The 57,671-nt window shown below is 30.0% G+C and carries 61 protein-coding genes and 1 riboswitch (2 of these 62 only partly in view); of the genes, 15 read left to right on the top strand and 46 right to left on the bottom strand.

Annotated elements, in window-relative coordinates:
- The 3 genes from rpiB to FVE75_RS04665 form a co-directional block, all read right to left on the bottom strand.
- Positions 1 to 180, bottom strand: the 5' end (the start) of a protein-coding gene (gene rpiB, locus FVE75_RS04675) for a ribose 5-phosphate isomerase B (RefSeq protein WP_147005461.1). It extends 249 nt beyond the left edge of the window; 180 of the gene's 429 nt are visible here — the first part of the coding sequence; its start codon is at positions 178 to 180; its stop codon lies off the left edge, out of view.
- Between the two features lie 103 nt (positions 181 to 283).
- Positions 284 to 691, bottom strand: a complete 408-nt coding sequence (locus FVE75_RS04670; RefSeq protein ID WP_147005460.1) for an acyl-CoA thioesterase — start codon at positions 689 to 691, stop codon at positions 284 to 286.
- A gap of 149 nt (positions 692 to 840) precedes the next feature.
- A complete protein-coding gene (locus FVE75_RS04665; RefSeq protein WP_026749234.1) occupies positions 841 to 1,083 on the bottom strand; it encodes a KH domain-containing protein in 243 nt (80 codons plus the stop codon).
- Between the two features lie 205 nt (positions 1,084 to 1,288).
- On the opposite strand from FVE75_RS04665, the gene FVE75_RS04660 reads away from it, so the two are divergent.
- On the top strand, positions 1,289 to 2,221 hold the full coding sequence (locus tag FVE75_RS04660) for a tRNA 2-thiocytidine biosynthesis TtcA family protein (protein ID WP_172618770.1): 933 nt from the start codon (positions 1,289 to 1,291) through the stop codon (positions 2,219 to 2,221).
- 16 nt (positions 2,222 to 2,237) lie between these two features.
- Entirely contained in the window at positions 2,238 to 2,498 is a 261-nt protein-coding gene (locus FVE75_RS04655) for a DUF4911 domain-containing protein (protein WP_147005459.1), read from the top strand.
- A gap of 202 nt (positions 2,499 to 2,700) precedes the next feature.
- Here the strand turns inward: FVE75_RS04655 and rsmA are convergent, their stop codons facing one another.
- From rsmA to FVE75_RS04610, 9 genes are all read right to left on the bottom strand, one after another.
- Positions 2,701 to 3,549: a 16S rRNA (adenine(1518)-N(6)/adenine(1519)-N(6))-dimethyltransferase RsmA gene (gene rsmA, locus FVE75_RS04650; RefSeq protein WP_147005458.1), complete on the bottom strand. Its 849-nt coding sequence runs from the start codon at positions 3,547 to 3,549 to the stop codon at positions 2,701 to 2,703.
- 228 nt (positions 3,550 to 3,777) lie between these two features.
- Complete coding sequence (hpt, locus tag FVE75_RS04645; protein ID WP_147005457.1) at positions 3,778 to 4,332, bottom strand: hypoxanthine phosphoribosyltransferase; 555 nt, start codon at positions 4,330 to 4,332, stop codon at positions 3,778 to 3,780.
- A 698-nt stretch (positions 4,333 to 5,030) separates the two neighbouring features.
- The gene (rplT, locus tag FVE75_RS04640) at positions 5,031 to 5,375 is read right to left on the bottom strand and encodes a 50S ribosomal protein L20 (RefSeq protein ID WP_015769536.1); all 345 of its coding nucleotides are present in this window, start codon (positions 5,373 to 5,375) and stop codon (positions 5,031 to 5,033) included.
- A gap of 206 nt (positions 5,376 to 5,581) precedes the next feature.
- The gene (gene rpmI / locus FVE75_RS04635; protein WP_026746377.1) at positions 5,582 to 5,788 is read right to left on the bottom strand and encodes a 50S ribosomal protein L35; all 207 of its coding nucleotides are present in this window, start codon (positions 5,786 to 5,788) and stop codon (positions 5,582 to 5,584) included.
- Positions 5,789 to 5,832: 44 nt separating this feature from the next.
- Positions 5,833 to 6,366: a translation initiation factor IF-3 gene (gene infC, locus FVE75_RS04630; protein ID WP_021744546.1), complete on the bottom strand. Its 534-nt coding sequence runs from the start codon at positions 6,364 to 6,366 to the stop codon at positions 5,833 to 5,835.
- A gap of 411 nt (positions 6,367 to 6,777) precedes the next feature.
- Positions 6,778 to 7,182, bottom strand: coding sequence for a type II toxin-antitoxin system PemK/MazF family toxin (locus FVE75_RS04625; protein ID WP_147005456.1), 405 nt, complete (start codon positions 7,180 to 7,182; stop codon positions 6,778 to 6,780).
- Positions 7,183 to 7,509: 327 nt separating this feature from the next.
- Positions 7,510 to 9,816 (bottom strand): AAA family ATPase, encoded by a 2,307-nt coding sequence (locus FVE75_RS04620; protein WP_147005455.1) that lies wholly within the window; start codon positions 9,814 to 9,816, stop codon positions 7,510 to 7,512.
- 148 nt (positions 9,817 to 9,964) lie between these two features.
- Positions 9,965 to 11,713 carry a hypothetical protein gene (locus FVE75_RS04615; RefSeq protein WP_147005454.1) on the bottom strand — a complete coding sequence of 583 codons (1,749 nt, stop codon included), beginning with the start codon at positions 11,711 to 11,713 and terminating at the stop codon, positions 9,965 to 9,967.
- Positions 11,706 to 12,554, bottom strand: coding sequence for a WYL domain-containing protein (locus FVE75_RS04610; RefSeq protein ID WP_147005453.1), 849 nt, complete (start codon positions 12,552 to 12,554; stop codon positions 11,706 to 11,708). Before FVE75_RS04610 ends, FVE75_RS04615 begins: the two co-directional genes overlap by 8 nt.
- A gap of 327 nt (positions 12,555 to 12,881) precedes the next feature.
- Between FVE75_RS04610 and FVE75_RS04605 the strand changes: the two genes are divergently transcribed.
- The 10 genes from FVE75_RS04605 (at position 12,882) to FVE75_RS04560 (ending at position 21,537) form a co-directional block, all read left to right on the top strand.
- Complete coding sequence (locus tag FVE75_RS04605) at positions 12,882 to 13,553, top strand: ATP-binding cassette domain-containing protein (protein WP_147005452.1); 672 nt, start codon at positions 12,882 to 12,884, stop codon at positions 13,551 to 13,553.
- Entirely contained in the window at positions 13,550 to 14,206 is a 657-nt protein-coding gene (locus tag FVE75_RS04600) for a methionine ABC transporter permease (RefSeq protein WP_147005451.1), read from the top strand. The genes FVE75_RS04605 and FVE75_RS04600 overlap by 4 nt, the downstream gene beginning before the upstream one ends.
- A complete protein-coding gene (locus tag FVE75_RS04595) occupies positions 14,206 to 15,000 on the top strand; it encodes a MetQ/NlpA family ABC transporter substrate-binding protein (protein ID WP_147005450.1) in 795 nt (264 codons plus the stop codon). Before FVE75_RS04600 ends, FVE75_RS04595 begins: the two co-directional genes overlap by 1 nt.
- Positions 15,001 to 15,172: 172 nt before the next feature.
- Complete coding sequence (locus FVE75_RS04590) at positions 15,173 to 17,467, top strand: peptidase U32 family protein (protein ID WP_147005449.1); 2,295 nt, start codon at positions 15,173 to 15,175, stop codon at positions 17,465 to 17,467.
- A gap of 51 nt (positions 17,468 to 17,518) precedes the next feature.
- The gene (locus FVE75_RS04585) at positions 17,519 to 18,604 is read left to right on the top strand and encodes an O-antigen ligase family protein (protein WP_021743790.1); all 1,086 of its coding nucleotides are present in this window, start codon (positions 17,519 to 17,521) and stop codon (positions 18,602 to 18,604) included.
- A gap of 21 nt (positions 18,605 to 18,625) precedes the next feature.
- Positions 18,626 to 19,189, top strand: coding sequence for an RNA methyltransferase (locus tag FVE75_RS04580; protein WP_021769217.1), 564 nt, complete (start codon positions 18,626 to 18,628; stop codon positions 19,187 to 19,189).
- 36 nt (positions 19,190 to 19,225) lie between these two features.
- Positions 19,226 to 19,645 carry a PTS-dependent dihydroxyacetone kinase phosphotransferase subunit DhaM gene (locus tag FVE75_RS04575; protein ID WP_147005448.1) on the top strand — a complete coding sequence of 140 codons (420 nt, stop codon included), beginning with the start codon at positions 19,226 to 19,228 and terminating at the stop codon, positions 19,643 to 19,645.
- Between the two features lie 34 nt (positions 19,646 to 19,679).
- Entirely contained in the window at positions 19,680 to 20,189 is a 510-nt protein-coding gene (rimM, locus tag FVE75_RS04570; RefSeq protein WP_021743793.1) for a ribosome maturation factor RimM, read from the top strand.
- Between the two features lie 33 nt (positions 20,190 to 20,222).
- The gene (trmD, locus tag FVE75_RS04565) at positions 20,223 to 20,993 is read left to right on the top strand and encodes a tRNA (guanosine(37)-N1)-methyltransferase TrmD (protein WP_147005447.1); all 771 of its coding nucleotides are present in this window, start codon (positions 20,223 to 20,225) and stop codon (positions 20,991 to 20,993) included.
- Between the two features lie 19 nt (positions 20,994 to 21,012).
- On the top strand, positions 21,013 to 21,537 hold the full coding sequence (locus FVE75_RS04560) for a gamma carbonic anhydrase family protein (RefSeq protein WP_147005446.1): 525 nt from the start codon (positions 21,013 to 21,015) through the stop codon (positions 21,535 to 21,537).
- Positions 21,538 to 21,858: 321 nt separating this feature from the next.
- On the opposite strand, the gene FVE75_RS04555 is transcribed toward FVE75_RS04560, so the two are convergent.
- The 4 genes from FVE75_RS04555 to trpS all read right to left on the bottom strand — a co-directional run bounded on the left by FVE75_RS04555 (position 21,859) and on the right by trpS (position 24,109).
- A complete protein-coding gene (locus FVE75_RS04555) occupies positions 21,859 to 22,041 on the bottom strand; it encodes a glycerol transporter (protein WP_147005444.1) in 183 nt (60 codons plus the stop codon).
- Positions 22,042 to 22,133: 92 nt separating this feature from the next.
- Positions 22,134 to 22,715 (bottom strand): CPBP family intramembrane glutamic endopeptidase, encoded by a 582-nt coding sequence (locus FVE75_RS04550; RefSeq protein ID WP_232052642.1) that lies wholly within the window; start codon positions 22,713 to 22,715, stop codon positions 22,134 to 22,136.
- A gap of 62 nt (positions 22,716 to 22,777) precedes the next feature.
- Positions 22,778 to 23,023 (bottom strand): hypothetical protein, encoded by a 246-nt coding sequence (locus FVE75_RS11305; protein ID WP_232052641.1) that lies wholly within the window; start codon positions 23,021 to 23,023, stop codon positions 22,778 to 22,780.
- A gap of 111 nt (positions 23,024 to 23,134) precedes the next feature.
- Positions 23,135 to 24,109, bottom strand: coding sequence for a tryptophan--tRNA ligase (trpS, locus tag FVE75_RS04545; RefSeq protein ID WP_147005442.1), 975 nt, complete (start codon positions 24,107 to 24,109; stop codon positions 23,135 to 23,137).
- A gap of 281 nt (positions 24,110 to 24,390) precedes the next feature.
- On the opposite strand from trpS, the gene FVE75_RS04540 reads away from it, so the two are divergent.
- Positions 24,391 to 25,335 carry an ROK family protein gene (locus FVE75_RS04540; RefSeq protein ID WP_147005440.1) on the top strand — a complete coding sequence of 315 codons (945 nt, stop codon included), beginning with the start codon at positions 24,391 to 24,393 and terminating at the stop codon, positions 25,333 to 25,335.
- A 921-nt stretch (positions 25,336 to 26,256) separates the two neighbouring features.
- Here FVE75_RS04540 and FVE75_RS04535 read toward each other — a convergent pair.
- The 22 genes from FVE75_RS04535 to lysA all read right to left on the bottom strand — a co-directional run bounded on the left by FVE75_RS04535 (position 26,257) and on the right by lysA (position 48,279).
- Positions 26,257 to 26,610 (bottom strand): PepSY domain-containing protein, encoded by a 354-nt coding sequence (locus FVE75_RS04535; RefSeq protein WP_147005439.1) that lies wholly within the window; start codon positions 26,608 to 26,610, stop codon positions 26,257 to 26,259.
- Positions 26,611 to 26,634: 24 nt separating this feature from the next.
- Positions 26,635 to 26,916, bottom strand: coding sequence for a PepSY domain-containing protein (locus tag FVE75_RS04530; protein WP_147005436.1), 282 nt, complete (start codon positions 26,914 to 26,916; stop codon positions 26,635 to 26,637).
- Positions 26,917 to 27,301: 385 nt separating this feature from the next.
- Positions 27,302 to 28,657, bottom strand: coding sequence for a sensor histidine kinase (locus FVE75_RS04525; RefSeq protein ID WP_147005434.1), 1,356 nt, complete (start codon positions 28,655 to 28,657; stop codon positions 27,302 to 27,304).
- 37 nt (positions 28,658 to 28,694) lie between these two features.
- The gene (locus FVE75_RS04520) at positions 28,695 to 29,378 is read right to left on the bottom strand and encodes a winged helix-turn-helix domain-containing protein (protein ID WP_147005432.1); all 684 of its coding nucleotides are present in this window, start codon (positions 29,376 to 29,378) and stop codon (positions 28,695 to 28,697) included.
- Between the two features lie 15 nt (positions 29,379 to 29,393).
- A complete protein-coding gene (locus tag FVE75_RS04515; protein ID WP_147005430.1) occupies positions 29,394 to 30,098 on the bottom strand; it encodes a UTRA domain-containing protein in 705 nt (234 codons plus the stop codon).
- Between the two features lie 144 nt (positions 30,099 to 30,242).
- Complete coding sequence (locus tag FVE75_RS04510) at positions 30,243 to 30,431, bottom strand: phosphatase PAP2 family protein (RefSeq protein WP_232052640.1); 189 nt, start codon at positions 30,429 to 30,431, stop codon at positions 30,243 to 30,245.
- Positions 30,432 to 30,537: 106 nt separating this feature from the next.
- Complete coding sequence (locus tag FVE75_RS04505; protein WP_147005427.1) at positions 30,538 to 31,671, bottom strand: S1C family serine protease; 1,134 nt, start codon at positions 31,669 to 31,671, stop codon at positions 30,538 to 30,540.
- A gap of 167 nt (positions 31,672 to 31,838) precedes the next feature.
- Positions 31,839 to 32,108 (bottom strand): YggT family protein, encoded by a 270-nt coding sequence (locus FVE75_RS04500; RefSeq protein WP_147005425.1) that lies wholly within the window; start codon positions 32,106 to 32,108, stop codon positions 31,839 to 31,841.
- A 2-nt stretch (positions 32,109 to 32,110) separates the two neighbouring features.
- Entirely contained in the window at positions 32,111 to 32,701 is a 591-nt protein-coding gene (gene pgsA, locus FVE75_RS04495) for a CDP-diacylglycerol--glycerol-3-phosphate 3-phosphatidyltransferase (protein ID WP_408610442.1), read from the bottom strand.
- A gap of 40 nt (positions 32,702 to 32,741) precedes the next feature.
- Positions 32,742 to 34,844 (bottom strand): polyribonucleotide nucleotidyltransferase, encoded by a 2,103-nt coding sequence (pnp, locus tag FVE75_RS04490; RefSeq protein WP_147005420.1) that lies wholly within the window; start codon positions 34,842 to 34,844, stop codon positions 32,742 to 32,744.
- Positions 34,845 to 35,128: 284 nt separating this feature from the next.
- A complete protein-coding gene (locus tag FVE75_RS04485; RefSeq protein ID WP_147005418.1) occupies positions 35,129 to 35,899 on the bottom strand; it encodes a molybdopterin-binding protein in 771 nt (256 codons plus the stop codon).
- 87 nt (positions 35,900 to 35,986) lie between these two features.
- Positions 35,987 to 37,681, bottom strand: a complete 1,695-nt coding sequence (gene treC, locus FVE75_RS04480) for an alpha,alpha-phosphotrehalase (RefSeq protein ID WP_147005416.1) — start codon at positions 37,679 to 37,681, stop codon at positions 35,987 to 35,989.
- A 216-nt stretch (positions 37,682 to 37,897) separates the two neighbouring features.
- A complete protein-coding gene (locus tag FVE75_RS04475; protein ID WP_147005414.1) occupies positions 37,898 to 38,725 on the bottom strand; it encodes a tRNA lysidine(34) synthetase in 828 nt (275 codons plus the stop codon).
- A 96-nt stretch (positions 38,726 to 38,821) separates the two neighbouring features.
- Positions 38,822 to 39,436 (bottom strand): tetratricopeptide repeat protein, encoded by a 615-nt coding sequence (locus FVE75_RS04470; RefSeq protein WP_147005412.1) that lies wholly within the window; start codon positions 39,434 to 39,436, stop codon positions 38,822 to 38,824.
- 395 nt (positions 39,437 to 39,831) lie between these two features.
- Positions 39,832 to 40,563 (bottom strand): tetratricopeptide repeat protein, encoded by a 732-nt coding sequence (locus FVE75_RS04465; protein WP_147005409.1) that lies wholly within the window; start codon positions 40,561 to 40,563, stop codon positions 39,832 to 39,834.
- A gap of 162 nt (positions 40,564 to 40,725) precedes the next feature.
- Positions 40,726 to 41,277, bottom strand: a complete 552-nt coding sequence (locus FVE75_RS04460) for a chromate transporter (protein WP_147005407.1) — start codon at positions 41,275 to 41,277, stop codon at positions 40,726 to 40,728.
- Positions 41,274 to 41,813: a chromate transporter gene (locus FVE75_RS04455; RefSeq protein ID WP_147005405.1), complete on the bottom strand. Its 540-nt coding sequence runs from the start codon at positions 41,811 to 41,813 to the stop codon at positions 41,274 to 41,276. The genes FVE75_RS04460 and FVE75_RS04455 overlap by 4 nt, the downstream gene beginning before the upstream one ends.
- Positions 41,814 to 41,925: 112 nt before the next feature.
- On the bottom strand, positions 41,926 to 43,278 hold the full coding sequence (locus FVE75_RS04450) for a M18 family aminopeptidase (RefSeq protein ID WP_147005403.1): 1,353 nt from the start codon (positions 43,276 to 43,278) through the stop codon (positions 41,926 to 41,928).
- 589 nt (positions 43,279 to 43,867) lie between these two features.
- Positions 43,868 to 44,752, bottom strand: a complete 885-nt coding sequence (gene dapA, locus FVE75_RS04445; protein ID WP_147005401.1) for a 4-hydroxy-tetrahydrodipicolinate synthase — start codon at positions 44,750 to 44,752, stop codon at positions 43,868 to 43,870.
- A gap of 46 nt (positions 44,753 to 44,798) precedes the next feature.
- On the bottom strand, positions 44,799 to 45,650 hold the full coding sequence (gene dapF, locus FVE75_RS04440; protein WP_147005399.1) for a diaminopimelate epimerase: 852 nt from the start codon (positions 45,648 to 45,650) through the stop codon (positions 44,799 to 44,801).
- 75 nt (positions 45,651 to 45,725) lie between these two features.
- Positions 45,726 to 46,943 (bottom strand): aspartate kinase, encoded by a 1,218-nt coding sequence (locus FVE75_RS04435; protein ID WP_021743937.1) that lies wholly within the window; start codon positions 46,941 to 46,943, stop codon positions 45,726 to 45,728.
- A gap of 25 nt (positions 46,944 to 46,968) precedes the next feature.
- A complete protein-coding gene (lysA, locus tag FVE75_RS04430; protein ID WP_147005397.1) occupies positions 46,969 to 48,279 on the bottom strand; it encodes a diaminopimelate decarboxylase in 1,311 nt (436 codons plus the stop codon).
- A 168-nt stretch (positions 48,280 to 48,447) separates the two neighbouring features.
- Positions 48,448 to 48,623: riboswitch (Lysine riboswitch) on the bottom strand.
- 145 nt (positions 48,624 to 48,768) lie between these two features.
- Here lysA and FVE75_RS11300 point away from each other — a divergent pair.
- Positions 48,769 to 49,278 (top strand): MATE family efflux transporter, encoded by a 510-nt coding sequence (locus tag FVE75_RS11300; protein WP_232052638.1) that lies wholly within the window; start codon positions 48,769 to 48,771, stop codon positions 49,276 to 49,278.
- Positions 49,279 to 49,354: 76 nt separating this feature from the next.
- Positions 49,355 to 50,119 carry an MATE family efflux transporter gene (locus tag FVE75_RS11295; protein ID WP_232052637.1) on the top strand — a complete coding sequence of 255 codons (765 nt, stop codon included), beginning with the start codon at positions 49,355 to 49,357 and terminating at the stop codon, positions 50,117 to 50,119.
- Between the two features lie 177 nt (positions 50,120 to 50,296).
- Here the strand turns inward: FVE75_RS11295 and FVE75_RS04420 are convergent, their stop codons facing one another.
- The 8 genes from FVE75_RS04420 to FVE75_RS11825 all read right to left on the bottom strand — a co-directional run.
- Positions 50,297 to 50,815 carry a PTS sugar transporter subunit IIA gene (locus FVE75_RS04420; protein ID WP_147005394.1) on the bottom strand — a complete coding sequence of 173 codons (519 nt, stop codon included), beginning with the start codon at positions 50,813 to 50,815 and terminating at the stop codon, positions 50,297 to 50,299.
- 112 nt (positions 50,816 to 50,927) lie between these two features.
- Entirely contained in the window at positions 50,928 to 51,527 is a 600-nt protein-coding gene (locus FVE75_RS04415; protein ID WP_147005392.1) for a tetratricopeptide repeat protein, read from the bottom strand.
- A 36-nt stretch (positions 51,528 to 51,563) separates the two neighbouring features.
- Positions 51,564 to 52,259 (bottom strand): ribonuclease PH, encoded by a 696-nt coding sequence (gene rph, locus FVE75_RS04410; RefSeq protein WP_147005390.1) that lies wholly within the window; start codon positions 52,257 to 52,259, stop codon positions 51,564 to 51,566.
- Positions 52,260 to 52,286: 27 nt separating this feature from the next.
- A complete protein-coding gene (glyA, locus tag FVE75_RS04405) occupies positions 52,287 to 53,531 on the bottom strand; it encodes a serine hydroxymethyltransferase (protein WP_147005388.1) in 1,245 nt (414 codons plus the stop codon).
- A gap of 58 nt (positions 53,532 to 53,589) precedes the next feature.
- On the bottom strand, positions 53,590 to 54,570 hold the full coding sequence (locus FVE75_RS04400; protein WP_147005386.1) for an MlaA family lipoprotein: 981 nt from the start codon (positions 54,568 to 54,570) through the stop codon (positions 53,590 to 53,592).
- A gap of 3 nt (positions 54,571 to 54,573) precedes the next feature.
- On the bottom strand, positions 54,574 to 55,875 hold the full coding sequence (locus tag FVE75_RS04395) for an alpha/beta hydrolase (protein ID WP_147005384.1): 1,302 nt from the start codon (positions 55,873 to 55,875) through the stop codon (positions 54,574 to 54,576).
- Positions 55,876 to 56,105: 230 nt separating this feature from the next.
- Entirely contained in the window at positions 56,106 to 57,590 is a 1,485-nt protein-coding gene (locus FVE75_RS11830) for a coiled-coil domain-containing protein (protein WP_232052636.1), read from the bottom strand.
- A protein-coding gene (locus FVE75_RS11825; protein ID WP_232052635.1) for a coiled-coil domain-containing protein crosses the window boundary here: on the bottom strand, positions 57,526 to 57,671 show its 3' portion. It continues 1,228 nt past the right edge of the window; only the last 146 of its 1,374 coding nucleotides appear in the window; its start codon lies beyond the right edge, outside the window — the gene reads right to left on this strand; its stop codon occupies positions 57,526 to 57,528. The genes FVE75_RS11830 and FVE75_RS11825 overlap by 65 nt, the downstream gene beginning before the upstream one ends.

Below are 57,671 nucleotides of genomic sequence, written 5' to 3'. Positions count from 1 at the left end.
AAAATTAACTTCCTCATCCAAAACTTTTTTACTAACTTCCTTAGCAATATCAGGATAATCAACTGAATCTAAAGTATCAGTTCCCACATTCACAATTTCATATCCCTTGCTTCTAAGTTCCTTCATCATTTTATTTTTAAATTCTACCCCTGCATGATCATTTCCAATCGCTATTTTCATTTTTAATACCTCTTTTATTTTTATGATTTATAATAAATTTATTTCATAATTTTAATTTTATTTCACAAAATTATTTTAATAACACTATAAATATTACAAATGGTTATTTAATGAGTTTTTCCAGCAATTCATTTGAAATTCTTTTTAATTTTCCTTTTTCATCCACGAAAACATTTACAGTTTCAGCCTTTGCCTTTAAAACTCCGTCTGAATTGTACATTTCATAAGAAAATCTGATTTTAATATTGTTTATTTCTTCAATTTTCACAGAAACTTCAATTTCTTCATCGTATTTTGCAGAATTAATATATTCAATATTTAGTGTCTTTACTGGTAAAATAAATCCCATATCTTCCATATTTTTATATGGAAAGACATCCCTAAAATACTCAGTCCGTGCCATTTCCATCCATTTTAGATAGTTTGAATGGTACACAACTCCCATCTTATCAGTATCGTAATAATAAACCCGAAGTTTAAAGCTCTTCTTTTTCAAATCAGAAGTTTTCATAAATCCGCTCCTTGATTAATATAAAAATTTTAGTTATTTATAAAGTTCTGTTAATACAGTATTTTTTGACTTTTTTTATATTTTATATAATTATTTCTAACTATTTGCTACCATATAAATACTGACATCATTTTAACAAATTTTTAAACTTACATTTCCTTAACTTCGATTTTTACACTTTTTCTATCTTTTTTTGCAACTGAAGACATTAGAACTCTAAGTGCTGTAATAATTCTTCCATTTTTTCCAATAACTTTTCCCATGTCATCTTTTGTAACGTTAATCGTAATATCTACAAACTTACCTTTTTCGTTACTTTCAATAGTATAGCTTTCAGTCGAATCCAATAAATTTTCAACCCAAAAATCCACAGTTTCAAAATATTTGCTCATTTTATTTCTTTCCTCCACTTTTTTATTTAAAATTTTATTTTCTTAAAGTTATTATATCATAATTTCAATATTCTTATCAAATTTTGTTTTCAAATTTTTTATCAAAAAATATAGCAATCCTAGTTTAAAATGAAACTACTTGACAATCTTCTAAAAACTTGATACAGTCTATAAAGACACAAATTTTAAAAGGAGTTATAAATTAATGAATTTAGAAAACATCGAAAACGAATTCGATAATGGAAATACAATAAATAATGAAACAAATACTGACAACATTGCTTCTACTTCTCTCGGAAGTGCAGTTTGTGAAACGATTTTACCGTCTGTTCCACTTCAGCCACTGGAAACTATTGAAAAAAGTATTCAAAAAAAATATCGTTCAGCACTTTGGACACCTTTTGTGAGAGCTTTAAAGGAATTTGAAATGGTAAAAGATGGCGACAAGATTGCAGTTGCTATTTCTGGAGGTAAAGACAGCCTTTTGCTTTCAAAACTGTTTCAGGAACTGAAAAGAGCCAGCAGAACTAACTTTGAGTTAGTGTTTATCTCGATGAACCCTGGATTTAACCCTGTTAATCTGAATAATTTGAAAAAAAATCTAGAACATCTGAATATTCCGTGTGAAATTTATAATGATAATATTTTTGAAATTGCAGAAAAGATTGCAAAAGACTATCCTTGCTATATGTGTGCCAAAATGCGTCGCGGAAGCCTTTACACAAAAGCAACTTCGCTTGGGTGCAACAAACTAGCACTTGGGCATCATTTTGACGATGTTATCGAAACCACTCTAATGAGTATGTTTTATATGGGAAAATTTGAAACAATGCTGCCAAAACTAAAGTCCGATAATTTTGAGATAGAATTAATTCGTCCATTATTTTATGTAGAAGAAAAAGCAATTATAAAATGGGTACGAAACAATGGAATCTTACCAATGAACTGCGGCTGTACTGTAGCTGCTGAAAAGACTTCCAGCAAACGCCGTGAAACCAAGGACTTAATTGCACAGCTTGTAAAAACTAATCCTGATATAAAAAAACGCATAGTTCAATCAACACAAAATGTAAATTTGGAAAAAATATTAGGCTGGAAAGACTCTGACGGAAAATATTCATACTTAGACAAGTTTTAAAAGAAAGGATAAAAATATGAACAAAAATAAAAAAGAGATGAAAAGCTGGGAATACATTATTCAAACAAAAAAAGAACATATCGACTTTATCAATAAAATCATAGAAGCATACGATGGATTAGGAAATGTAAGAACTCTTGACAATCAGAACGGTTTAATAAAAATTCTCACAAATTCTTATTTTTTAAATGATATGGATAACGCAATCGAAACATTAAAGCAAAAAAATATCGAAATAGAAATTCTAGAAAAAAGAGAATGGCTTGGAGTGTTATAATTCCAAGCCTTTTCATTTACAAATTATCGTGAATTTACTTACTAATATTCTGCTCTTGTTTTAAACTAAAATTTTATAAAATAAAATTACAATTATAGTAAAACTGCTTTAAAACTAAACTCAAAAAGCTATGACTATTTTACTCAAACCCTAAATCTATATAATTTTTAGTAGTTTAATTTTAAATAGGTTTGAGTATAATTTATTTTTCTAAAATCTCAATAAAATCAATAAACTCCTGAACAGAAAACTCTTCAGTCCGTGCAAGCCTTGTCTTTCCAACTTTCTCTAGCGCTGCTCCAACTACATCCTTTGAAAATCCTAATTTTGTTAAATTGTTAGCAATACTCTTTCGTTTATTGGAAAATGCTTCTTTTAAATATTTAAAATATTTTTCTTCTGAAATCTGACTTTCATATCTTTTATCTTTCAAAATTTTTATTCCTAAAAATGCTGAGTCAACTTTTGGAACAGGATCAAATTTTTCCTTCGGTACAGTAAACAGATATTCCGCTTCAGCGTAAAATTGAACTGCGTGTGTAAGCAGACTCATATTTTTGGTATGAGGCCGGGAGGCAATTCGCTCTGCCACTTCCTTTTGTACCATCAAATAAATTTCATCAATATTCTCACGGTATTCCAAAAGTTTGTTAATAATCGGCGAAGTTATATAATACGGAATATTTGCCACAACTTTAACATTTTTCTTAGCTTCAAAAAATTTTTCCAAATCTGCTTCCATAAAATCCTGATGAATCAACTTAAAATTTTGCTTGTTTTCAAATTTTTTATTCAAAAACGGTACCAAGTCATCATCTATCTCAAAAGCAGTCAAAAATTTAGAATTTTCAATCAATTTTTCTGTCAAAAATCCCAACCCTGGTCCTATTTCCAAAACTTCTGTTTCCTCATCTATATTTGCTATGTCTAAAATTTCATCTGATAAATTGCTGTCACTTAAAAAATTTTGTCCATATTTCTTTTTAGCCTTATGATTTTCATTCTCAAAGTTTTTGTTCTTTTTATGATGTTTTTCTTTATTTCTTTTCAATATTTCTCCTCATTTAATAAATATACTTATTCGTAAAAGTCTAAATTCTCTAATAGTTAAAATGGTCTTACAATTCTAATTTTTACTATTTTTCTTAAGCATTTTTACAATAAAATTTTAATATTTTAGATAAAAATATTATATTTATTGAATCTTTGTATTATTACTTTTATAATTGCCTATCATAAATTTCAAAATTAAATCCTAATAAAAAGATTAATTTTAAATCTATTCAAAAACCGATGGCTCAGCAATCCCTACATATTCAAGATTTCTATAATTTTCATTAAAGTCAAGTCCATATCCTACAACAAATTCATTTGGAATTTCAAAACCAACATATTGCACATCAACTTCCACTTCTCTTCTTTCAGGCTTGTCCAAAAGCGTGCATAGTGAAACTTTCTTAGGGTTTCTACTTCCTAAAAGCTGTAATACTTTTTTTAACGTAAATCCTGAATCAATAATATCTTCTACAACTAACACATTTTTACCGCTAATTGTACTTCTTAAATCCTTCAAAATCTTAACTTCCCTAGAACTTTGAGTTCCTTCTCCATAACTAGAAGCCTCTATAAAATCAATTTCAAGCGGTAATCTTATTTCTCTAATCAAATCAGCCATAAACACAATCGATCCTTTTAAAAGCCCAATAACTATCAATGGCTCACTTTCATTTTTAAAATCCTCTGTAATTTGTGTTCCCAGCTCTTTTAATCTTTTCTGAATTTCTTCTTTTGTAATCAACTGTTTTTTTATTCCAAATTCAACATTTTTTTTCATCAGTTTTCCTCCATAATTAATTTTTATATGACTTAATTTCTCTTAAACTTTATTTTACCTCGATTTTCAATAATTACAACCATAATTTAAATTTATTTAAATCAATCTCAAGAATTAAAAATAAATATTTTTTAAAAACTTCAAAAATATTTTAAAATTATTTAATTTTTAGTATTGACTTTTTTAACTTTCGTGCTATAATAATAATGTCAAAAGGAAGTTAATTAATAATTAACAACCATTTGGCTATATAGGGAAATTTGTTTTTTTGAATAAAAGACCATTTTATGAGATAGCCCAAAAAAACATTATTTATTTAATTTCCCTATATAAAAAGGGCTATCTCATAATCCACAATTTATCTATTTTACAAGGTTTATAAGTATAGCCTTTTCTAATCAAATCTAATTCATTTTTAATTACAATTATTAAATATCTTAAATTTTAATATTACAATTTTTATTTAAAACATTTATAATTAAAAAATTTTTCATATAATTATTCTTTGAAATATTTTTCAAACAAAATTTCATTAAAATAAAAGAAACTGTGTTTCTGTGTATCATAAATATCAATTATTTGAATTATTTTAACTTTTATTGTAAAAAAATACGATATATAATCTTCTAATTTTAAAAATACCCAAATAGCTTATTTTATTAAAAATTACCATTTGAGTATTGATTTGTTATTTATTTCTATTTAACTTTTTCTACTAATTTTGCAAATTCAGCAGGATTATTTAATGCTAAGTCTGCTAAAACTTTTCTATCAAGTTCAATTCCAGCTTTTTTAAGTCCGTTCATCAATCTTGAATAAGAAATTCCGTTTAATCTTGCAGCAGCGTTAATTCTGATAATCCATAATTCACGCATTTTTCTTTTTTTCAATTTTCTATGTTCAGTTGCGTAAGCCATAGCTTTTTTAACTGCTTCATTAGCTTTTTTATAATTTGTTTTTATGGCTCCTCTATAACCTTTTGCTTCTTTTAAAACTTTTTTATGTCTTTTTCTTCTAACTATTCCTGTTTTTACTCTTGGCATCTTCTTTCCTCCTTGATATTTTAGCCGTTTTTTGTTCTTTATATTTAATATTCAGAACTAACTTTTGTCAATTTTTAATTTTGATTTTTTAATAAAAAGCTGTTAATTGTTATTCTAAAACTGCTTTTTTTAACTTTACTTTTAAATAAAAGTAATAAATTTGTTAAATTGCTTTTTTAAAAATAATTTTAAAGTAATTACTTAAACTATCTTCCTTCTTGTCCAGCCAATGCTTTTTTGATTTTTCTTTCAGCACCTTTTGGAGCGATTGCGTCTTGTCCTAGACGTTTCTTTCTTTTATGAGTCTTTTTAGTCAAGATATGGCTCTTTCCTGAGTGTCTTATAGAAATTTTTCCACTTCCTGTAACTTTAACTCTTTTTTTTGTTCCTTTATGTGTTTTCATTTTTGGCATTTTCTTTCCTCCTAAATCACTTTTCACTTTTTTAAATTTTGCCTTTATTTTTTAGGCGATAATAAAATAAATTTTTGAACCTGTTCTTTTCCGTATTTTTTCTCAACTGTTGCAGTTTCTTCAAAATGACTTGCAAACTCGTCTAATACTTTAATAGCAGATTCTGCATGTAATCTTTCTCTACCTGTAAGTCTTAGGCTGACTTTTACCTTATGCTCCTTGGCTATAAATTTTTCAATTTGAGAAATTTTTGTTTCTTTATCATGCTCGTCAATATGAGGTTTAATTCTAATCTCTTTAATAACGACATTTTTTTGTTTTTTCTTATTTTCCTTGTCTTTCTTCGTTTTCTCATACTTGAATTTTCCATAGTCCATGATTTTGCATACAGGCGGTGTTGCATTTGGTGAAATTTCAACTAAGTCCAATTCTTTTTCTGCCGCAAGTGCTAACGCATCTCTAGCTGACATTACTCCAAACTGTTCTCCATCATCACCAACAACCCTAATTTCTCTTGCCCTAATTCGCTCGTTCATTCTTGGCTCATCAGATCGGTTATTTCCTCTTATAAAAAACACCTCCTAGTTTTTTTACAATAAAAAAACAAGATATAAGAAACCTTGCTCAATAGTTATCATATAAATAAATCCTATAACAAAATCAGTATAATAAAAATACTTATTTCATTATAAAATATCAAATAACTAATACCCAACTCATCTTAAAAATAGAACTCATTATTCTATTTTTATTTGGAAAATCAATCCAAAATCTAAATGTATTTGATGGAAAGGTGAGAAACAATGTTTCTACTTCTAATTTAATTACTAAAATAGTTTATCATATTTATTTTTATTTTGCAAGGAAATTTTGAAAATTTTTTCCATTTCTTGTCCTTGACATTTTATGAAATTATAATATAATTAGTTTAACAAGATAACTTGTGAAGGATTAGTGCTGGGTTCCTGGATAGGAGTAGGATTAAAATCTTAGAATTCCTTTGCCCCTGAGGTTATCTTTTTTAATTTTTCCATATCTAATTCTAAATGTTTAAAAAATTTATGAAAAGCCACTTTTAATCTATTAGCATCCTCTTCATCTAAACTATATTTTTTACTGCCTAGTAATCTTTTTATACTTACTTCTCGAATTTTCCTAAGTTGTATGAATGCTTTTTTAGCACTTGGATTATTTTGATATTTTTCACAAATAACAGTAATCCCTCCTCTATATCTTTTATTTCTTTTTTTACTCGTCATCGGTGCAACAAGAAATGTTTTATCAGAACTTGACATTTTGGTTAATACTAAACCATAATGCTTATTTGATAATTCTCCACCCTCATTTATTTTAAAGTCTATCAAGTAAACACCAAAAACCTCACATTTTGTCATATTATATTCCCCCTCTTAAAAAAATTAGGTATATCTTTTGGATATACCTTCGGTAGTCCTTAACGAATAAGGCTCTTAATCTTTTATTACCATTCTTTCCTTAAATAAATAAGGCTTTAATGTAAATAAATTATAATACATATCAAATATTTTGTCAATTACATTTTTTAACTTTTTTTAATAAATCTCAAAACCTCGCCGCTACTAAGGGAATCGAATTTTCTTTCTCTTCCTCCGGGTACTAAGATGTTTCAGTTCTCCGGGTGTGCCTTCTGATATGCTATGTATTCAAAAGAACCCCCTATTTAAAAGTAAAAATTATAAAAATTAAATTGTTCTAACTATACGAAAACCACAACTATAATTAATTGTAAAATTAATGTAACCATTGTCATCTCGATAAAACAATTTATTCTCTTCAGGAGTGTAATGAACATATCGGCACGAACCTCCTCTTATTCTTCTTTCAGTTTCTGTTTCATCATATATATATGGAGTATTTTCAGATATATATCCATCACTATTTGTATCATAGCACCATTCCCATACGTTTCCACTACAGTCATAAAGTCCCAATTGATTTGGCTTCTTTGTTCCTACATCATGAGTTTGCTCTCCTGAATTTTCATGATGCCAAGCAACTTCATCTAAATTATTACTACCCGAATAATCATAATTAAATGTCCCATCTTGTATCGCAACTTCTCCACCTCTTGCAAACCATTCCCATTCAACTTCTGTTGGCAATCTAAATCCTTCTGTTTTTTTAAAATCTGCTATATTCGGATACACTGATTTTCCTCCGAGTTGATTTATCTTTATACTCTGATTTTCATTGAAAGTACTAAAATCATAAACTGGTTTCAATCCATATTTTTCACTTAAGTTATTACAGTATATCAAAGCTTCAAGCCAAGATACTTTTTCAACTGGACGTCTTCCACCTTTAAATTCTGATGGATTATTCTCCATTACTTCCATCCACATATCTTGTGTTGTCTGATATTTACAAACTTCTAAATTGCAAACTTCTCTTTCTTCGTTAAAGAATGATGGTGTGTATTTTCCTCCATTTACTATAACCATATCTTTGAATGTCGGTCTTCCAGCTATTCTTTTACCTTTTTTTATTTTTTGAGAAGCTGATTTTATTTTGAATTTTTTATAGCTTTTTTTCAAAATATCTATTTTATCTGATAAAATATTCGATAAAGAATCTATACTTTTAGTTGCTTCTAATAAATTATTTGTTGTAATTTTCTTTTCTTCTTCATTTTCAGTTTCTAGTATAAATTTGTTTTCAACTGCGTTTTTGACGATTTCTTCTATATCAGCACCGCAGTAGCCTTCTGTTTCTTCTGCCAGTTCCTTTAAATTTATATCATCTGACATTTTTCCTCTTTTTTCAAGGTGAATTTCAAATATTCTTTCTCTTTCTTCCTCGTTCGGGAAATCTATGAAAAATACTTCATCAAATCGCCCTTTTCTTAAAAATTCTGGCGGAAAGGCTGTTATATCGTTGGCTGTTGCTACTACGAATACTGTGTTTTCCTTTTCCTGTAACCAAGTCAAAAATTGTCCAAATAGACGTTTTGTTATGTCGCTCGCTCCACCGTTTTGATCTATTCCTGCAAATGCTTTTTCTATCTCATCTATCCATAAAATGCACGGACTTATTGATTCTGCTGTTTTTAGTGCCACTCTCATATTATGTTCTGATTCTCCAACGTATTTTCCCAAAAGTCTTCCTATATCCAGCCTTAATAACGGAACGTTAAACAATCTTGCACTTGCTTTTGCTGCCAAACTTTTACCACAGCCTGGCATTCCCACAAGCAGTACCCCTTTTGGCGTATCCACTCCAAATTTTTTGGCTTCATCCAGCCTTCTAAATACTTGTGCCTTAGAACTTAACCATTCTTTCAGTCCTTCAAGCCCACCAATTTCTTCTATTTTTTCCTTAAAATCAATAATTTCCAAAATTGAAGACTTTTTAATTATTTGTCCTTTCTCACGAATTATTATATCTCTTCCCGAAATTGAAATATTATTTTTAGATTCAATTATCATATTCAGAACGTGATCTATTTCCAGTTTTGTCAACCCTTTTAACGAAATTGCAACTTCCCCAACATCATTTTTATCCACATTCACATTATTTTCTTTAGCAAAGTTCCAAATGTATTTTTCAATCTCGTCTTTTGTCATGTTTGGAATGTCGAGTATCGAAGTAAATTTTTCCAAATCCTTCGGTACTGTTTCTGCTTCTGTTACTACAATTACTGTAAAATTATAATCTGAATTTGAATATCTAGTTTCTGCTATTTTCTTTATAAGTGCAATATTCTTTGCGTCTTTCATTTCTTCTTCTGCATTCTTAATTATCAAAAACACATTAGTTTTCACACCTTCAGAAAATAAAATATTTAAAAAACTGTACAAATCCATAATCTCATCACTTTTAATCTTCGTTTCAAAATTCACAGCTCCAAAGGCTCTATATTCAAAAATTGCCTTATTTTCATATTCTTTAGTTGCTTCTGTTACAATTGTGTCAACTTCCTTGTAATCTCCACTGTGTACCCAAATTATAGGTCTTCTTGCCCTTAAATACTTTGATAAATTTGTTTCCATTTTTCCTCCTAATTTTTATTTATTTTTAAATTTTTTATAAAAACACTCGAATTCATCTAAAATTAAACTGATAAAAACTAAATAAACCTATCATTACAAAGTATAATTATAATTTTTTAACTTCAATTTTAAAATGATATTATTATTTTTACCAACCAAATAATCCTCCAATAAAACTTCCCACTGCACCAACTGCTGAACTTATGGCACTTCCTACCGCTTTTACACCTGAAACTACTGCTGTCCCAACTGCTTTCACTCCTTCCCATGCTCCTTTTGCAACGCTTTTTACTGCCTCTGTCCCTTTTTTTACTATTTCAGTTGATCCATCAATTACAGGTTTTGCAATAGTTCCCACTCCTTTGGCTATCGCTCCGCCAACTTTACTTCCCACTATTCCACATACTGCTCCTGCCGCAAGTGCCACTGCTCCACCAACAACTGCTCCTGCAACTCCCAATGCTCCCAGCCCAATTGCTCCAGCCACTGCCATTCCACCTATAAAGCCAGCATTTGAAGCAACTATCGCTCCATAAGCAGAACCCACTGATGTTCCTACCCTTTTTGTAGCTTCTCCTAGACTTATTTCATCCGAACCTAGTTTAAATGCCGTTCCTATAATATCCATTGAAGATGCCGCAACTGCTCCAACTGCATTATTATTTGCTAAAACTCCAGCAAAGACTTTTGGCACAACATTCTTTTCAACTGCAACCCTTATTCCACCTGCAACTGCTGTTGAAAGTCCCATTGAAGTTCCAGTCTTCACTCCAGCCTCAATTACTTCAGCAACTTCCACTTTTTCACCAGAAACGATTTTCACTCCAACATCCATTGCCATTCCGATACCAATTCCTATAGTTCCATTGATTACAGCCTGTTTTCCTAGTTGTTTGCTTATTGCAAGAGCGTCCACATCTTTTTCAAAACTGAATTTTACTGCTTCTTTGTCGCCAGACTGGTATTTTTCCTGAATATTTTTTATTTCTTCCTTGCTTATATTTTTACTTTCCACTTCTCCAAATTTCATCTTATCTACTGCATTTGGAATATCTCCAGTCTGATCTGACGGAACTAATTTTGACTGAAATTTATATTTGTAGCCTTGCTGTCTGTCATAAAATGATTTTGCAGTTTCATTGGCATTTTTATAGGCTTTTGCCTGATATTTTCTTACAATCTTGCCAGAATCTTCTATTGTCATATCAACCGAATTTTTTCCATAAGTCTCGCCTATTTCTGGCTTTAGTGCCTTTGCATAGTAGTTTTTTTCTTTAACTGCCGCATCTATATTGAACGTTCCAGCGTGATGTTCTTCAAATATAAATCCATCTAAATTAGGATTTTGGCTTATTTCTCCAGCTTTAGTTGTAAGTGCTGACAAAATTTCCTCATTTGACTTGCCTATAGCTAAATTTACATTATCAACATAAACATTTGCTTTAGCTGCACTTAATGTGCTTGCCACTACTTGTGAATCATTTATTGCAGCCGCTTCATATATCATTGCCTCATTGTAATTTGCTAAAATTTCACTGCTTTCCTTCATATTCTTGATAATTTGCCGTCTATCCACAACTTCCGCATTTATTACATCTTCCGAAATTTTATCCAGTATCACATCTCCCACATAATCACTGCTACTTATCCCAACTTTTTGATATTTTTCCACTTCCTTTTTCTTGTCAAAATAAATTTCAACTCCCGCCATAAGTTCATCAGCCATTTTTTCTATTTTCTGTATATTTTTATCAGCAAGTTCATTTTGCAATTCAAAAATTAACCAGCTTCTCAAATCCTTTTTATTTTCACTTTTTTCATTTTGAGCATAACTTTTTAAAAATTTTTTGATAATTTCCTCTGTTTTTCTCCTTCTGCTCCCTCTTAATCTAAACATTTTCTTCCTCCTTATTTTCATATATTTCTATTGTTCTTTTAAGTTCATTTTTTAATTTTTCCTGTAATTCAATTGGTTCTAAAATTTTTACATTTGAAAAAAATTGTGCAAAATATACCAATGCAAGTTTGTTATCACATTCAAAGATATAAATCTCATCCTTCTTATTTAAAAGTCTAGGTCTGTTTGTCAAAACTTTTTCATATAATTCCACTCCTTTTTCTGTAAATTCAACTTTAACTGTGTTCTTATACGATAGAAACGGATCAAAATTTTTATACACGTCATCAATATATTTTTTATCTTTTATGTCAATATTTTCATTTGTAAACCACACTTCTTCTATTTCAGAAACTCTGTAATTCCTATAATCATTATTCTTTTCACAGTAGCAGAACAAATAAGATCTGTTTTCATCATCTGCCACTTTTACAAAATACGGATTTACTAACCTTATATATTTGTGATATTTTATTTTTATCTTTCTCTTACCCTGTATTCCTTCCTTAATTTTTCTAAAAATCTTTTCAAATAATATTTCTTCACGTCTATATCGTAAATTATTAATATACGTAAAAATTATATTTCTCCAATATTCAGCCTCAGTTTCAACTCTGCTTCTAACAAAAGTATCCATAAAAATTTCATCATTATTTTTATTCAAGTTAAACTGCAGCACTTCTCCTGAAAAGTTTCCCAATTCCACTTTATTTAAATTTTTGTCCATATAATATTTAAAAATTATGTTCCCTATCCTCCCCACAGGTATTTTAAAATACTCCGAATCACTTTTTATAATTTCATTCATAAAATCCGAAATTGTAACTCTAACCTTCTTCATAGCCAATCTCCTAAAACAATACTTTTTTAAACTTCCAAATCTAATTTTAAGTTATTTCCCCAAAATTTAATTTTAATTTTTTTATTTCTATACAAATTATATCTAATCTCAAATATAAATTCAAGGAAATATTTGTTTTTAATTTTTGTTCCCCTAAAAAATAGAAAACGCTGAAAATATCGAAAAAAACCAATTAATTTTAATTATTTCTGTTCCTCAAAGCAGAATTCACTTTTTTCCAAACAATATTCCCTTATTTTAAAAAATATGATATAATTTTGAAGTTATTACATTTTAAAATTAAATACAAAAATAATTGGAGGTGAGATGGTAGAACTTAGAGATATTGAAAAAAATTATACTAATTTTGATTTGAAAATAAATTTGAAGATTAACAAAGGGGAAATCTTTGGATTAATCGGGCAGTCAGGAAGTGGAAAATCAACGATTTTGAGGATTGTTCAAGGGCTTTTGAAGGCTGATAAAGGAGAAATTAATATTGCAAAGAATACTGAAATTGCTTATATTTTTCAGGAATTTAATCTTTTGTATAACAAAAATGTCTTTGATAATATTGCTCTTCCGTTGATTTTAAAGAAAAGGTTTTCAGCTGAAAAAGTTGAGGAAGTTTTAAAATTTGTCGGGCTGTCTGATAAGAAAAAATCATTTATTGCTTCCCTTAGCGGCGGCGAAAGGCAGAGAGTAGCTATTGCCCGTGCGTTAGTGATAAATCCGCAATTACTGCTTTGCGATGAAGTTACAGCTTCTTTGGATAAATCTGTAAAAGATGAAATACTTGACTTATTTGAGGAAATAAATAAAAAGTATGGAACGACCATTTTAGTTGTTACTCACGAACTGGAAGTTGTAAAAAGGCTATGCAGCAGGGTAGCTGTTATTGAAAAAGGTAAAATTACAGATATTTTCAATGTTAATCAGAAGGATTATGAAAAATCAAACAAAAGTTATGCCGATTATGTGAGGGAGGTTCTGAAATGATAGATACTGAATTATTAATTGCAATAAAGGACACTTTTATAATGGTTCTTATTCCTACGATATGTGCAGTATTTTTGGGAATTCCTTTAGGAGCGGTTGTATTTTTGACTGATAAAGGCAGCATTAGGGAAAATAAGTTTATAAATATTCCATGCAACATTTATATAAATGTAGTCAGAAGCTTCCCATTTTTAATATTTGTAGTCATATTAATACCTCTCACACGATTAATTTTTGGTACTGCTTTTGGACTGTTTCCTGCAAGTTTTCCAATTTGCTTTGTAGCTGTGGCTTTGTATGCGAGATTTACAGAACAGTCTTTTTATGATGTGAATAGCGGAATAATTGATGCGGCTTTGTCAATGAAGGCAAGTGTATTTCAAATTGTGTGGCATTTTTTGCTTGTTGAATCGAGAAGCAGTCTTGTACTTGGCTTAACTTCGTCAATTATCAGCTTTATCTCATACTCTACTGTTATGGGAGTTGTTGGTGGAGGCGGAATTGGCGACTATGCAATGCGATATGGATACAACGAATACAACTATGCCCTTGTATATAGGGTTGTAACAATAATGATAGTCATTGTATTTTCAATACAGATTATTGGAAACAGAATATCAAAAAATTTAGATAAGAAAAGGAGAATTTACTAATGTCAAAAAAATTATTAATTTCATTAGCTGTAATATGTGTGCTAGTTTTAGCATTTGTTGGAATAAATTTAAAAAAGGATAATGTAATCAGAATTGCTGCGGCTGGATATCCGATGGATGAAATTGTGAAAATAGCGGCTGAAGACTTAAAAAAGGAAGGTTATGATGTAAAAGTTACTGTATTAACAGATTATGTTACTGCAAATGTTGGACTAAATGCCAAAGACTTTGATGCAAACTTTCATCAGCACGAACCATTTATGCAAGTTTTTAATAAAAAAAATAACGGAAAACTTGTAAAAGTTAAAGGGATTTATGATGTTTATGTAGGTTTTTACTCAAAAAAATATAAAAATAAGGCAGAAATTCCAAATGGGGCAAAAGTTGCCATTCCAAACGATGTAACAAATCAGGATAGAGCCTTGAGAATACTTGCAAATGAAGGTTTAATTGAATTGAAGCCAAAAGATGGACTTTACAATTTGAATGATGTCATTAACACTAAGAAAAATCTCAAATTTATGGCAGTTCCTATTCCATCACTAGTGCAGGCATACCAAGAAGCTGACTTGGCATTTAACTGGCCATCACATATGCTAAAAATTGGAGTTCATGTAAAAGATGCCTTATTCATTGAAAAAAATACAAATGGTAAGTACGCTGTAAGCCTTGTGGCAAGAGAAGATAACAAAAACAGTAAAAAAATACAAGATTTGACAAAAGCTATGACTTCTGAAAAAATTAAGAAGTTTATTGAAGAAAAGTATGCTGGACAAGGATTCCCTGTATTTTAAAAGCATTTAACATAAATTCGGTATTTTAATATTTACCGAATTTTTTTATTCAACAATAAAAAAATATGCGAATTTATTTTGGATAAATTTAAAAAATAAATTGGAAAAAAATAGCAAATTTGCTATAATATTAAGAGATAAAATTTTTAGAAAAAATGGAGAGAAAATTAAATTGGAAGAAGTAATAGATTTTGATAAAAAAAGAAAAATGAATATTTTAGCACCAGCTGGAAATTATGAAAAACTAGTTGCTGCTGTAAAAGCTGGAGCTAATGAAGTGTTTTTTGGTCTAAAAGGATTTGGAGCAAGAAGAAATAACGAAAATCTAGCTATACAAGAAGTGCTTAACGGAATTGACTATGCTCATTCACGTGGAGTAAAGACTCTTATGACTTTGAATACAATTTTAAAGGACAGCGAAATTAACAGCATGTATAACAATATTAAAAGAGTCTATGAACACGGAATTGACGGGTTCATTGTACAAGATTTGGGATTTGTTAAGTTTTTGAAGGAAAATTTTCCAAATTTAAAAATTCATGGAAGTACGCAGATGACTGTGGCAAATCATGTAGAAGCTAATAAATTAAAAGAATTAGGACTTACTCGTGTCTGTCTTGCAAGAGAACTTTCCTTTGAAGAAATAAAAAGTATTCGTGAAAAAACTGATATTGAACTGGAAATCTTTGTATCAGGTTCACTTTGTATTTCTTATTCTGGAAATTGTTACATAAGTAGCTTTATTGGAGGAAGAAGTGGAAACCGTGGACTTTGTGCTTATTCCTGCCGTAAAAAGTTTACAGACGAAAATGGAGAAAGTGCTTATTTTTTAAGCCCTAATGATCAGTTATTGCAGGATAAGGAAATCAATATGCTAAAAAATATTGGAATTGATGCGATAAAAGTTGAAGGACGGAAAAAATCAAGCGAATATGTTTACGAAACCGTAAGCTACTATGACAATATTTTAAAAGGCACTCCACGTCCGACGGAAAGTTATAAGTTGTTTAACCGTGGATATTCAAAAGGATATTTTTATTTGGATAACAAACTTATGAACTTTAAATATTCTTCAAATTTTGGATATTTTCTTGGAGCAAGAATTGGTGAATCAAATAATTTTAAGATTGACGACGAACTTATTTTAGGAGATGGTGTTCAATTCGTAGATGATAATTTTGAGCAGATTGGCGGAGAATATGTAAATAAAATTCGAATTATCGAATCTGGAAAAAGTGAAAATTCTGAAAAGAAAAGCAAAAAGCAAAATAGTCACAATGAAAAAGAAAAAGTTCAAAAAGCTAGTAGATTTGACATTGTTTCAATCGGAAAATTACCAAAAGGAACAAAATATATTTACAAAAATTATTCTAAAGAAATTAACGACAGAATTATCCATAATATAAAAGTTTCTAAAAGATTTGCCGCTGTTAATGCGACATTACTTGCAAAAAAAGGTCAAGAAATCGAACTTACACTGGAAATTGAAAATTTAAAAAATGAGATAATTTCTGTGACAAAGAAAGGAAATCTTATTGAACAAGATGCCAAAAAATTGATTACGAAAGAACAAATTGCAGAGAAAATTGGCGAACTTGGAGATACGACTTTTGAACTTGGTAAAATTCAGATTGATTATGATGGAACTTCGTTCATTCCTTTTAGTGAACTAAAAAATCTCAAAAGAGAATGTGTTTCAGAACTTCTGGAAAAATTGCTTGAATCTTACAAAAGAACTGCTATCGAGCGAAAAAAATATAATTTTGAACCGATTAATCTGGAAAATGAAAAATCTAAAAATAGTAAAAAACCTGTTATTTCAGCACTTGTTACAAATGATGAGCAGGAAAACGCCTGCCGTGAAATGGGAATAACAAAAATTTACCGAAAACAGTTTGATGTTGCAAAGGAAAAGAATTTGTCAAAAACAGATAAGATGAAAACAGGTACAAATCTAGTTTCCAATCTTTATCAGGCAATTATGGGAGAAAAAACTGGAGTAAAAGGACAAACGCTGGACTGGAACTTAAATGTTTTCAATAATCATACAATTGAGATGTTTTCTACTTTCAATAATCTTGAAACAGTATTTTTATCGCCAGAATTAAGTTATCGACAATTAAAAAACATAAAATCTGACAAACTGAAAAAAGGACTTGTGATTTACGGTTACCTAAAAGGAATGTATATCGAACATAAAATTTTTGATAAGGAATACAAGGAGCTGGAAGGCGAATTTTATGACAAGTACAAAATTGTAAAAAATGAACTTGATAATATTGAACTCTATCTAGACAAGCCAATGAACCTGATACCAAGGCTGGATGATATTTATGAACTGAATTTAGATGAATTGAGACTAGATTTCACATTTGAAACAGCAACGGAAGTGAAAAAAATTATTAAAAGCATTGATACAAAAAGTGGAAAATATACTCCTTATGCCTTTGAGCAGGGAGTCTTATAAAAAAATTTAAAATTTAGTTTTACTATGTTATTATAATTATAAGGAGGAAACTTGGATACAAAAAATCAGAAGTATCTGGAAAAATTGTATTTACTTTTAGGTGCTTCAATTTTTATACATTATGCTTTAGTTATCTTATTTAGCATTCTCATATTAATAAATATATTTATAACTGGAGAATATAAAAAAATATTTAAGGACAAGTCGCTCATTACAGTGGGAATTGTTTTGGGATTTTCACTTATAACTTCCGCCTTTTATAAAAATATTTTAGGTCTAATGGCAATTCCCATATTTTTATGTATTGTAGTTGGGCGTTATTATACGTTAATTGTTGATGTGGAATTCAAAAAAAATAATTTGGAATGGATGGCAAAATTTTCGGGAATTTCACTTTTAGTTGGGTTAGGAGAATTTTTATTCACACATAACAGAATCGGATATTTTGCATACTTTAATCCAAATTATTTAGGAAGCATTATGATGATGTCTGCAATCATAAATTTATATTTTACATTTGAAAAAAAATCAAAAATTAATTTTGCTGTATTTTTAATGAATATTCTGACAATACTGCTTACTGGTTCAAGGTCTTCGTTAATTGCAGTTGTTTTAGGAATATTTACATTATTTTTCTACTTTTTACGAAGAAGATATTTTGCTGGATGTATTTTAATTCTTTTATCGTATATTTTGGGAGTAGTTTCAGGCGTTTTCCCATTCTTGCGTGAAAGTACGTTAATAGAATATTTCTGGCTAAGAGTCGAAATTATTGATATGGCGTTTAGAATTTTTAAAAAAACCAATATCCTGTATGGACACGGAAACTTTTTTTACTACAAATTTACCAATTATGTGTATCCACATTCACATAATGCACTTGTAGAACTGCTTTTAAGTTACGGACTAATTGGAACAATAGCATTATTTGCTGTGTTTTTACGCTACTTGTATGATATTTTGAGAAATGACAGAAATAATGTATTAAAAATTGCTCTAATTGCTGGAATTGTAGTACACAATTTTACCGATTTTGCAATTTTTTGGGTACAAACTGTACTGTTATTTATTATGGCTTTAGCTTATAAGGAGCAAAATGAACAGATACGTGGCTACAGGCAGAGACGAAATAAATAAAAAACTGAAAGGAATATCAAAATGAGAGATAACATATATGTGGGGCTTGTCCACTACCCTGTTTACAACAGAAATAATGATGTTGTGGCAACTTCTGTCACAAACTTTGATATACACGATATTTCTAGGACTTGCAGAACTTACGATATAAAAAAATATTTCATTATAACTCCAGTTGATGCCCAGAAAGAGCTGACTGGCAGAATTATCGGATACTGGACTGAAGGAAATGGGATAGAATTTAACAAAAATAGAAACGAAGCCTTTGAAAATACAGAACTTGAAGATTCTGTCCAAAGTGCTATAGAAACAATTGAAAAAATTGAAGGAAAAAAACCAAAAATTATTACAACTTCAGCAAAAATTTTCCCAAATACTGTTGGATATGCTGATTTAGGAAAAGAAATCATCGAAGACGATACTCCGTATTTAATTTTATTTGGAACAGGTTGGGGACTTACAAATGAAATTATGGATTTATCCTATAAAATTCTGGAGCCAATCCGCGGGAATACCAGATATAATCATTTGTGTGTCAGAAGTGCTGTTTCAATAATTTTAGACAGATTGCTAGGAGAAAACTAAAAATATAACCATAATATGAAAGGACATAAATAAAAAATGAAAGAAAATAGTCATAACTTAGTAGGAATCGTGGTAGTTAGCCACAGTAACACGCTTGCACAGGAAATTATTAATTTTGTAAAAGTATTTAAGCAAGAAGACTTTACATTGGAAAATGGTGGAAATGCAAGCAGAGAAGTTTATGGAACAAATGTCGAAAATGTTAAGGAAGCAATAATCCGTGCTGATAACGGTGCTGGAGTACTTGTTTTCGTAGATATGGGAAGTTCTGTATTTAATGCGGCTAAGGCAATAAAAGAGCTGGAAGGGCAAGTTGAAGCAAAAATTGCAGATGCCCCATTAGTGGAAGGAATAATTTCAGCAGTTGCAGCTAACTTTGATGGAATTAGCTTAGCTGACTTAAAAACAATTGCTGAGGATAGCAGAAAATTCACAAAATTAAAAAAAGAAATTTAAAAAAATTCAAGAAAGAGAGAAGCGATAACAAATAATGGAAAACTTAGTAAATATAGGAACAATTGTCGGAACACATCATTTACGTGGCAGCGTTAAAATTACCTCAATTTTTGAAAATATCGAACTTATCGAAAATGAGCGTGTTCTTCTTGAAAAAAATGACAAAAAGAAATTACTTGTCGTAAAAAACGTAAAAAGGCTAAATGACAAAAAAGCAATTTTAGACTTTGAAGGAATTGAAAATATTGATGCCGCAAAAGAGCTGAATGGCTATAAGGTCAAAATACGCCGTGATTTGCTCCCTGAAAGAAATGAAGATGATTTTTATGTAAAAGACTTATTTGGAATAGAAGTATTTTCTGAAAATGAAAAAATTGGAGAAATTATTGATGTAATGGAAACTGCAGCACACAACATCTTAATTATAGAAGATATTAATACAAAAAAAGAAATTATGGTTCCATTAATTGATGAATTTGTAACAAAAATAGACTTTCCAAATAACAGAATCGAAGTAAGCCTGATTGACGGAATGAGAGAATAGATATAATTTGAAAATAAACAAGAGGTAAAATTAATGAAATTTAACGTACTCACACTATTTCCTGAATTATTTGAACAATATTTATCCCAAACAATACTAAAAAGAGCAACTGAAAAAGATATTATCGATTTTAATATTGTAAACATAAGGGATTATGCTAGAAATAAACACAGCCAGATGGACGACATCCCTTTTGGTGGCGGTGCTGGAATGGTTTTAAAGCCAGAAGCCTACTGGAACTTCTTTTACGAAAACTATGAATTTTACAACAACGAAAATAACGAAAATTCAAAAAAACCTTATGTAATTTTCTTATCCCCACAAGGAAAACAGCTGACTCACAAAAAAGTTACTGAACTTTCAGAAAAAGATGAAATTGTATTTATTTCAGGGCGTTACGAAGGTCTTGACCAAAGAGTTATTGATAAATTTGTAGATGAAGAAATTTCCATTGGAGATTATGTCCTAAGCAGTGGCGACTTGCCTTCCCTTGTAATTATGGACTCTGTTATTCGTATAAAGGAAGGTGTAATAAAAAAAGAATCTTTTGAAACAGACTCATTTTACAACGGACTTCTTGGATTTCCCCAATATACAAGACCTGTAGAAATTGATGGATATACTGTTCCAGAAGTATTGCGAAGTGGCAATCATGCTAAAATTGATGAATATAGGCAGTTTCACTCAATTGAGAAAACTATGAAGAATAGAATGGATTTGTTTAAAAAAAAGTTAGAAAATATTGATGAAGATTTGGAATTTAAGAAAGTTTATAAGAAATACTTGAAAAAGAAAAATATGTAGTTAGGAGAGTGTGTTCAGGATGATTTATGAATTGGACGGGATAAAACCTAAAATATTGGGAGAAGTGTTTATTGCTGAAAGTGCTGATGTTATGGGAAATGTAGAACTGAATGACGGGGTGAATATATGGTTCGGTGCGGTACTAAGAGGAGATGTGGAGAAAATAACTATAGGGAAAAATAGCAATGTTCAAGATAATTCGACATTACATACTGATTTTGGACTTCCCTGTATCGTGGGAGAAAATGTTACTGTAGGTCATAATGTGATACTTCATAGCTGTGAAATAGGAGATAATGTGATAGTAGGAATGGGCAGCACAGTTTTAAACGGGACAAAAATCGCTCCTAACTGTCTTATAGGTGCAGGTTCTTTAGTTACTCATAAAATTCCTTATGAGAAAGGTGTTCTCATTTTAGGAAGTCCTGCTAAAATAGTGAGAAAATTGACTGATGAAGAGATAGAACATATTCAAAAAAATGCTGACCATTATGTAAAAAATGGAAAACTGTTTACTAAAACTTTGAAAAAGGAGAATGTCTAAAAAAAGCATAAAGTGTAGTTTGTTTAAGGGTAGCCTAAAGGTTGCCTTTTTTATTTCACTATTGATTATTTTTATATTTTCTTAGGAGCAATAAAATTGGAAAATTACTTTGTACTTTAATAACAATGAAGCTAAAATGATAAAAATGGGAAAAATGAAATACTGAAAATTATAAAATAAACTATTTTCTATTATTTCTGTTTAAACAGTAAATGTTAATACATTTTGAATTACAGACTATGTTATATAGCTTAAAATATATCAAAATAGGAGCTTCAAAACATACAGAAACTCCCTTTCTAGCGCAATATTAAAAATTACCTATTCAGTTTTATTAAAAAACTTAAATAAATACTTTCCACCTAACCCAATAACAACACCTATCGCTACTGCAGTCAATAATCCTGGAATCCAGCCGTACATATCAATAACTTTACTTCCAAGTATGGAAGAAATTACAGAGGTTACTATAATTAATAAATTTTGATATTTTTTACTGCTCACAATTTTTACCTCCACCAATGATATTTTAATTTATTTTATCCTTCTACGTATATATTACTCTAATTTAAATATTTTGTCAAATTACTTATTAATTAAAATATTTTATAATTAAAGAAAAAATTAGAAACTACAATCGCAAATATTATCAGCAGATACAGAAAATCATTTTTCACAAACTCAGCTAATTTCTTCCTATCTTCAACATTTAATTTTAAAATAAAAAATATCTCCTTGTATCTTCCTTTTGCCAGTCCAATTATAAAAAATACTAATAAAAAGATAATCAAAAAAGCAGAAAACAAACCAACTAGAATTAGAAGTATATCAATTCTTAAAATTGCTAAAACTTGAGATGTTTTTGTTATTGCATTTATAAAAAAATGTATTAAAATAGAATATTTTATTGAATACTTGTATGCAACATAAGAAAAGATGATGCCTGTCAAAAATGCTGGAATAATCATCTCTATATTATAATGAGATAGCCCAAAAAGAAGCGAATTAATAATTATTGCTACTCTAATCCCATATTTTCTCAAATTATTCATTATAACTCCACGAAATACAATTTCTTCCAATATTGGTGCTACAAATACTGCCATTATTACATCTATATACAAAGGCTCATTTATTAAAGGAGTTCTTCCTTTAAATTTAAATATTGATATAATCAATAAATTACAAATATTTCCTATAAAAAAAACTAGTGCAAAATATGTATTAAAGTCTTTTACATTCAATTTTTCATTCGTTTTAAAATATTCATATTTTTATAAGTTTTTACAAAATAATAAATTATTGGAAGACTAAGTATCCATCTATATATTCTAAACATGTATATATGTCTAAATATGTGACTTTCTATAACTAATGTTTTATTATTCACAAAAATCATAAATACTAGATGAATCATATAAATTATAAGTGGAATAAAAAAAACATCTTTTCTTGGATTATCCTCTAAATTCGCTATTCTCTTCATTCGATTCTGCCTCCTGTTTTATGAATATCATCGCAAAATTTTTAAAGCTAAAAAAGACACTTAAACGTGCCTTTTCTTTATAATTAAAATAAAACTTTTCAAACAAAATCACTAATAATTTTTCTTCAAAAGCCCCACTACATCTCTAACTTCATCCATTTTCTCAGTTGCAATGCTTCTAGCCTTATTTGCACCTTCTTGCAAAATTTGGTATACATAGTCCATATTATTTTCCAGTTCTTCTCTTTTTTTCTGAAATGGTGAAAAATAATCCATAAATTTGTCAAACAATTCATTTTTAGCGTGTCCATATCCAAAGTTTCCTGTTCTGAATTTTTCCTTTAATACTTCTACTTCCGTTTCTGTTGCAAAAAGAGCATATAATTTTGTGATATTGTTATCAGGATCTTTTGGTTCCTCTAAAGGTGTTGAATCTGTTACAATGCTCATTATCTGTTTTTTTAATGCTTTTTTTGAACCAAACATATTTATTACATTTCCATAGGACTTGCTCATTTTATCACCATCTGTTCCAGGGACAGTAGCTACATTTTCAACGATTTTCTCTTTTGGCAATTTAAATACTTCCTTGTCGTAAGTTTCGTTAAATTTAGTTGCAATATCACGAGTCATTTCCAAATGCTGCTTCTGATCCTTTCCAACAGGCACAATATCTGGCGAATACATTAAAATGTCAGCGGCCATAAGTATTGGATAAGTAAAAAGTCCCACATTTGGCTTAATTCCCTTCGCAACTTTGTCCTTGTACGAATGAGCTCTTTCTAGTAGCCCCATTGGAGCAATATTTGACAAAATCCAAGATAATTCTGCATGTTCAGGCACATCCGACTGCAAAAACAATGTTGATTTTTCAGGATTCAGCCCCAAAGCCAAATAGTCCAAAATTACACCAATCGTATTAGCCTTTAAATCCTTACCTTTTGGTGAAGACGTCAAAGCATGATAATTTGCTAAAAAATAAAAACCTTCATATTCATCCTGCAGCTCTACAAACTGTTTAATGGCACCAAAATAATTTCCAATATGTAAAATTCCGCTGGGCTGTATTCCCGATAAGCTTCTCATAAAAACCTCCATAATTTATATTATTAAATTTGTCCAATAACTTAATTTTGTTTTATATTCTTTTAAAATACCATTATCTATCCACAAGTATTCAATTTAAAAATTAGATTATCAAACATATCCTTTTTCTTTACAAAACATATTTACATTATATCATTAAAAAAAATTTTTGTAAAATATTGAAAAAATATAAGAAATAAGGTAAACTTATATTGATATAATAATTAATTTTAAAGATGTTTTGCTATGTGTTATATAAATAACTGTACTTAGGAGGAAATATGAAATATTATGTAGGAATTGATTTGGGAGGAACTAATACAAAAATTGGACTTGTTGATGAAAAAGGGAATATCATTTTTACAACCATCGTAAAAACTGATTCAATGGAAGGTTTTTCTGAAACAATTCAAAGATTGTCAAAAATTCTTATTACTCAAATTGAAGGAACTAATGTTAATTTTGATAATGTTGTCTCAGTTGGTGTTGGAGTACCAGGACCCGTGTTAAATTCCAGAGTTGTTAAGTTTTGGGCAAATTTCCCTTGGAAACATGGGATGGATTTGGCATTGGAATTTGAAAAAAATCTTGGTAAACCAGTAAAAGTTGATAATGATGTTAATGTTATTACACTTGGAGAAATGTGGAAAGGTGCTGCGCAAGGATATAAAAATGTATTAGGGCTTGCTGTAGGAACTGGAATTGGTGGTGGAATTATTGTTGACGGAAAACTTGTAAGTGGAGAACACGGAGCAGGTGGAGAAGTTGGACATATTAAAATTGAGCCAAATGGAAAACTATGCGGATGTGGACAAAAAGGATGCTGGGAAGCATACGCTTCTGCTACTGGAATAATCCGTGAAGCAAAAAGCCGTCTTGCAGTAAATAAACAAAACCTGCTTTATGAAATGACAAAAGGTAGAGATTTAGAAGCAAAGGATGTATTTGATGCTGCTAGAAAAGGTGATGAATTCTCAATTGATATTGTGGATTATGAAGCGGAAAAATTAGCATTAGGAATTGGAAATCTGCTTAGCATACTAGATCCTGAAATTGTTGTTGTAGGTGGAGGAGTTGCTCTTGCTGGAGATTTCCTGTTTGATCGTGTGAAAGAAAAATTAAAAGATGTAGCATTTCCATCAATTTTGGAAAATCTAAAAATTGTCACAGCAACTCTTGGAAATGATGCAGGAATTTTAGGTGCTGCCTATCTTGGAATGATGTAATTTACAGCTAGAATAAGATTAATATAAAGCTCTTTTCAAAAAAATTATCTTTTATTTAACTGATAAACTATTTAACCTTGAAAAAAAGAACTTATAATAATTCTGCTTTATTATTTAATGCTAAATACCATTAAAAAGTAGTAATCAAATCATACAATTAATTTTTAAGTATCCATCTTAAGAACTTTTATAATTTAATTTATAAGTATTATGATTAGTAATAGTTTTTCTATTTTTTTATTCAATTTTTTTGTAACGTAAGGGCATCAAACGCCATGCTCTTACAACCCCGCTTACGCAAAACTTTCTTATAAAGAAAAAATAAAACTCGCTTGGTAAAACTACGCTCACTTTCGCAAACAAAAGTTATTTTAACATAAATAAGTTTTATCATTATAAAAATTATGGCGAAAGAAATACTTTCGTATTTAGTTATTTTTCCTTTAACGAAATTTTGCTTATTTAATATTTTTCAAATGTAAAAGCCTAAAATTTAAATATAATAATCTATATAATTTAGTATAGAATGTCGTGATTTTTTTGGAATGAAAACGACTGTCTGAGCGTTAGCGAGTTTCGTTTTTATTTCAAAAAAATGCTTAGACAAGCCAGGGTTGCAAGGGAAATGGCGATTGATTTCCCTTGCTTATATAAAAAGAAAAAACATAGAATTATGAAAAAATATTTATTAATAATAAGCAATTTTTTAAAATCTAAATAAAAATCTCTTATACGGATACTTAATGATCGAATTTAATTAAAAGATATTTTAATAGCTCCATATAAAAAAGGCTTTAGTTTCATGAATTTTCTGATTTTTACTATTTAAATAGTAAATAGTACAAAACACCATAAAATTTAAATATTATAAAAAGACTATATAGGTTATTATTAATTTTCCATATAGTCTTTGTTTTTATTTTATCTTTTTTCAAATTTTATAACCGAACCATTTCCAGCATCAATGCTGAGTTCATATCTGGAATTATTCGCAATAAATTCTATTTCATAAACAGCTTTTCCATTTTTATTGTCTAGTTTTATTTTTTTAAAATTAGCTGCTGTCTCTGAAACTCCAGCGTGTCCTAACGCAATTGATTTTGCTTTATTTGGTGTAATTTGTGTATCGGAAGTTTTTATATTCACTTTTGGGGTTAATTTTACTTCCGTCTTGTATTCAATATTATTTCCTTTTACCAAAAAATTGATAGAAAGAAGAAATGTTACTAAAGTAATTGCATAATTAAAACATCCTATTTTTTTTATTTTTATCATATTATTTTCTCCATAAACTCTTTTTTATTTATTATTTTCTTCACTCCAATTTATTATTTTCCCTGTGTAAACATCTATTTCGAAATTGTATACAACACCTCTATAACTAATCTGTCCTTTATATGATTTATCACTCTCTGAATCAAATTCAAGAACGTTTGCAAATGTTGCTCCTGGGACTTTAGTTAAGGCTATTTGTTTTGCTTTAATTCCAGTAATTTTTTTTCTTTCCTTTACACCTGAAAAACTTTGAAAATTGATTAATAATATTCCGACTAATATCATCTTCAAAAATCTAGATTTCACAGTCTATCATCCCTTTCTTTCTAAATAATATGTTTACGTATCTAATATTTACCACTTTTTTCTTCATAATATACAATTACTAAAATAAAATTTAAATAAATATTTTTTAACATTTCTCCTTTCTTCATAGTTCTACATAATTTTTTCATTTTTCACACAAAAACTTAAATTATTCCATCTAAAGCACTATTTCTACTTGAGTAAGATAAGTTTGATACTAAAGTTGAGCTATAAAAGTATCACACTTTCTTACAAAATAATAGTATCATATAAACATTAAAGAAAAATGAGAACTTTTAATTTTTTAAAAATTTTTTTCAGTTTTGTATATTATTCGCTATTCATCGGTATTTTAGAATGTAAATTTTTTTAATTCTTTCAGATTTTATAAAATTATTGTAAAAGTTGTACCTTTCCCAAGTTCACTTTCTACAAAAACCTCTCCTTTATGCAGTTCTATAATTTTTTTTACCATAGAAAGTCCAAGCCCTGAATTATCACCATTTTTAGACGGATCTACTTGATAAAATCTTAGCCATATCTTATCTAGCTTGTCTTCCGAAATGCCTATTCCATCATCTGAAATTTTACTAACAATCCTATTTTCTTGAAGAAATAATTCAACTGTAATTGTTCCGTTCTGCTTTCCATACGAAATTGCATTTGAAATTAGATTTGTAAAAACTCGCATAATCATCATCTCATCAATATTTGCATAAATTTCAGGCATTATTTTTGTAACAAATTTTATATTTTTAGTCTTTGCACTTAACGTCTGAGTTTCAATAATAATTTCTAGCAATTCACTTAAATTGATGTTTTCGATATTCAGTTTTTGTCTTCCTCGTTCCATTCTCGCCAAAGTTAATAATTGTGAGACCAGTTTTGACATTTTTTGCCCTTCTTTTTCAATAATTCCAAAGGATTTTTGTGCATCTTCGACTGAACTTATTGAGTCTTTCCCGTACTCTGCCTGTGTCAAAATTACTGTAATCGGAGTTCTTAATTCATGCGAAACATCCGAAGTAAACTGAATTTCATTTTCAAAAGATGTCTGAAGCCTATCGAACATTACATCGAAAGTATTTGCAAGTGTGTGAAGCTCATCATCGCCTTTTCCAAGATTTATTCGCTGTGACAAGTCGTTTCCTTCATTGATTTTTTCTGCAATTCTTCTAATCTTTTCAATTGGCGTAAAGGCATTTTTTGTAATAATATAGCCTCCAATTGCTGAAAGTATAAGAAAAAATGGTAAAATTACAAAGGAAATCTGAATAACTGTTTCAATGGCACTTGATTGCCCAATATTAGGCATTACTCCTCGAATCCATACTTTTCCATAATCTCCAAGTTCAATTGTCTTATTATAGACATACCATTTCTGATTATTGCTTCTAATAATCATAATTTTATCATCCTTTGACTTCCTATTATCCATCTCAAATCCATTTGGTGAATTTCCATAAAGGAATTTGAAATCCTTGTCATAAATGGCAATTTCTACATTCTGAATCATTGTATCAAAGTTGCTGTCAATTATAATTTCTCCATTTTTTATAGTTAAATAATCAATCCTATGAATTACTACATCTTTTAGATAAGTTCGTACACTTGAATGGATAATATTTTCACTGATATAAAAAACTATAGCCAGTGATGAAAAGACAAGCAAAATCATAATTCCCATGTACCATAAACCAATTTTTAACTTTATTGAACTGTTATTAAAAAATCTTTTCATTGTTTATTTTTATTCCTTTTTATTTAAGATTTAAAACCTATTCAGCCTTTAGCACATAGCCGACTCCACGAATTGTATGAATTAGTTTAGGTTCAAAATCCTTGTCAATTTTTCTTCTTAAATATCTGATATAGACATCTATCACGTTTGTACCGCCTTCATAGTCATAATTCCATATATGCTGCTCAATTTGTTCTCTCGAAAGCACACGCTCCTTATTTCTAATCATATATTCCAAAATTGTAAATTCTCTAGTTGACAGCTTTATCGGCGTTTTATCTCGAAAAACATCGTGAGAGTTGCAATTTACTGTTAAATTTGCAATTGAGAATATATTACTTGCATTGGAATTGTTAGTTGACGGATTTCTTCTTAAAAGTACTCTTATTCTTGCCATCAGTTCATCAAAAGCAAATGGTTTTACTAAATAATCGTCAGCTCCATAGTCCAGCCCCTTTACCCTGTCCTCTATTCCATCTCTTGCAGTCAATAGTAAAACCGGTGTTTTTATTTCTTTCTCCCTTATTCTTCTTAAAATTTCAAATCCATCTATCCCAGGAAGCATAATATCAGAAATAATAACATCGTATTCAACAGAAAAAATATATCCCAGTGCATCATTTCCATTAAGACAGCTATCTACACAATATTTTTCCGATACTAGCTTTTTTACAATTATATCATTCAGATTCTTTTCATCTTCAATTACTAAAATTCTCACAAATTTTCACCTTGCCTATCTTTTTGCCACTGTTGAAAAAACGAATTTATCTGGCCTATATAAATTTACGCCATACTGAAACAATGTTCCATTAGACAGATAAGTATGGCTTTCAATTACAACAACTAGATTAAAATCTTTTAAATCCATATATTTTTTTTCATCTTCAGTAGCATATCTAAATTTTATATCACGTCGTGAATGGGATATTTTTAGATGTAATTTTTTTTCAAGATAATCGTAAATTGAACTTTCTGCAATTTTTTTATCTAAAAATGGTACAATTCGCTTATCAAAGTAAGTCTTTTCATATTCAAGCGCTTCCCCATCCAAAACTCTTGTACGTAAAACCCTATAAAACAAAGCTTCTTCAGATACTTCAAAAATTCTCATAAGTTCAGAGTCTCCCTGAATGAGTCTCAAATCAATGAGATTGGTTTTTATATTAATATTTTCAATTTGATTCAGTTCCTTTGAAGTACGTAAATTTGACAGGCTATTTTTAAATCTTCCATTCTCAAGAACCATCGAATTTTTTCCTTTAATTTTCTGAATATATCCATCCAGTTCAAGCATTGACAAGGCTTTTCTTATCGTATCTTTTGAATATGAATATTTACGTGCAAGTTCAGATTCGCTTTTTAAAAATTCTCTTGCCTTAAATGTCCCATTTGTAATCTTTTCCTTTATATCATTATAAACTTCCTTATATTTACTCACTGGTGTAACTCCTTTCAAGAAACATCAATTTTATTATATCTCATAAATCAAAAAATGACAATGGAAAAATAGATAAAAAAACAAGGAGAATAAAATTTTCTCCCCGTTCTAAATACTATAAAAATTTAATTTTTTATTATTTTCTCATTTTGTCTGATAAGAAACTATCTCTAAATTATCTATTTTTCTTCTTGATTTTTCGATTTTAACATCTTTTTCAGTATACATTTGAACTTTATACTGCTGGAAGTTAATTTTTTTATACACAAATTTTGCAATAAAATAAGAAATGATGATACTAGCAATAACATCTGTCATCCAATGATATCTCAAATAGACACGGCTAACACCTACTAAAAATCCTAAAACAAATAACTTTAAAGAAAAAAGGCTAACTCAAAATATTTGAGAAAGCCTACTTTTTTTAACTTAATTATTTTTATCTTCTTTGCTGCTGTTTTTGATAATTAAATGATTCCAGTTTCATTGAAATATTTTTTTCTGCTCCGTTTGAATATACTTTTAGATTAACTGTTTCTCCTATTTTCTTAGCTGCAAGCTCACCAATAAACGCTCCTGCTGATATTATAGGTTTTCCGTTAATTTCAAGAATTAAGTCATTAACTTTTAATCCATATTTTGCTGCTGGAGAATTTGGATAAACTTGTTGAACTAAGATACCAGTTGAATAAGAAATTTTTCTTGCCTTTTTCAATTCAGGCGATAAGTCTAATACAGAAATTCCAACATATGGACGTTCATATCTTCCGTTTTTTATAATTGAATCTCTTACATTTTCAGCCAAGTTTGATGGAATTGCAAAACTTAACCCAACACTTCCACCATTTGGAGAATAAATGGCAGTATTTACACCAATAACATCTCCATTAATGTTAAGAAGCGGTCCACCGCTGTTTCCCTGATTAATAGAAGCATCTGTCTGAATAAAGTTTTCAACTTGTTCAATTCCAAGTGAACTTCTTCCAGAAGCTCCAACTACTCCAACTGTCATCGAGCTGTTTAGTCCTAATGGATTACCAAATGCAATCGCCCAATGTCCAATTTTGATATTATCTGAGTTTGCAAATTTAAGCGGTTTGAAAGTTCTGTTTGTGTTTACTTTTAAAATTGCAATATCCACTTCTGGTGATGTTCCAACTAATTTTGCCAAATATTCATGTCCATCAGATAATTTTACATAAATTTCATCTGCACCATCAATAACGTGATTATTTGTCATCATATATCCATCACTTGAGATTATAAATCCTGAACCCAAACTTCCAGATTCACGTCTTTGCTGTCTTCTCCCTGATGTCCCAAATAAAAATGCTTCAAGTGGATTATATGTCTCCACTACAATTGTTTTCTTCGTTCTAATATTTACAATTGAGTCTTTTGCTTTTTCATAAACTGCTGCAAATGCATTTTGTGCACTATACATATCTCCTGTAATGTTCGTATTTTGAACAATATGCTTATCATGTAAAATATCTTTATCTTTTGAAACTGCAGCTGTTGCTGTAAGTGCTGCCGCCATAAAAGATGTAGTCAAAAGTCTTTTTAATTTCATACTTTATAATGTCTCCTCTTTCATAAAATTTATATTTTTTAGATTTTAAAATCTTTATAATGCTAGTTATTTTACTCCTTTTTCTTAGAAAAATAATATTCTCATTTTTTTATCTTAGTTTTTCTAAATTTTATTTATTAAATGAGCAAAATTTTAATGTTTTATATTTAAAATGAACCTAGTACAACCGTTCTTACAAAAATTTCTTTTATCAATTCCAAAATCATTAATCCTAGCATTGCTGAAATATCAAGATTCATACTTCCAATCGGAATTATTATTTTAAACATCCGTAAATATGGCTCTGTAACTTTTCTTACCCATTGAAAAAGTCCTATTTGATTATATGGGTCAATCCAAGTTCCCAAAATATTTATTAAAATAAGAAGAGCATATAAATCAAATAGCTTTAATATCACTGCTATAACATTATCCAAAATCATACCTCCAAAAAATTTAAAAAGGTTACTGTTTTATTTATTTTTTTATTTAGAACATTTTTACATTTTATAACATATTCAACTCCTGAAACTACTGTTAATATCAGTGGAATAAGTAATAAAATGTTATTTATTGTAAAACTGAAAGGTATTAAAATTATTAGTGTAAGCGCTATCATCTGAGTAGCAGTCTTCCACTTTCCAAGACTTTCTGCTGCAATAACAACCCCTTCAGCCGCTACAATTGAACGAAGCCCAGTTATCATTAATTCTCTAAATATTATAACTATTACAAACCATAGGCTAATCTGACTAAATTTTGCAAGTGTTACTAAAGCCGAAATAACAAGAATTTTATCTGCTAAAGGATCTAGCAGTTTTCCTAAATTTGTAATCAAGTTATATTTTCTTGCAATTTTCCCATCGTAATAATCTGTTATAGACGCTCCTACAAAGATAATCGCTGCAAATACTCTCATTGTCATAGAAACTGCTGCATTATCTGAAACTTCCAGAGCTAAACTTAAAAAAATGACAAATGGTATAACTAGAATTATTCTTAATATGGCTAATTTATTAGGTAAATTCATTTTCATATCTTTAACACTCCTTTGTAATTATAATATAATCCTATTGCTGCAATGCCTTCATGCTCAAGTTAAATTTATCTTCGCTTTCCATTGAAATTACCTTGACTCTGACATTTTGTCCTTCTTTTAATGCATCTTCAGTCTTTTCCACTCTCTTGTTGCTAATTTCAGAAATATGTAAAAGTCCTTCTTTTCCTGGCAATACTTCTACAAATGCACCAAATTTCATCAGTTTTGTAACTTTTCCATCATAAATTTCATTTAACTCAACTGACTGAGTTTGTCTTTTAACAAGTTCTAAAGCTTTTTTCATATTTTCAGATTCTTTTCCGAAAATCGAAACAGTTCCGTCGTCTTCAATGTCTATCGAAACTCCAGTTTCATCAATAATTGCTCTAATAACTTTTCCTCCTGGACCGATAAGTCCAGCAATTTTATCAGGATTAATCTTAATAATCTCAATTTTTGGTGCATTTTCAGCAACTTGTGCTCTTGGCTCACTAATTACTGCTTCCATTTTATCAATAATGAACAATCTTCCTTCTAATGCCTGTCTTAAAGCAATTTCCATTATTTCTCTTGTAATTCCTTCAATTTTTATATCCATTTGAATTGCAGTAATTCCATTTTTCGTACCTGCAACTTTAAAGTCCATATCTCCAAGATGATCTTCAAGCCCTTGAATATCAGTAAGTACTGTAAATGTTTCCCCTTCTTTTATAAGTCCCATAGCAATTCCAGCAACTGTAGATTTTATAGGCACTCCAGCCGCCATTAATGCAAGAGATCCTCCACAAATTGAAGCCTGCGATGATGAACCATTTGATTCTGTAATTTCAGAAATAAGTCTTACTGTATAAGGGAATTTTTCTGTATCTGGCATAACATATTTTAATGCTCTTTCAGCCAAATTTCCGTGTCCTAGCTCACGTCTTCCTGGTGCTCTCATAAATCCTGCTTCTCCAACTGAATATGGCGGGAAGTTATAGTGCAGGAAGAATTTTTTACGTGTTTCATCTTCCATTCCATCAATAATTTGCTCATCTTCCTTGCTTCCAAGTGTTGCAACAACTAATGCCTGTGTTTCCCCACGTGTGAACAACGCAGATCCATGAGGTACTGGAAGTGTATCAATTTCTACATCAATTGGACGGATTTCAGTAGTTTGACGTCCATCAGCACGATATTGCTTATACAAAATAGCATCTCTGACAAGTCTTTTTTCTACATCTCTATAATATTTTTTAAATTCTTTTTCAAGAGTTTCATCAATTTCCTTATCTTCATTTTCAAGCTTTTCAACATATTTTTCAAAAAGCTCTATTTCCAAATTGTCAATTGCTTCATATTTTTCAAGTTTTCCTGGAGTCATTATTGCTTTTTCAACTTCATTTTCAAAACTGTCAATAAATTCCTTAATTTCAGGATCTACTTCTTTTTTCTCAAATTCATATTTCTTAATTTCGAATTGTGCAAGGAATTTATCCTGTTCAGCACAAATTTCCTTAATTCTTTCATGTCCAAACATAATTGCTTCCAGCATAACTTCCTCAGAAACTTCCTTAGCTCCAGCCTCTACCATTGTTACAGCGTCTTTTGTCCCTGCGACTGACAGTTGAATTTCGCTTTCTAATAATTGTTCTCCTGTTGGATTCAAGATGTATTCTCCATTAATGTACCCAACTGTAACTCCAGCCACAGTTCCTGCAAATGGAATATCTGATAATCCTAAAGCAGTAGAAACTCCAATTGTAGCGAGATTTTCAGGATAATTCACTTCATCATACGAAAGCACCGTAACAACAATGTGTACCGCATTCAAAAATCCTTCTGGAAATAAAGGTCTAATTGGTCTGTCAATCAATCTTGAAATCAAAATTTCATCAGTTCCTGGCTTAGTTTCCCTTTTTATAAATCCGCCTGGAAATTTTCCAGATGCATAAAATTTTTCGATATAATCAACTGTTAAAGGGAAAAAATCTTGTCCTTCCCTAACATCTTTACTTCTAGTCGCTGTAACCAAAAGCACAGTTCCTCCACATTGAACAACAACAGATCCCCCAGCTTGACGTGCAATTTTTCCTGTACTTATTTTAATTTTCTGGTTTCCTAAATTAAAACCATAAATTTTCTCTTCAAACATTTTTCCTCCTAAAATTTCTTTTTTTTAAGAAGGGAGCAAATAATAGTAAAATCTTTTATCATTTTCCCAATAAAAAACTTTACAATTACTTACTCAAAATACCTTCTTAAAATTTCTTTAATTATACCATTTTTTATAAATTTTTACAAATCTTTTAAAAAATAGAATATAATGAATACACTAAAAAATAGGTTAACTCAATTTTATTAATTTCTCCTGCTATTAATTAAATTACCTATAGAAGTTCTTTAATAAAACCAATAATAACCTATTTTACAAATTTATCAATTTTCTTTAATTTCTGACGCTTGAGGATAGATTTCCATAATTTCATTCAAAATCTTATCAATTTCAGCAATCAGATAATCTGTACTCCCTCTATCACCTTTCATGGCAATTCTTACATGAACACAACCATCTTTCGCATACGGAGCAACAGTTGGATTTGACATTTCAAAATAATCTTTTAGCCTGTCATCAATTTTTCCTTCTGGGACTCCCCTTATTTCAAGAGTTTTCATTAGCAAAATATCATTTGAATATTGCTTTAAAAGTGGTAAAACTTGATTATCTACCATCCAAGCCATTTCTCTAGGAGGTCCTGGCAATACTATTATTTTTTTATTATCCTTTTCGTAAAAAAATCCTGGTGCAAGCCCAACTTCATTTTCTAGCAATTTTGAATTTTTTAAAATTGAAGCTTCTTTTCTCCCGCCAGAGGCTACTTCTCCAAAACCTCTTTCATTGTATTTTTTTACAATAAAGTCATAGTATTTCTCAATTACTTCTAACTCTTCTCCAAAATAATCAGCTACAACTTCCTTCGTAATATCATCAATTGTAGGCCCAAGTCCTCCAGTAGTAATTACTAAATCAACTCTTTTAAAAGCATTTTCGATACACTCCATAAGCCTTCCATAATTATCCCCAACGGTAGTCTGATAATACAAGTCAATCCCAATATTTGTAAGTTTTGCTGAAATATACTGTGCATTTGTATTCACAATATCTCCAACTAATAATTCTGTTCCAACGCATATAATTTCTGTTTTCATTTTGATTTCCTTCTTTTATTTTTATTTAAAATACTACTAAATAAGTTCAAATATAAAAAATTTATTTAGTAGCAAACTTTATTTTCATTATTTTTTAAAAATAATCGATTCATAAGGCTTTAAAATAATTTTTCCATCTTTAATTTCAGGATTAGTTTCATAGTTTGATAATAAAATCTGAGCATTTTCTAAGCCTTTAATTCCATTTTTTTCCAATTCAAATTCCACTTCTGGTTCATAAAAGTTACTAATTACAACTAATTCTCCATTTTCTCCAACACGTTTATAGGCATAAACACTTTTATTTTCCAAATCAATATCTTCATATTTTCCTGTTACCATCAATTCTTCATTTCTTCTTAAATCAATTAATTTTTTATAATGATAGAATACTGAATTTTTATCTTTTAAAGCCGCTTCAGCATTAATTTTTTTATAATTTTCAGGCACTCCAATCCACGGTGTTCCAGTTGTAAATCCTGCATTTTCAGAATCATTCCATTGGACAGGCGTTCTAGAATTATCTCTCGATTTTTGCATTAAGATTTCAATGGCTTCTTCTTCTGAACATCCTTTATTAAGTAAAATTTTGTAATTATTAGTTGATTCTACATCACGATATTTCTCAATTTTATCAAAATATGGATTCGTCATTCCAAATTCTTCCCCTTGATAAATGTAAGGCGTTCCCTGTAATCCGTGAAGAACTGTGGCAAGCATTTTAGCTGACTCGTTGTGGTATTCCTTATCATTTCCAAATCTTGACAATGCTCTTGGCTGATCATGGTTATTCCAGAAAGTCGCATTCCATCCATTTCCTTCATACATTCCAATTTGCCATTTAGAAAATATTCTTTTTAACTCCACAAAATCAAATGGTGCTTTTGTCCATTTTTCTCCATTTGGATAATCTACTTTTAAATGATGAAATGAAAACGCCATTGATAATTCCTTTTCATCAGGATTTGAATATCTGATACAGTTATCAAGGCTTGTAGAAGACATTTCTCCAACCGTAATAAGCTCTCCGCCTCCAAAGGCTTCTTTATTCATTTCTTTCAAAAATTCGTGAATTCTAGGTCCGTCTGTATAAAATCTTCTTCCGTCAGGTACAAATCTTGTATCACTCCCATCATCACTTAAAAATCTCTGATCCTTTGATATAAGATTTATAACATCCAGCCTAAATCCATCTACACCTTTATTCAGCCAGAATTTTATCATTTCATATACCTTTTTTCTTACATTTTCATTTTCCCAATTTAAATCAGCTTGCGTAACATCAAACAAGTGAAGGTAATACTGTCCTCTTTTTTCTGAATATTGCCAGGCATTTCCTCCAAATTTTGATTGCCAGTTTGTAGGCTCTTTTCCGTCAACTGCATCTTTCCATATGTAAAAATCCTTATATTCAGAATCCCCTGCTTCAGACTTTTTAAACCATTCATTTTCAGTTGAAGAGTGATTTACAACAATATCCATAACTATTTTTAAATTTCTTTTATGTGCTTCTGTCAGCATTTCCTCAAAATCTGCCATTGTCCCGTAATTAGGATCAATGTCATAATAATCACTTATATCATATCCGTTATCATTTTGTGGAGATTTATACATTGGAGTAATCCAGATTACTTCCACTCCAAGTTCCTTCAGATAATCAAGTTTCTCGATAATTCCCCTTATATCTCCTTCTCCACTTCCAGTCGTATCATTAAAGCTCTTTGGATAAATTTGATAAACTACTGATTTATGCCACCATTTTTGATCGAAATTTTTTTTCATAAAATTCACTCCTAAACTTTTATTTTTATGTTTCTTTTTTAATTATACCTTATTCTCCCTATATATACAATCAATTTTTCAACTTCTGACTAAAAAACTATATATAAAAAGAGCAGTCTATGACTACTCTAAATATTTGATGCCACGATATTATAAAGTTATATTTTTTTCTTTAAAGCTATCAGTTACAACAATTAAATATAACAATTTCTTTATTTATTCAGTTTCCTTACCGCCTGTATATCCAAAAACATAATCCAGATTTATATTTTTCATTGAATTAAATACACTTTGCTTTACTCCTGGATTTTTTTCTTCAAGTTCGGCTAATAAATTTTTTACTTCCCTACGTTTACTTGAAGTTTTTCCAGCTTCGATTGTACATCCGCAGTTCATCGCACGGATTCCGTTTGTTTTTGTGTAATCAATTATATCAGCTTCCTTTACATAGATTAATGGACGAATCAGTTCTAATTTTCCAGAAGTTGATGGAACTTTTGGAGTCATTGTCTTCATTGTTCCTGCATAAAGCATGTTTATAAGGGTTGTTTCAATTACATCATCAAAATGATGACCAAGCGTCAATTTATTAAATCCAAGTTCCTCTACTTGCGTATACAAAATTCCACGCCTCATTTTAGCACATAAAAAGCACGGATAGTCCTTTGCCTTTTCATTTGCAATTTCCCAAATATTCGTATTAATAATCTCACAGTCAATATTTAACTTATCCAAATTATTTTTAAAATTATCCAAATCAGAATTTCTGAAACCAGGATTTAAGCTAACTGCCTTAAATTCAAAATTTTTCCGTTTATCTTTCTTCAATTCCTGAAACAGCTTTACTAAAAGCAAACTGTCTTTTCCGCCAGAAACTCCAATCGCTATTTTATCCCCATCCTGTATCATATCAAAATCACTAATTGCCTTCAAAAATTTTGCCCATATACTCTTTTTATAGGTTGTCATTATACTTTTTTCAATTTCTTCCACATCCTTCATCGGACAATCTGGAAGAATAGCCTCACATACTAAATTTACCACTTTTTCTCTCCTTTAACATCATTTAAAAAATAATAGAAAGTTATCATATGACAACTTTCTAAAATTATATTTTATTTAAAAATATTCAGTTTGATTTTAAACAATTCCTAAATTTGCTCCTGAAAAATTTACTTTTTTATCTTCATCTGCTAAATTTTTACATTTATTTTCGATGTAGTTTATTTTTTCAATAAGCCCTTCATCCCTTGAATCAATTCTAAAGGCTGCCCTGTATTCTTCAAGCGCCTTTTGGTGCCGTCCCATATGTTCATATTTTCTAGCAAAATCGATATGTGCAACATACATATCAAAATCAAGGAATATAGCAAGCTCATAACAGTCAACCGCTTCTGAGATTTTACCTTTTCTTGAATAAATATTTCCCAAAAGGAACAATATAAACGGTTCATCTTCTGTACTTACATCAAGTGCCTTATTAAAGTTTTCTTCTGCTTTGTCAAGTTCTTCATTTTCATAGTACAAATAACCTAGAAATGCTCTTGTTTCTATTTCTTCAGGTTTTAATTTTACCAATTTTTCATAAATATCAATTGCTTTATCATTTTCTTTTAGTGCGTGATAGATGGAAGCTAATGTTTTTAACACTTCCACATCATCAGGATTTTCTTTTATTTTTTCTAAATTTTCCTTGAGAAGCTGCTCATTATTTTCATTATATCTTATTTCTCTAAAAATCAATGTTTCTAACATTATTTCCTACTGCTACGTTTCTTTTTTTATTAAACATTTTTTTACCTTTTAATAAAAGACTACATATAATTAACGTAGCGTCTCCTTTCTATTTTCATTAATTTTTATTTTTATAAAATTCTAAAAATTATATAAAGTTTAAGTAAAAAGTATAGTCTGAAATAAAGTTCTCTTAATTTTACATTCAGTCTAAATATTATATTTATAGTTCACATAAAATTTAAATTTCTAAAATTATAGAATTTATATTTAATTAAAATAAAAATTATATAGTTATATAAATATATTTAAATTTCTTAACTTATTTTATCATAAATAACAATTTTAGTAAATAATATTATTTACAAAATTTTTATAACTTGCTAAAATAAAAAAATAAATGAAAATTTTAAAGACTATTTTAATTTCGCTATTTTTTCTTGAGCTTCCTGACTTCCAGATTTTACAGCTTTTTCATACCATTCCTTAGCTTCTTTGGTATTTTTTTCTACACCTTTTCCAGCTGCATATAAATCTCCAAGTGCTTCGTACATTGGAGCTGTAATTTTATCCATTCTTCCATCTGTTTTTTTGTAAAGTTCTATTGATCTTGCATAATCTCCTACTTTTTCATGAATTTTACCGAGATTGTATCGTGACGTCAAGTCTCCGCTACTATCTCCAATTTCATAGTAAAATGCAGCATCATCAAGGCTTTTTTTCACTCCAAGCCCTTTTTCAGACATTATTCCTAAATATCTTGGTCCTTTTGTATCTCCGCCATCTGTCGCTTTTGAAAATGAATCAAAAGCCTTTTTATAGTCTTTTTCTACACCAAGTCCATCAAAATAAAGAATTCCGATGTTAGTCATTGCACGGTAGCTTCCTTTTTCAGCAGCTTTTTTACTCCACTCCATAGATTTTTTGTAATCTGTTTTTACTTCATTTCCGTGAAGATACATTTCTCCAAGTTCAGTTTGTGCCGACACATCTCCTTTTTCAGCTTTTTTCGTTAATTCCTTAAGCTTATCATCCTGTATATTTTCAATCTTTGACTTACTTTGAGAATTTTGCGTCTTTTTATCTTTTTTACCACAGCTAAATACCAAAATTAATATTAATAATGCAATAGTATATTTTTTTTTCATAATTTACCTCTTTTCTTTCATATCCTTTTCTTTTATTAAAAATCGATATTTATTCATTTTATGTTTTAATAATTATAAAATATTCCCGTATATTTTCATTACAAAATTTATTTTTAAAATTTCTCAGTCTATTAATTTTTACTTTTAAGAAAATAGTTGTATTTAGTAAATTATTATTCCCGCAATTCCTGCAATTACTGTGAGCAATATTGGATTTACTTTCCATTTTAGCACAAGTATCACAGAAATAATAAATATTACCACACTTTTCCAGTCTATAAAATTATTTTTATCAATCAGCATTATAGCTGCCGCCAGAATTAATCCGACAACAACAATTTTTAAGCCTGCAAACGCATTATCCATATATTTATTATCCTGAAACTTCAAATAAAATTTACTAAAAAATGACATTACAATAACTGATGGAAGAATCAGTCCTATTGTTGCAACTGTCCCCATTATAAACGCATCCCAAAATCCCACTTTATTTCCAATCAAATATCCAACATAAGTTGCGGCATTTAATGAAATTGGTCCTGGTGTTACTTGTGAAATTGCCACAATATCTGTAAATTGCTGTACATTTACCCATTTATATAAATCTACAACATCTGCCTGAATAAGCGGTAAAATTGCATATCCACCACCAAAACTGAACAATCCTATTTTAAAAAATACAAAAAATAATACCAATAATATCGCTAAATTCATTTATTTTTCCTCCAAATCATCCAAAGATTTCCTGAAAACGCACCTAAAATAATCATAATAATAGGCGGAAATTTAAAAAATGCTACCATTACTGCAACTAAAATTACAATCCATAACGTTTTTCTATTAATTTTAGCCGATTTCCCAATTGTATAGACACTTGCTGCGATTAATGCAACCACCATTGGTCTTATTGCCTTAAATGCCTTTATTACATATATATTATCCTGTATATTGCTAAATAGTGACGCTATAAGAAGAATAATTATAAAAGATGGCAATGTTGCTGCTATAACCGTAACTATTACACCAAGCATCTTTTTCATTTTATATCCTACAAAAACCGATATATTTACTGCCAATGCACCTGGTGAAGACTGAGCAAGTGCCAAAAGCTTTACAAACTCCTCTTCTTCAATCCATTTCTTTTTATTAACAATTTCAGCTTGAATAAGTGGAACCATAGCATATCCTCCACCAAGAGTAAATGCTCCTATCTTAAAAAAAATCCAGAATATTTCTAAATATACTTTCATTACATTACCTTTCTAGTTTTTATTTTATTCTTCATTCTATCATAGATACTGTAAAAAAACAACATCAAAAAAGATAGCCAATGCATGACTATCTCTTTAAAAATAATATTTTCTATCCTTTTGAAAAAAACTCTTTCGCTAATTCTTTCAAATAAAATACATCAAAAATTCCACATAATTCACGTACCGAATGCATTGCAAACATTGGAACTCCCAAATCTACTCCGTCTATATCCAGATGTGTTGAAGAAAGAGGTCCAATTGTACTTCCTCCAAGTTCATTTGATTCATTTACAAAAGGCTGAATCTTTATATTAGTTCCTTCAATAAGCTGTCTGATTACAGCAATTGAATATCCATCAGATGTATATTTTTGTTTTGCACTAATTTTTATTGAAACACCCTCGTTTATTCTTCCACGGTTTGTAGGGTCTGTTTTGCCTAAATGTGCAGGATGTGCCGCATGTGCCGCATCAGCTGATAAAATATATGAACTTTCCAGCATCTGTAAAAACTCGCTTCTATCAAGTCCTAACGACAATGAAATTCTTTCGAGCGTATTCAAAAGATAATTAGAATCAGCTCCCTGCTTTGTGGCACTTCCTATCTCTTCATTATCAAAAGCTACAAAAATATTAATCCTGTCCTTATTTTCTTCAGATTCCACAAGTCCAATCAGCCCTGTATAAACAGAAGCAAGATTGTCAATTTTTGGTGAAGATATAAATTCCTCATTTGCACCTAAAAGACAACCTTTTTCCGTTGCATATAAATACAAGTCAAAATCAATTATATCTTCTTTTTTTATTCCTGTCTTTTCTAAAATAATTCTTTCAAGATAGCCTTCTTTCTCAAAATTATGATTAATAAGTGAAATTACAGGCAAGACATCATTCTGTTTATCAATTTTTACTCCATTATTTACTTCTCTATTCTGATGAATCGCAAGATTTGGTATTGTCAAAAGCGGTTCATCTATCTTAATTTTTACAGTTTTTGGAAAAAATGGATTTTCACCTTTCACAATAACACGTCCGGCAATAGAGAGCGGTCTATCGAACCATGTACTCAAAATAGGCCCTCCATAAACTTCTGTATTTAATCTCACCATATTTTCTGTCACCATTTCAGGGTTAGGTTTTATCCTAAAACAGGGAGAATCGGTATGTGCCCCAAAAATCTTAAACCCTTTTCTCGCATCAAAATTTTCACCAACTGTAAAAGCAATTATTGTAGAACTGGATTTTTTGAAAAAATACTTTCCTCCCTTTTTTAACTCCCATTTTTCACGAGGCATAATTCTCTCAAATCCATTTTCATCCAAAATATCTGAACAATTCTTTACAACATGATAACTGCTCGGACTTTCATCAATAAATTCAACAACTTCCCTTGCAAAACTTTTTACTTCCATTTCGATAAAATTTTTCTGTATCTCTTCTAACTCTTTCGTTGTGTGTATCATCTTTATCCATTCCTCTCAACTTTTAGTTTTGATTATTTACTATTTAAAACTTCCCTAATAAATATTGTACCCCATAATTTTCAATATTCAAAAAAATTTTTTCTATTTTTTTTAGATTTTTTTCTTTTTATTTAAAATCTTTTTAAAAATAGGAATAAATTTTTATAATAAAGTTGTTTGATAACTAATTTATAATCATTCAACCAAATTATTTTTTATTATTTTTTAGATATTTTAATTAATAAATATTTTTTCTTTTTTATTTTTATTTTCGTAGGATTGCTCATTGCCGCAAATCCTACAACCTATGGCTAGTCTACGACATTTTTCTGCACTGACAAAAAACTCGCTATGCTCAAACAGTTTTGCCAGTTCAGAAAAATGCTCCGACGGATTATTTATACTAGGCTTTATTTAAACAATGAGAATTATATTTTAATTATTTAAGAATTTTATATCCTTTATTAAAAAAGTTTGTAATAAATACATTATTTAAATGAGGTTTAGCATTAGTAATAAATTTATTACAAAAAAAACTGGAATTTACTCCAGCTCTTTTTACAATTTAAAGTTTACAACAAATAAAAAATTAAAAAATCCCTTTTTCTTTAAACACTTTTGTCAATTTCCCATAAGTATCCGCCTCAGCCTCTACCAATGGCAATCTTACTATGTCATTGTCAAGTTTTCCAAGTATTTTCATAGCAGCTTTCACAGTTACAGGATTTCCTTCCACGAACATGTTTCTGCTTACATCGTATAATTTTGTGTGCAGTTCAAACGCCTTGTCAAAGTTCTTGTTTAAGAATGAACTGATTAAATCGCTCATTTCTTGGGGCATTATGTTGGCAACTACAGAAACGACTCCTTTTGCACCGATTGACAGCATTGGTAGGATTAGGTGATCTTCTCCTGAAAGAATTTCAATTTTATCTCCGCATAAATCCTGAATTCTTATCATTTGTTCAAGACTTCCTGTCGCTTCCTTTACAGCCACAATTTCAGGCAGTTCAGCCAGTTTTGCGATTGTTTCCGCTTCAATATTTGTTCCTGTTCTTCCAGGCACATTATAAAGCATTATAGGAAATTTTGCTTCCTGCGCAATTGTTTTGTAGTGTTCATAAAGTCCTCTTTGACTTGGTTTGTTGTAGTATGGGCAAGTACTTAACGCTGCATCTGCTCCCAGTTCCTTTGCGTATTTTGTAAGTTCTATCGCTCTTGTTGTATTATTTGATCCTGCCCCTGCGATTACCTGTATTCTTCCTTTCACTTCTTCCACAACTATTTTTATTACTTTTTCATGTTCTGCGAATGTCAAAGTTGGAGCTTCTCCAGTTGTTCCGCAAGGTACGATTCCAGATGTACCATTTTCAATGTGATAATTTACCAATTCTCTTAATTTATCCTCATCCAATTCCGTTCCGTTATTTTTAAATGGCGTAATTAACGCCACATACGAACCTTCAAATTTCATTTTATTCCTTCTTTCCTTAATTTAATTTCCTAAACTAAAAATTTAATTATCTTTGATATTTATACATTCCTTCAGCTATTTTTTCACTAGGTCCTGTCATAAATACATCATTTTCTCCACCTTCATACTCAATAACAAGCTGCCCTCCTGGAACTTTCACATTTACCTTATCATCTACAAAATCAAAAGTTTTGGCAAGTACAGCTGAAGCTGTAGCCCCAGTTCCACAAGCCAATGTTCTTCCTGCTCCACGTTCCCATGTGATTACTTCTATATGCTCCCTGTCATACACCTTTACAAAATTTACATTGACTTTTTTGGGAAATAAGTCAGTATAATTCTCAATTTTTTTGCCAAGCTCATCAATATTATAATCTGCAAAGTCATTTACAAATATTACAGAATGGTCAGTTCCCATAAAAATATATGAAATTTCAATTTCTTTTCCGTCAATATTGATTTTTTCTTTTAAAAACTGCTCTTTTTCAATATTTATTAATTCTTTTACATTAAAAACAGGTTTTCCCATATTCACTCTTGCTGTAAAATCATCCTTTTCCTCATCATAATTTACTTGTATTGTCAAATCGCCAGGAACTGTTTTTACAGTAAATTCGTTTCCTTCAACTAGGTGATTGTTTACAAGATAGTGGGAAAAACATCTTATTCCATTTCCACACATTGGTGCCTGACTTCCATCTCCATTAAAGAAAAACATAAATGGCATGCTTGCTACATATTTCAAAATAATCAGTCCATCCGCACCCACTCCAAAATGCCTGTCACAAACCTGACTCGCAAATTCCCCATATTCAGGTATTCCTTTTTCAATAAGATCCTTCTCAGCAACAATAATAAAATCATTCCCCGCACCTTGATATTTCTCAAATTTTAACATCTCAAAAACCTCCATTATTTTTTATATTTTATATTTAATAATTTTTGAATTGGTTCATTATATATCTAAAATCTTTTACAAATCAAATTCCTTCGCAAATAACTCAGCCACTTTTTTCCCCATAACTTCATCTACAACTAATGAAATACTGATTTCAGAAGTAGAAACCTGATGGAAACTTATGTCGTTTTCTGAAAGGATTCTAAACATTTTGGCAGCAACTCCAATGTTGCTTATCAGTCCTATTCCTACTACAGAAACTTTTGTAATGTAAGGATTTATTATGAACGATGTTCTTGGAAATTCTGCTTCTATTTCTGCTCCAATTTTTTCAAGTGCGGCAATGTCTGTTTTTGGACAAGTGAAGGCAAAGCTTCCGTGATGGCTTGTTACATCATTTTGACTTATTATGTCAATATTTATTCCATTTGCTTCGGCTTTTTCAAAAATTTCATACACATTTTGTGCATTTGTTGGGATTTCCTCTACGTTTACCATTACCATATTTTCATTGATTGATACTCCAGTTATTACTTTTTGCTCCATTTCCTTATTCTCCTTTGTTTTTTCTACTGACGTTATAATCGTTCCGTTTTTTTCTCCAAGCGATTTTCCAACGTAAATTTCTACACCATATTTGCTTCCAAGCTCAACTGCTCTTGGCTCCATTACTCCAGCTCCTAAAAAAGCCAACTCCATCATTTCATCATACGAAACAACTGGTAATTTTTTTGCATCTTTATAAACTCTTGGGTCAATTGAGTAAATTCCATCTACATCTGTGTAAATTTCACATTTCCCTCCAAGTGCAGCCGCTAGAGCAACAGCCGATGTATCAGAACCTCCACGTCCCAAAGTTGTCACATCTCCAGCTTCATTTACTCCCTGAAATCCAGCTACAACTACAATTTTCCCTTTTGACAAATGTTCTTTTATCTCTTTTCCGTTAATGTCCTCAATTCTGTTCTTTGTATAATGTCCGCTCGTTTTTATTCCGGCCTGAGCTCCTGTAAGCGAGATAGCCTCGTATCCAAGCGTCTGTAAAGCAATGCTAAGCAACGCAATTGTCTGCTGCTCTCCAGTTGACATCAGCCTGTCCATTTCTCTCAAGTCAGGTTTATCAGTAATTTCGTGAGCCAATTTTATTAAGGCATCTGTAGTTTTTCCCATCGCTGAAACCACGACAACCACATCGTTTCCAGAATCCTTCACACTTCCCAAATATTTTGCGATATTCATTATTTTCTCCGTTGTAGCAACCGAAGTTCCACCATATTTATGCACAATAATCACAATAAATTCACCTCTTTCTTATTTTTTATAAATCAAAAATTTCATCATTTCTAATTAAATCATCCAATGTTTCTCTCTTTACCGCAACTTTAGCTTTTCCATCCTTTACGAATACAACTGCTGGTCGCATCATTCTGTTATAGTTGCTTGACATTGTGTAACAATATGCCCCTGTTGTCGTTACTGCCACAATATCTCCAATTTCTGTTGCTTTTGGCAATTTTCCTTTTTCAATGATAATATCCCCTGATTCACACAGTTTTCCTGCCAAAGTTATTTCTCTTATATCTGTATCATTTAGCTTGTTTACAACTCCAGCCTCATATTCTGCCTGATATAATGCTGTTCTTATATTATCCGACATTCCTCCATCTATAAATACATACGTTTTTCCGCCGACTGTTTCCTTAATTCCTCCAACTTCGTACAAAGTAGTTCCCGCATTTCCAACGATACTTCTTCCTGGCTCAATACAAAGTTCCTTAAATCCAATCTGATATTTAATTTCCATTGCTTCTGTATATGTTATTATTTCACTAAGTACTTCCTCTATCGGTTTCGGATCATCTCCTTCCTTATAGTAAACTCCAAATCCTCCACCCATATTTACTGTGTGAACTACTATTCCCAATTCCTTTTTCAATTTATCCAAATATTTAAAAATCTCATCTAGAGCAAATATAAAGAACGCCGATTGGAAAATTTGCGAACCGATATGCGTATGAAATCCTTTAAATTCTATGCATTCGCTATCATTCAGCCTTTTAATTATATCAAATAAATTATCCTGAAACAATGAAATTCCAAATTTTGAAGTAAGCCCAGAAGTTTTTATATAATGATGCGTATGTGCCTCAATTCCCGGATCAATTCTCACAAGCACAGCCTGTTTCTTCCCTTTTTCACGGCAAATTCTCTCAATTTTATCAATTTCATCCTCATTATCAACAACAATCGTATCAATCCCAAATTCGACAGCCATTTCAATTTCATTTACCAATTTATTATTTCCATGTAAATGAACTTTATTCATCGGAAATCCCGCTTTATGAGCAGTATAAAGTTCTCCGCCCGAAACAACATCCAAATCCAGCCCTTTTGATTCAACCAGTTTAATCATCCCTGTTGATAAAAACGCTTTTCCAGCATAAGCAATTCTTGTATTAAATCTCGTTGACTTAAATGCCTCTTTCATTTTATCTATCGTTGTTTCAATAAGCTCCTGATCCATCACATAAAGTGGCGTTTTAAATTCTTTCACGAGTTCAACTGTATCTACTCCTCCTATTGATAAATTACCATTTTCATTAACTTTCGACGTTCCAAATAATTTCATATTTCTACAGAAACTTTTTAAAAATAAAAAATTTCCTTCTCCTTTCAGTATTTTTGTTTTTTGGATAATAAAAAATGCCGATAACAAGCATCAGCATATAAAACATATATCTAAAAATTTTTATTATTTTTATTTAAAACTAAAAAACTTAAAAAATTTATATGAATTATATCTGACAGCTCCCCATTATCCTTTGATAATGACAGTCCTATGGATATTCTCCATAGCCCCAGCAATAAAGATAGTCAATCCCTACGCTTCGGCAATTATTCCTTTCAACTTATTTCACAGAATCGACTTTTCTCCGTAAATTTACTTTTAATAATTGCACCTCTATCACATAATATTTATCATTATAACTAATTTTTTCATATTTGTAAAGTATTTTTCATAAAAATTGTAAAATTTCCCTTTTTAATTTTAGTTTTAAAATTTCAAAAAAAATATTATAATAAAAAAATACGATATTTTTTGAAAGGAGGATAATAAATGATTTTTAAAACTCAATCTAATGAAGAACGGCGTGAAATGATATTAAATGGAAAAGTTATAAGCACACTGCTCTTTCTATCCGTCCCTACATTGCTAGTCGGCATTATCCAGGCACTTATTCCACTTTCTGACAGTTTATTCCTTAACAGGCTCACAAATGTTCAAGTAGCAAGTTCCGTTACGTTCAGCCAGCCTATTCTTAATGTTATGATTGCCTTGTCCCAAGGATTAGGTGTGGCTACTCTTGTTATGCTTGGTAGACTTTACGGTAAAGGAAGAATGCTTGCTGTAAAAGAAACCATGCTTCAAATTTTTGTATTTAATTTTATCATTGGAATTTTAATTATTCCAGTCTGCGTTTTTTCGGCTTTTATAATTTCAAAATACACAACTATTCAAATTCGTGACAATGTTTATGTTTACATTTCTCTTTATTCACTTGTAATGCCTTTTGTATTTCTAGCTGCTATTTATAATTCCTCAAAAAAATGCAATTGGACGGCCTGAAGTTACATTTATTCGTATTTTTTTGTTACTAATTTTGAAAATAATTTTTAACTCAATTTTTTTATATGCTTTAAAAATGGGAATCACAGGTGCTGTAATGGCCTCGCTTTTTTCCTATATTACCATTACAATTTGGATGTTTTATGACTTATTCTTAAAAAAAGGCGATGTTAAATTAAGTCTGAGAAATTATTCAATAAAATTGCCTATCATAAAAAAATTGCTTAATATCGGCTTTCCTTCAATGTTAAACTATGCTTTTTTGTATCTTGGATTTTTTCTTATAAACAAAGAAATGGAAAAATTTGGTGCAATTGCCCTGAACGCACAAGGAATTGCTTCAAATATTAATGCCATCTGCTTTATCTTGCCATCCTCAATTGGAACTACAGTTTCTTCAATGATTAGTATAAATATGGGAACAGGAAATGTAAAAAAATCTAAAGATGTTTTTAAAATTGGATGGAAAACAGGCGTTATAATTTCTATTTTGACAATCATCTTAATTTTACCTATTTCTTTACCACTTGTACTTATTTTTACAAACGTCTCGAAAGTTATTGAGATTGCTGACAAAGCTTTGCATATTTACACATATTCTGTAATTGGATTTAGTGTATTTATGATTTCACAAGGTGTTTTTATCGCTCTTGGAAGAACAAGAATACCTTTAGCTATGTCTATTTTGCGGATTTGGCTATTACGATACATTTTTATTTTAACAACGCAAAAATATCTTGGTCTTTACTCAATTTTTTGGGGAAATTTATTTTCAAATACACTAGCAGGGTTAATATTCTTTATCCTAGTGAAAAGTATTGATTGGAAAAAAGAAAAATAATATAGTAAAACTTATTTAAAACCAAACTCAAAAGCTATGACTATTTTACTCAAACCATAAATTTATATAATTTTAGTAGTTTAAATTAAAATAGGTTTGAGTATATTATAAAAAAATCTCTACAAAAGTAACAAAATTACATTAGATAGAGATTTTTTATTAAATTATTTAATTAAACTATTTTTCAACATTTAACACAAGTGTTTCTCCAGCTACTGCTGTTCCAGATTCAACTGGATTTAATGCACTATAGTCATCTGTATTTGAAATTATTACTGGTGTAATAATTGATTTTGCATTTTCTTTTAAGAAGTCATAATCATATTTAACTATTGGATCTCCTGCTTTTACTACTGCTCCTTCTTCTGCAATTCTTTCAAATCCTTTTCCTTCAAGTTTAACTGTATCCATTCCAAGATGCACAAAAATTTCGATTCCAGCAGGTGTTACAATACTAAAAGCATGATTAGTATCAAATATTTTTTCTATTCTTCCAGAAGCTGGTGCTACCATTACTCCAGAGGCAGTTGGTTCAATTGCAACTCCATCTCCTATCATTTTTTGAGCAAAAACTTCATCAGGTACTTCTGATAAAGGTAATAAGTTTCCTGAAATAGGAGCTATTACTTTCCCATCAAATTCCTGCTTAACTTCTTCACCTTTGTTACCTTTTTTGAATAAATCAAATAATCCCATTTTAATTCCTCCAATTTACTTATTTTATATTTAATTATCCTATTTTTATGTTACCATATATAATCAAATTAGTCAAATTTTTATTAATTTTAATATGCGATTTTTATATCAATTAATTTGATTTCTTAAAATTATCCTTTAAAACTTTCAAATTATTCTTCGCATGTTCGTCTCCAAGTGCTGCAGCTTTTAAAAACCATTTCTCAGATTCTTTAAAATTTCCTTCATTTCCAAAAATCATTCCTAGATGATTCATCGCATTGATATCATCTTTCCAAGCCATCTGTAAATATATATCTTTTTCCTTTTCAGTCTGTTTAGTTGAATTATAAAATGTCAAAAGATTTTCTTTCGCCCCTTCACAGTTCTTTTCAATAGCCATTAAGTAATATTTTTCTGCTTCTTCATTTTTCCCATTCTGCTCATACAAAATTGCTAAATTATTTAAAGCATCATAATCTTTATTTTTAATCGCAATTAAATAATATTTTTCAGCATTCTCAAAATCATGCTGACTAGCATAAAGATATCCCAAATTATTTGCACATTCATAATCTCCAGCCTCAATAGCTTTCAAAAACCATTTTTTGGCATTTTCATTGTCATAATTATTTTGAAAAATAAGACCAATCTCATTCATAGCCTTTGTATCACCATCTTGTATTCTTTTCATATATTCATCAAATAATTTTTCCATTCCATTTTTTTTCATATATTCTTTCACCATCCTTTCTTAAAATTTTTTGATTTATAAACTAAATAACTTATCAAAGGCATTTTTAGACAATTCAATAAACTTCAGCAGTTCTGCATGAGTAAAAGTTGCTTCTTCTCCTGTCCCCTGCAGTTCGATAAACTCACCTTTGTCATTCATTACAATGTTCATATCCACATCAGCTTTCGAGTCTTCTTCATATTCTAAGTCAAGAAGCATTTCATTTCGGACTTTTCCGACACTTATTGCTGCGACTTTTGATTTTATTGGAATCTCTTTTAATTTTCCTTCATCTATAAGTCTTTCAACTGCTAATTCTAAAGCAAGATAGGCTCCCGTGATTGAAGCTGTTCTTGTTCCTCCATCTGCCTGAATTACATCACAATCTATCATTATCGTTCTTTCTCCAAGCTTTTCCAAATCTATCGCTGCTCTCAAGGCTCTTCCGATTAACCGCTGAATTTCCATTGTTCTTCCAGATAGTTTTCCTTTTATTGATTCTCTTTGGATACGTGTATGTGTTGCTCTTGGAAGCATGCTATATTCGGCAGTTATCCATCCTGATCCTGTCCCTTTTAGCCATCTTGGAATTTTTTCTTCAATTGTTGCATTACAAATAACCTTTGTATTTCCAAATTCGATTAAGACAGAACCTTCTGGATGGACAATATAATTTTTAGTTACTTTTACTTCACGCATTTCATCGTTTTTTCTATTATTATTTCTCACATTTTCTCCTAATTTTTTATCTTTAAATTATTTACCTTTATAAAGTGGAAATTTTTCTGTTAATTTTAAAACTTGCTCTTTTACTTGGGCAATTTTTTCATTGTCATTTATATTTCCTAATACTGTTAATATAAACTGTGCCACCTGTCTTGTTTCTTCTTCCTTAAATTCACGAGCTGTAATTGCAGGTGTTCCTAGTCTTATTCCACTTGTAACAAATGGCTTTTCAGGATCGTTTGGAATAGCATTTTTATTACAAGTTATTCCAGCCTCTTCTAATTTTGCTTCGGCTAATTTTCCTGTAACTCCCATTGGACGTAAATCAACCAGCATTAAATGGTTGTCAGTACCACCACTTACAATTCTAAGCCCGCCTTTTACCAATTCTTCTGACAGAATTTTAGCATTTTTTGCCACTTGCTCCTGATATTTTTTGTATTCTGGGCTAAGTGCCTCTTTAAATGCAACAGCTTTTGCCGCAATTATATGAACTAGCGGTCCTCCTTGTATTCCAGGGAATATTGTTTTATCAATTTTTTTTGCAATTTCTTCGTTATTTGTCAAAATTATTCCACCACGAGGTCCTCTTAGAGTCTTATGAGTCGTAGAAGTTACTACATCTGCATATTCTATTGGATTTGGATGAAGTCCAGCCGCTACGAGTCCAGCGATATGAGCCATATCTACCATCAAATATGCACCAATTTCATCAGCAATTTCTCTAAATTTCTTAAAATCAATTATTCTTGAATAAGCACTTGCTCCTGCAACTATCATTTTAGGCTTTTCTCTTAATGCAATTTCTCTGACTGCTTCATAATCAATCAGTTCTGTTTCGGGATTTAGACCATATTCCAATCCGATGTAATTTTTTCCTGAAAAATTGATTTTATAGCCATGTGTCAAATGTCCACCAGCACTAAGGCTCATTCCTAGAATTTTATCTCCAGCTTCAAGCAGTCCAACATAAACTCCCATATTTGCTTGAGATCCCGAATGTGGCTGTACATTTGCATATTTTGCCCCAAATATTTGTTTCAATCTTTCAATAGCAAGACTTTCCACAACATCAGCATTTGCACATCCACCGTAATATCTCTTTCCAGGATAACCTTCCGCATATTTATTTGTAAATACGGATCCAGCGGCTTCCATTACTGCCTTTGAAACAAAATTTTCTGAAGCAATCAGCTCAATTCCTTCCTCTTGCCTTTTTTCCTCTTCAACAATTGCATTATAAACTTCTAAATCTATATCTTTTATATAGCTCATTCTGATTTCCTCCTAATTTTATTTAAAATTAAATGCTTATTCTGTTAGAAAAAATACTTTATTTTATAACTTGTATTTTTCTGTAATTGTAATAAATTGCCTTTACTAAATCATATTCAAACGGTGAATTTAAATCTCCATATCTCATGCCACTCATTGAACTCTCATTTAGTCCTGTAACAACTGGTTTTGTGAATCCATAAATATTTTTATCAAATACTCCTGTATCAAAAAATAATTTTTCTTCTGCCACACGTCTTACTGCTCCTTCTGATATTGAGTCTATTCCTGCTCCAACAGCATCTCTTAAATCACTTGGTCCTAATACGGGTAAAACTAAAAATGATCCTGTTTTTACTCCATAATGTCCTAAAGTGTCTCCCATTGTTTCAGGGTCTCTTTTCATTCCCATATTTTTAGCGACATCTGCTACACCTAACACTCCTACTGTCGAATTTACAACAAATCTTCCAAGTGCATTTACAGCTTTTCCTGGTTTAAGTTGCAGTACTGAATTTACAAATGTAGGTATCTCACTAAAGTTATTATAAAAATTTGAAATTCCTTTTCTTATTGGTTTTGGTACAACTGCTGCATAAATCCGTGATGCTGGATAAACTATTTTTTTATCAATTTGAGTATTAAAAGCATACATTCTTCTATTAAATGGTTCTAATGAGTCATTTATGCCAGTTAATTGAAAAACTTGATTTGATACAATGTAATCTTCGTTCAACTCTTCCAAATTATTTGCCAAAACACCATATCCATCCTCTTCAAAAGCTATGTATTTATTTGTATCTGGCTTATTTTTCTTTATTTTTATATTTGTTTGTGGAACTAATTTAATATTCTTATCAGATGTTTCCTGTGTTTTACCGTTTACAAATTCAACAAATAAATCATCGTCAGCTTCCTTATTTCTTTCCTCTATATATGTAATTGTATTCTCATTTTTTATTTCCATTAATTCAGCTTTTCCAAGCGTTGCCACAGCAAGCATTGTTCCAAACATTATTAATTTATTTTTTCCTGCCATATTCTAATTTTCCTCCAATTTATCTACCATCAAATTTGCTACATCCTTATGCCAAAGAGCTCCTGTATGTCCACCAAATGGTAACAAAACTTTATTTAAAAATGTATTTTTTATATAGTCTATATCTTGACTTGAATATAAAACGTCATTAGTTGATGTTATAAATATTATATTTTTATTATTTTTATTTATAAAGTCCTGGCTATTTTTCAAATCAAATTCATTTATAAAATCATTGAAACTAAGATTAGGATTTCTATTTTTTTTCAAATACGGATATAAAATTTCTTTTGCATATTCATCAAATGAAACAGACAATCCTTCTCTAAACTCTTTTGAAACAGAATCAAAACGTTTATATGATTTTTTATTTGAAAGCCTACCCGTTGCATTATTTCCACTAAATACTTCTCCAGCAAAAGTCATATTAGCTGAATAAAATCTAAATAATAGTCCTGTAAGCACTTCAAAATCTTTTTCTCCAAGCCCTAGTTTTCCTAATGAACTATTAAGATTTGAAAATTCAAAGTCTTTCATTTTTATTGAATCATCATACATAAGTCTGCTAAATATAGTATCCATATATTTTTCCAAACTTCTCGCATCATAAATTCCATTTTTTACTAAAAAATTGTCCAAATTCTGTGTTGCAGTCAAAATGCTGATTGGAGAATTTAATAGTAATGATTTCTCAATCCCTATTCTTCCACCATTTTTTTCATCCATTTCATGAATTAAAAGCGACTGGAATCCACCTAAGCTGTAACCACCGATATATGTTTTATCAATTTTCATTCCATCACTTTTTTCTCTTGAAATAGCTTGACTTATTAATGAGTATAGTTGTGTTGTCTCGTCTTTTATATAACCTGCATATGCGTTTTTACTTTGACTTACAATATATGGCATTGTCGTTGGCGAACTGAATGCAATTACATTATAGCCTTTATCATAAAAAACATTTGCCAAATAAAGTGACATTCCGCTGTTATAAAGCGATCCTGTTCCTGAAATTATAATCATCAGCGGTGCTTTTTTCCCTTTTTGCGTCCATACACCATAGTTATAGTCTTTCCATTGTCTCAATATTTCGGGAATTTTTTTTGTTGTTGTAAATTTTTTTACTTTTGGACCTTTTGGATTTTTGAACTTGTAGTGCTGCTCTGAAGGAGTTCCTAAAACAGTTGCCATTATCGCACTTTCTTTATATGGATAATCGCTTGCAATTTGTGATACATCTGTTTCAGCAAGTCCAACAACCGAACATGTAAGTATCATCAATAAACCTAATATTTTTTTTAGCATTTTCCAATTTATGTGAAAACTTTTTCACATTTCTCCTTTCTATTTTAAATACTTATAGTCAATTCATTTAAAAATTAGAGCAAAAATATTTAAAAGTAATGGATTATTGTAAATATAGTCTAATCTTTCACTCTTATTTTAAACTAAAATTTCTATATATCTTAAATTATTAATTTTACCTATATTTTATCAAAAATATTAAAAAATTTCCAGTAAAAAAGTTTATTAAATTACACATCAACTGCAACAATCTTAGTTTCTCCAATTTCTTTATTCATTGTAACTCCATAAAGTCTGTGAGATCCTTTCATTGTTTCCTTATTATGAGTAATTAATATAAATTGCGATTTATCAATAAACTGATGCAATAATTCAACAATTTTCTTTGTATTTTTTTCATCAAGAGCTGCTTCAATTTCATCAAAGAAAGTAAATGGACTTGGTTTAAACATAAAGATTGCCATTATAAATGACACTGCAAGCATTGATTTTTCCCCTCCAGAAAGAAGAAGAAGAGTCTGCTCTGGCTTGTTTTTATATTTTACACTCAGTTCCAGTCCTGTAGTAAGCAAGTTTTCAGGGTCTGTCATTTTGATTATTCCTTTTGCTCCATTTAAGATAGTTTCACACATATACTGAAAATTCTTGTTTATCTGCTCGTAAGCTATAAAAAATTTATTTGTAACTTCCTCTTCAATTTCACGAATAAATCCAAACAATGTTTCACGGCTTTCCAGCAAATCCTTCTTCTGTACTACAATATCCTGATATCGCCCATTTTCATATTCAAATTCATCTATTGAGGCAAGGTTGACTGCTCCAATGTCTGTACGGCTTCTTTCATTTGATGACAATTTTCTTCTTGTTGCCGTAAGTTCCTCTTCATCAGCAATTTCAAAATATTCCTCATCTTCTAGAATTTCTTCGCTTTCAAGCTCTTTAAATTCAGCCATTTGGAACTCAAGTTCACTTTTATTACGTGTAATTTTTTCAACAATTTTTTCATAATTATTTTTATTTTGCAGTATTTTTACTTCAATGTCTTTAATTTCGCTAATTAATTTTCTTTCTTTTCCTTCAATTTCTTGTATTTTTTTCTCAACTTCCTTGATTTCATTCAATATATTTTCATTTATTTTTTCATTTTTTTCAATTTCAGACTTCTTATGTAGAAGTTTTTCAGAAAGTTCAGTTCCCAATTTCTCTCTTTTCTTCTCAAATTCAGCCAGTTCTGCCTTTTCACTTAAAAGTTTCTTGTAATCAGACTCAATTTCTACAAAACGATTTTTATTATTATCAGTTCGAACCTTCAATATTTCATAATCTCTATCTGCCTCATTCAATTTCTGAATAAATTCATCAATATTTTCAAATTTTTTCAATTCTTCATTCAGATTTTTTATTTTCAGATTATTTTCTTCAATATATTTTTCAATATTCTGAATTAGTTCTCTATTTTCTTTTATTTTGTTTTCTTTTTCCAAAATAAATTTCTCATTTTCAGAAATTTCATAGTTCAGGGTATTGATTTCTCGCTGTTTTCGATTAAATTTTATACTAAAGTCATCATAATTTTCATTAAATTCCTGATAATCATTTTTAAATTTTTCAAATAATTTTTCTGCTTCTGTTCTTTCTACTTCAATTTTTTCAGCTTCTAAAACTATTTCCGATAATTTTTTCAAATTCCTTAAAATTCTTTTTATTTTTCTCAATTTCACTTTCCAGATATTTCAATTCCTTTTTTCGCTCAAGAATTTCATCTTTACCCTTAAATGAATGTCCTCCAGTCATTC

Origin of the sequence: Leptotrichia hongkongensis, assembly GCF_007990635.1 — a bacterium.
Classification (GTDB): Bacteria; Fusobacteriota; Fusobacteriia; order Fusobacteriales; family Leptotrichiaceae; genus Leptotrichia; species Leptotrichia hongkongensis.
Note: the sequence above shows the minus strand (reverse complement) of the source record. Positions and strands in the feature narration are given on the sequence as shown.

Bases quoted from the DNA above. Each gene is read 5' to 3' on its own strand.
- FVE75_RS04670 (WP_147005460.1), bottom strand. From the start codon at position 691: ATGAAAACTTCTGATTTGAAAAAGAAGAGCTTTAAACTTCGGGTTTAT.
- FVE75_RS04665 (WP_026749234.1), bottom strand. From the start codon at position 1,083: ATGAGCAAATATTTTGAAACTGTGGATTTTTGGGTTGAAAATTTATTG.
- FVE75_RS04660 (WP_172618770.1), top strand. From the start codon at position 1,289: ATGAATTTAGAAAACATCGAAAACGAATTCGATAATGGAAATACAATA.
- FVE75_RS04655 (WP_147005459.1), top strand. From the start codon at position 2,238: ATGAACAAAAATAAAAAAGAGATGAAAAGCTGGGAATACATTATTCAA.
- hpt (WP_147005457.1), bottom strand. From the start codon at position 4,332: ATGAAAAAAAATGTTGAATTTGGAATAAAAAAACAGTTGATTACAAAA.
- rplT (WP_015769536.1), bottom strand. From the start codon at position 5,375: ATGCCAAGAGTAAAAACAGGAATAGTTAGAAGAAAAAGACATAAAAAA.
- rpmI (WP_026746377.1), bottom strand. From the start codon at position 5,788: ATGCCAAAAATGAAAACACATAAAGGAACAAAAAAAAGAGTTAAAGTT.
- FVE75_RS04625 (WP_147005456.1), bottom strand. From the start codon at position 7,182: ATGACAAAATGTGAGGTTTTTGGTGTTTACTTGATAGACTTTAAAATA.
- FVE75_RS04620 (WP_147005455.1), bottom strand. From the start codon at position 9,816: ATGGAAACAAATTTATCAAAGTATTTAAGGGCAAGAAGACCTATAATT.
- FVE75_RS04615 (WP_147005454.1), bottom strand. From the start codon at position 11,713: ATGTTTAGATTAAGAGGGAGCAGAAGGAGAAAAACAGAGGAAATTATC.
- FVE75_RS04610 (WP_147005453.1), bottom strand. From the start codon at position 12,554: ATGAAGAAGGTTAGAGTTACAATTTCGGATTTTATGAATGAAATTATA.
- FVE75_RS04605 (WP_147005452.1), top strand. From the start codon at position 12,882: ATGGTAGAACTTAGAGATATTGAAAAAAATTATACTAATTTTGATTTG.
- FVE75_RS04600 (WP_147005451.1), top strand. From the start codon at position 13,550: ATGATAGATACTGAATTATTAATTGCAATAAAGGACACTTTTATAATG.
- FVE75_RS04595 (WP_147005450.1), top strand. From the start codon at position 14,206: ATGTCAAAAAAATTATTAATTTCATTAGCTGTAATATGTGTGCTAGTT.
- FVE75_RS04580 (WP_021769217.1), top strand. From the start codon at position 18,626: ATGAGAGATAACATATATGTGGGGCTTGTCCACTACCCTGTTTACAAC.
- FVE75_RS04575 (WP_147005448.1), top strand. From the start codon at position 19,226: ATGAAAGAAAATAGTCATAACTTAGTAGGAATCGTGGTAGTTAGCCAC.
- rimM (WP_021743793.1), top strand. From the start codon at position 19,680: ATGGAAAACTTAGTAAATATAGGAACAATTGTCGGAACACATCATTTA.
- trmD (WP_147005447.1), top strand. From the start codon at position 20,223: ATGAAATTTAACGTACTCACACTATTTCCTGAATTATTTGAACAATAT.
- FVE75_RS04560 (WP_147005446.1), top strand. From the start codon at position 21,013: ATGATTTATGAATTGGACGGGATAAAACCTAAAATATTGGGAGAAGTG.
- FVE75_RS11305 (WP_232052641.1), bottom strand. From the start codon at position 23,023: ATGAAGAGAATAGCGAATTTAGAGGATAATCCAAGAAAAGATGTTTTT.
- trpS (WP_147005442.1), bottom strand. From the start codon at position 24,109: ATGAGAAGCTTATCGGGAATACAGCCCAGCGGAATTTTACATATTGGA.
- FVE75_RS04540 (WP_147005440.1), top strand. From the start codon at position 24,391: ATGAAATATTATGTAGGAATTGATTTGGGAGGAACTAATACAAAAATT.
- FVE75_RS04535 (WP_147005439.1), bottom strand. From the start codon at position 26,610: ATGATAAAAATAAAAAAAATAGGATGTTTTAATTATGCAATTACTTTA.
- FVE75_RS04525 (WP_147005434.1), bottom strand. From the start codon at position 28,657: ATGAAAAGATTTTTTAATAACAGTTCAATAAAGTTAAAAATTGGTTTA.
- FVE75_RS04505 (WP_147005427.1), bottom strand. From the start codon at position 31,671: ATGAAATTAAAAAGACTTTTGACTACATCTTTTATGGCGGCAGCACTT.
- pgsA (WP_408610442.1), bottom strand. From the start codon at position 32,701: ATGAATTTACCTAATAAATTAGCCATATTAAGAATAATTCTAGTTATA.
- pnp (WP_147005420.1), bottom strand. From the start codon at position 34,844: ATGTTTGAAGAGAAAATTTATGGTTTTAATTTAGGAAACCAGAAAATT.
- FVE75_RS04485 (WP_147005418.1), bottom strand. From the start codon at position 35,899: ATGAAAACAGAAATTATATGCGTTGGAACAGAATTATTAGTTGGAGAT.
- treC (WP_147005416.1), bottom strand. From the start codon at position 37,681: ATGAAAAAAAATTTCGATCAAAAATGGTGGCATAAATCAGTAGTTTAT.
- FVE75_RS04470 (WP_147005412.1), bottom strand. From the start codon at position 39,436: ATGTTAGAAACATTGATTTTTAGAGAAATAAGATATAATGAAAATAAT.
- FVE75_RS04465 (WP_147005409.1), bottom strand. From the start codon at position 40,563: ATGAAAAAAAAATATACTATTGCATTATTAATATTAATTTTGGTATTT.
- FVE75_RS04460 (WP_147005407.1), bottom strand. From the start codon at position 41,277: ATGAATTTAGCGATATTATTGGTATTATTTTTTGTATTTTTTAAAATA.
- FVE75_RS04455 (WP_147005405.1), bottom strand. From the start codon at position 41,813: ATGAAAGTATATTTAGAAATATTCTGGATTTTTTTTAAGATAGGAGCA.
- FVE75_RS04450 (WP_147005403.1), bottom strand. From the start codon at position 43,278: ATGATACACACAACGAAAGAGTTAGAAGAGATACAGAAAAATTTTATC.
- dapA (WP_147005401.1), bottom strand. From the start codon at position 44,752: ATGAAATTTGAAGGTTCGTATGTGGCGTTAATTACGCCATTTAAAAAT.
- dapF (WP_147005399.1), bottom strand. From the start codon at position 45,650: ATGTTAAAATTTGAGAAATATCAAGGTGCGGGGAATGATTTTATTATT.
- lysA (WP_147005397.1), bottom strand. From the start codon at position 48,279: ATGAAATTATTTGGAACGTCGAAAGTTAATGAAAATGGTAATTTATCA.
- FVE75_RS11300 (WP_232052638.1), top strand. From the start codon at position 48,769: ATGATTTTTAAAACTCAATCTAATGAAGAACGGCGTGAAATGATATTA.
- FVE75_RS11295 (WP_232052637.1), top strand. From the start codon at position 49,355: ATGGGAATCACAGGTGCTGTAATGGCCTCGCTTTTTTCCTATATTACC.
- FVE75_RS04420 (WP_147005394.1), bottom strand. From the start codon at position 50,815: ATGGGATTATTTGATTTATTCAAAAAAGGTAACAAAGGTGAAGAAGTT.
- FVE75_RS04415 (WP_147005392.1), bottom strand. From the start codon at position 51,527: ATGAAAAAAAATGGAATGGAAAAATTATTTGATGAATATATGAAAAGA.
- glyA (WP_147005388.1), bottom strand. From the start codon at position 53,531: ATGAGCTATATAAAAGATATAGATTTAGAAGTTTATAATGCAATTGTT.
- FVE75_RS04400 (WP_147005386.1), bottom strand. From the start codon at position 54,570: ATGGCAGGAAAAAATAAATTAATAATGTTTGGAACAATGCTTGCTGTG.
- FVE75_RS04395 (WP_147005384.1), bottom strand. From the start codon at position 55,875: ATGCTAAAAAAAATATTAGGTTTATTGATGATACTTACATGTTCGGTT.